Annotated in this window: 50 protein-coding genes (1 of these 50 cut by a window edge); 22 read left to right on the top strand and 28 right to left on the bottom strand. The window is 67.1% G+C overall.

Going from position 1 to position 56,668, the window contains the following annotated elements; genetic code table 11:
• The 7 genes from AC1RM6_RS05735 to AC1RM6_RS05705 all read left to right on the top strand — a co-directional run.
• Nucleotides 1-893 carry the 3' portion of a hypothetical protein gene (locus AC1RM6_RS05735; RefSeq protein WP_493098948.1) on the top strand. 289 nt of this gene lie to the left of the window's left edge, so the window shows 893 of its 1,182 coding nt (coding positions 290-1,182); its start codon lies off the left edge, out of view; its stop codon occupies nt 891-893.
• Nucleotides 890-1,891: an NADP-dependent oxidoreductase gene (locus AC1RM6_RS05730; RefSeq protein ID WP_493098946.1), complete on the top strand. Its 1,002-nt coding sequence runs from the start codon at nt 890-892 to the stop codon at nt 1,889-1,891. Before AC1RM6_RS05735 ends, AC1RM6_RS05730 begins: the two co-directional genes overlap by 4 nt.
• 107 nt (nt 1,892-1,998) lie before the next feature.
• On the top strand, nt 1,999-3,159 hold the full coding sequence (locus tag AC1RM6_RS05725) for an acyl-CoA dehydrogenase family protein (RefSeq protein WP_493098944.1): 1,161 nt from the start codon (nt 1,999-2,001) through the stop codon (nt 3,157-3,159).
• Nucleotides 3,156-4,220, top strand: coding sequence for a phosphotransferase (locus AC1RM6_RS05720; RefSeq protein ID WP_493098942.1), 1,065 nt, complete (start codon nt 3,156-3,158; stop codon nt 4,218-4,220). Before AC1RM6_RS05725 ends, AC1RM6_RS05720 begins: the two co-directional genes overlap by 4 nt.
• 75 nt (nt 4,221-4,295) lie before the next feature.
• Nucleotides 4,296-5,228: an SDR family oxidoreductase gene (locus AC1RM6_RS05715; RefSeq protein WP_493098940.1), complete on the top strand. Its 933-nt coding sequence runs from the start codon at nt 4,296-4,298 to the stop codon at nt 5,226-5,228.
• 103 nt (nt 5,229-5,331) lie between these two features.
• Nucleotides 5,332-5,577, top strand: a complete 246-nt coding sequence (locus tag AC1RM6_RS05710) for a type II toxin-antitoxin system ParD family antitoxin (protein WP_493098938.1) — start codon at nt 5,332-5,334, stop codon at nt 5,575-5,577.
• Entirely contained in the window at nt 5,578-5,883 is a 306-nt protein-coding gene (locus AC1RM6_RS05705) for a type II toxin-antitoxin system RelE/ParE family toxin (RefSeq protein WP_493098937.1), read from the top strand.
• A gap of 28 nt (nt 5,884-5,911) precedes the next feature.
• Here AC1RM6_RS05705 and AC1RM6_RS05700 read toward each other — a convergent pair whose 3' ends face one another.
• A complete protein-coding gene (locus tag AC1RM6_RS05700; protein ID WP_493098935.1) occupies nt 5,912-6,751 on the bottom strand; it encodes a MaoC/PaaZ C-terminal domain-containing protein in 840 nt (279 codons plus the stop codon).
• A gap of 142 nt (nt 6,752-6,893) precedes the next feature.
• Here AC1RM6_RS05700 and AC1RM6_RS05695 point away from each other — a divergent pair, with 142 nt between their 5' ends.
• From AC1RM6_RS05695 to AC1RM6_RS05685, 3 genes are read left to right on the top strand one after another with little or no spacing between them, the layout of a single operon-like run.
• Nucleotides 6,894-7,721 carry an SDR family NAD(P)-dependent oxidoreductase gene (locus AC1RM6_RS05695; protein WP_493098933.1) on the top strand — a complete coding sequence of 276 codons (828 nt, stop codon included), beginning with the start codon at nt 6,894-6,896 and terminating at the stop codon, nt 7,719-7,721.
• A 20-nt stretch (nt 7,722-7,741) separates the two neighbouring features.
• The gene (locus AC1RM6_RS05690; protein ID WP_493098931.1) at nt 7,742-8,947 is read left to right on the top strand and encodes an acetyl-CoA C-acyltransferase; all 1,206 of its coding nucleotides are present in this window, start codon (nt 7,742-7,744) and stop codon (nt 8,945-8,947) included.
• Between the two features lie 23 nt (nt 8,948-8,970).
• Complete coding sequence (locus tag AC1RM6_RS05685) at nt 8,971-9,741, top strand: glucose 1-dehydrogenase (protein ID WP_493098929.1); 771 nt, start codon at nt 8,971-8,973, stop codon at nt 9,739-9,741.
• A 114-nt stretch (nt 9,742-9,855) separates the two neighbouring features.
• Here AC1RM6_RS05685 and AC1RM6_RS05680 read toward each other — a convergent pair whose 3' ends face one another.
• The 6 genes from AC1RM6_RS05680 to AC1RM6_RS05655 form a co-directional block, all read right to left on the bottom strand.
• Complete coding sequence (locus AC1RM6_RS05680; RefSeq protein WP_493099552.1) at nt 9,856-11,907, bottom strand: PQQ-dependent dehydrogenase, methanol/ethanol family; 2,052 nt, start codon at nt 11,905-11,907, stop codon at nt 9,856-9,858.
• A 56-nt stretch (nt 11,908-11,963) separates the two neighbouring features.
• Nucleotides 11,964-12,746: an SDR family NAD(P)-dependent oxidoreductase gene (locus AC1RM6_RS05675; RefSeq protein ID WP_493098927.1), complete on the bottom strand. Its 783-nt coding sequence runs from the start codon at nt 12,744-12,746 to the stop codon at nt 11,964-11,966.
• Between the two features lie 2 nt (nt 12,747-12,748).
• Nucleotides 12,749-13,489 carry an SDR family oxidoreductase gene (locus AC1RM6_RS05670; RefSeq protein WP_493098925.1) on the bottom strand — a complete coding sequence of 247 codons (741 nt, stop codon included), beginning with the start codon at nt 13,487-13,489 and terminating at the stop codon, nt 12,749-12,751.
• A gap of 13 nt (nt 13,490-13,502) precedes the next feature.
• Nucleotides 13,503-15,758, bottom strand: a complete 2,256-nt coding sequence (locus AC1RM6_RS05665) for a TonB-dependent receptor (protein WP_493098923.1) — start codon at nt 15,756-15,758, stop codon at nt 13,503-13,505.
• 63 nt (nt 15,759-15,821) lie between these two features.
• On the bottom strand, nt 15,822-16,232 hold the full coding sequence (locus AC1RM6_RS05660; RefSeq protein ID WP_493098921.1) for a nuclear transport factor 2 family protein: 411 nt from the start codon (nt 16,230-16,232) through the stop codon (nt 15,822-15,824).
• A 44-nt stretch (nt 16,233-16,276) separates the two neighbouring features.
• Nucleotides 16,277-17,518, bottom strand: coding sequence for a cytochrome P450 (locus AC1RM6_RS05655; RefSeq protein ID WP_493098919.1), 1,242 nt, complete (start codon nt 17,516-17,518; stop codon nt 16,277-16,279).
• Between the two features lie 147 nt (nt 17,519-17,665).
• Here AC1RM6_RS05655 and AC1RM6_RS05650 point away from each other — a divergent pair, with 147 nt between their 5' ends.
• Complete coding sequence (locus tag AC1RM6_RS05650) at nt 17,666-18,343, top strand: TetR/AcrR family transcriptional regulator (protein WP_493098917.1); 678 nt, start codon at nt 17,666-17,668, stop codon at nt 18,341-18,343.
• Nucleotides 18,344-18,466: 123 nt separating this feature from the next.
• Nucleotides 18,467-19,768 (top strand): spinster family MFS transporter, encoded by a 1,302-nt coding sequence (locus AC1RM6_RS05645; protein WP_493098915.1) that lies wholly within the window; start codon nt 18,467-18,469, stop codon nt 19,766-19,768.
• 192 nt (nt 19,769-19,960) lie between these two features.
• On the opposite strand, the gene AC1RM6_RS05640 is transcribed toward AC1RM6_RS05645, so the two are convergent.
• The 5 genes from AC1RM6_RS05640 to AC1RM6_RS05620 form a co-directional block, all read right to left on the bottom strand.
• The gene (locus tag AC1RM6_RS05640) at nt 19,961-20,860 is read right to left on the bottom strand and encodes a TIGR03619 family F420-dependent LLM class oxidoreductase (protein ID WP_493098913.1); all 900 of its coding nucleotides are present in this window, start codon (nt 20,858-20,860) and stop codon (nt 19,961-19,963) included.
• A 75-nt stretch (nt 20,861-20,935) separates the two neighbouring features.
• Complete coding sequence (locus tag AC1RM6_RS05635; protein WP_493098911.1) at nt 20,936-21,337, bottom strand: Zn-ribbon domain-containing OB-fold protein; 402 nt, start codon at nt 21,335-21,337, stop codon at nt 20,936-20,938.
• Nucleotides 21,334-22,527, bottom strand: a complete 1,194-nt coding sequence (locus tag AC1RM6_RS05630) for a thiolase C-terminal domain-containing protein (protein ID WP_493098910.1) — start codon at nt 22,525-22,527, stop codon at nt 21,334-21,336. The genes AC1RM6_RS05635 and AC1RM6_RS05630 overlap by 4 nt, the downstream gene beginning before the upstream one ends.
• Nucleotides 22,527-23,819 carry an acyl-CoA dehydrogenase family protein gene (locus tag AC1RM6_RS05625; RefSeq protein WP_493098908.1) on the bottom strand — a complete coding sequence of 431 codons (1,293 nt, stop codon included), beginning with the start codon at nt 23,817-23,819 and terminating at the stop codon, nt 22,527-22,529. Before AC1RM6_RS05625 ends, AC1RM6_RS05630 begins: the two co-directional genes overlap by 1 nt.
• A 98-nt stretch (nt 23,820-23,917) precedes the next feature.
• Entirely contained in the window at nt 23,918-24,745 is an 828-nt protein-coding gene (locus AC1RM6_RS05620; protein ID WP_493098906.1) for a sugar phosphate isomerase/epimerase family protein, read from the bottom strand.
• Nucleotides 24,746-24,915: 170 nt separating this feature from the next.
• On the opposite strand from AC1RM6_RS05620, the gene AC1RM6_RS05615 reads away from it, so the two are divergent.
• The 7 genes from AC1RM6_RS05615 (at nt 24,916) to AC1RM6_RS05585 (ending at nt 33,018) form a co-directional block, all read left to right on the top strand.
• Nucleotides 24,916-26,271: a spinster family MFS transporter gene (locus AC1RM6_RS05615; RefSeq protein WP_493098904.1), complete on the top strand. Its 1,356-nt coding sequence runs from the start codon at nt 24,916-24,918 to the stop codon at nt 26,269-26,271.
• 184 nt (nt 26,272-26,455) lie between these two features.
• Nucleotides 26,456-27,628: an amidohydrolase family protein gene (locus tag AC1RM6_RS05610; RefSeq protein WP_493098902.1), complete on the top strand. Its 1,173-nt coding sequence runs from the start codon at nt 26,456-26,458 to the stop codon at nt 27,626-27,628.
• 153 nt (nt 27,629-27,781) lie between these two features.
• Entirely contained in the window at nt 27,782-29,116 is a 1,335-nt protein-coding gene (locus AC1RM6_RS05605; protein ID WP_493098900.1) for a CaiB/BaiF CoA transferase family protein, read from the top strand.
• Nucleotides 29,116-30,333, top strand: coding sequence for a CaiB/BaiF CoA transferase family protein (locus AC1RM6_RS05600; RefSeq protein ID WP_493098898.1), 1,218 nt, complete (start codon nt 29,116-29,118; stop codon nt 30,331-30,333). The genes AC1RM6_RS05605 and AC1RM6_RS05600 overlap by 1 nt, the downstream gene beginning before the upstream one ends.
• A gap of 19 nt (nt 30,334-30,352) precedes the next feature.
• Nucleotides 30,353-30,664: a hypothetical protein gene (locus AC1RM6_RS05595; protein WP_493098896.1), complete on the top strand. Its 312-nt coding sequence runs from the start codon at nt 30,353-30,355 to the stop codon at nt 30,662-30,664.
• Nucleotides 30,665-30,675: 11 nt separating this feature from the next.
• Nucleotides 30,676-32,163, top strand: a complete 1,488-nt coding sequence (locus tag AC1RM6_RS05590) for a class I adenylate-forming enzyme family protein (protein WP_493098894.1) — start codon at nt 30,676-30,678, stop codon at nt 32,161-32,163.
• Between the two features lie 33 nt (nt 32,164-32,196).
• Nucleotides 32,197-33,018: an SDR family NAD(P)-dependent oxidoreductase gene (locus AC1RM6_RS05585; RefSeq protein ID WP_493098892.1), complete on the top strand. Its 822-nt coding sequence runs from the start codon at nt 32,197-32,199 to the stop codon at nt 33,016-33,018.
• Here the strand turns inward: AC1RM6_RS05585 and AC1RM6_RS05580 are convergent.
• On the bottom strand, nt 32,967-34,622 hold the full coding sequence (locus AC1RM6_RS05580; RefSeq protein WP_493098890.1) for a GMC family oxidoreductase: 1,656 nt from the start codon (nt 34,620-34,622) through the stop codon (nt 32,967-32,969). The two genes, AC1RM6_RS05585 and AC1RM6_RS05580, sit on opposite strands and share 52 nt — an antisense overlap.
• A gap of 265 nt (nt 34,623-34,887) precedes the next feature.
• Between AC1RM6_RS05580 and AC1RM6_RS05575 the strand changes: the two genes are divergently transcribed.
• The gene (locus tag AC1RM6_RS05575; protein ID WP_493098888.1) at nt 34,888-37,335 is read left to right on the top strand and encodes a TonB-dependent receptor; all 2,448 of its coding nucleotides are present in this window, start codon (nt 34,888-34,890) and stop codon (nt 37,333-37,335) included.
• 84 nt (nt 37,336-37,419) lie between these two features.
• On the opposite strand, the gene AC1RM6_RS05570 is transcribed toward AC1RM6_RS05575, so the two are convergent.
• Both AC1RM6_RS05570 and AC1RM6_RS05565 read right to left on the bottom strand, forming a co-directional pair.
• Nucleotides 37,420-38,757 (bottom strand): FAD-dependent oxidoreductase, encoded by a 1,338-nt coding sequence (locus tag AC1RM6_RS05570; RefSeq protein WP_493098887.1) that lies wholly within the window; start codon nt 38,755-38,757, stop codon nt 37,420-37,422.
• Nucleotides 38,758-38,835: 78 nt separating this feature from the next.
• Nucleotides 38,836-40,389, bottom strand: a complete 1,554-nt coding sequence (locus AC1RM6_RS05565) for an AMP-binding protein (protein WP_493098885.1) — start codon at nt 40,387-40,389, stop codon at nt 38,836-38,838.
• Between AC1RM6_RS05565 and AC1RM6_RS05560 the strand changes: the two genes are divergently transcribed.
• On the top strand, nt 40,315-41,394 hold the full coding sequence (locus AC1RM6_RS05560) for a helix-turn-helix transcriptional regulator (RefSeq protein WP_493098883.1): 1,080 nt from the start codon (nt 40,315-40,317) through the stop codon (nt 41,392-41,394). The two genes, AC1RM6_RS05565 and AC1RM6_RS05560, sit on opposite strands and share 75 nt — an antisense overlap.
• Nucleotides 41,395-41,414: 20 nt before the next feature.
• On the opposite strand, the gene AC1RM6_RS05555 is transcribed toward AC1RM6_RS05560, so the two are convergent.
• Nucleotides 41,415-42,623 (bottom strand): acyl-CoA dehydrogenase family protein, encoded by a 1,209-nt coding sequence (locus AC1RM6_RS05555; protein WP_493098881.1) that lies wholly within the window; start codon nt 42,621-42,623, stop codon nt 41,415-41,417.
• Nucleotides 42,624-42,840: 217 nt separating this feature from the next.
• On the opposite strand from AC1RM6_RS05555, the gene AC1RM6_RS05550 reads away from it, so the two are divergent.
• Nucleotides 42,841-43,920: an acyl-CoA dehydrogenase family protein gene (locus tag AC1RM6_RS05550; protein ID WP_493098879.1), complete on the top strand. Its 1,080-nt coding sequence runs from the start codon at nt 42,841-42,843 to the stop codon at nt 43,918-43,920.
• Nucleotides 43,921-43,967: 47 nt separating this feature from the next.
• On the opposite strand, the gene AC1RM6_RS05545 is transcribed toward AC1RM6_RS05550, so the two are convergent.
• The 12 genes from AC1RM6_RS05545 to AC1RM6_RS05490 form a co-directional block, all read right to left on the bottom strand.
• A complete protein-coding gene (locus AC1RM6_RS05545; protein ID WP_493098877.1) occupies nt 43,968-45,113 on the bottom strand; it encodes a thiolase family protein in 1,146 nt (381 codons plus the stop codon).
• Nucleotides 45,110-45,526, bottom strand: a complete 417-nt coding sequence (locus AC1RM6_RS05540) for a Zn-ribbon domain-containing OB-fold protein (RefSeq protein ID WP_493098875.1) — start codon at nt 45,524-45,526, stop codon at nt 45,110-45,112. The genes AC1RM6_RS05545 and AC1RM6_RS05540 overlap by 4 nt, the downstream gene beginning before the upstream one ends.
• Before the next feature lie 22 nt (nt 45,527-45,548).
• Entirely contained in the window at nt 45,549-46,625 is a 1,077-nt protein-coding gene (locus tag AC1RM6_RS05535) for a phosphotransferase (RefSeq protein ID WP_493098873.1), read from the bottom strand.
• Entirely contained in the window at nt 46,622-47,365 is a 744-nt protein-coding gene (locus AC1RM6_RS05530; RefSeq protein ID WP_493098871.1) for an SDR family NAD(P)-dependent oxidoreductase, read from the bottom strand. The genes AC1RM6_RS05535 and AC1RM6_RS05530 overlap by 4 nt, the downstream gene beginning before the upstream one ends.
• A 4-nt stretch (nt 47,366-47,369) precedes the next feature.
• Nucleotides 47,370-48,647, bottom strand: a complete 1,278-nt coding sequence (locus AC1RM6_RS05525) for an acyl-CoA dehydrogenase family protein (protein ID WP_493098869.1) — start codon at nt 48,645-48,647, stop codon at nt 47,370-47,372.
• Between the two features lie 151 nt (nt 48,648-48,798).
• Nucleotides 48,799-50,103, bottom strand: a complete 1,305-nt coding sequence (locus AC1RM6_RS05520) for a spinster family MFS transporter (protein ID WP_493098867.1) — start codon at nt 50,101-50,103, stop codon at nt 48,799-48,801.
• A gap of 2 nt (nt 50,104-50,105) precedes the next feature.
• A complete protein-coding gene (locus AC1RM6_RS05515; protein WP_493098865.1) occupies nt 50,106-50,831 on the bottom strand; it encodes a FadR/GntR family transcriptional regulator in 726 nt (241 codons plus the stop codon).
• On the bottom strand, nt 50,828-53,194 hold the full coding sequence (locus tag AC1RM6_RS05510) for a CaiB/BaiF CoA-transferase family protein (RefSeq protein WP_493098863.1): 2,367 nt from the start codon (nt 53,192-53,194) through the stop codon (nt 50,828-50,830). Before AC1RM6_RS05510 ends, AC1RM6_RS05515 begins: the two co-directional genes overlap by 4 nt.
• A gap of 20 nt (nt 53,195-53,214) precedes the next feature.
• Nucleotides 53,215-53,631 (bottom strand): Zn-ribbon domain-containing OB-fold protein, encoded by a 417-nt coding sequence (locus AC1RM6_RS05505; RefSeq protein ID WP_493098861.1) that lies wholly within the window; start codon nt 53,629-53,631, stop codon nt 53,215-53,217.
• A gap of 2 nt (nt 53,632-53,633) precedes the next feature.
• Nucleotides 53,634-54,779: a thiolase family protein gene (locus AC1RM6_RS05500; RefSeq protein WP_493098859.1), complete on the bottom strand. Its 1,146-nt coding sequence runs from the start codon at nt 54,777-54,779 to the stop codon at nt 53,634-53,636.
• Nucleotides 54,776-55,822, bottom strand: a complete 1,047-nt coding sequence (locus AC1RM6_RS05495; protein WP_493098857.1) for an LLM class flavin-dependent oxidoreductase — start codon at nt 55,820-55,822, stop codon at nt 54,776-54,778. Before AC1RM6_RS05495 ends, AC1RM6_RS05500 begins: the two co-directional genes overlap by 4 nt.
• Complete coding sequence (locus AC1RM6_RS05490; RefSeq protein ID WP_493098855.1) at nt 55,822-56,595, bottom strand: SDR family NAD(P)-dependent oxidoreductase; 774 nt, start codon at nt 56,593-56,595, stop codon at nt 55,822-55,824. The genes AC1RM6_RS05495 and AC1RM6_RS05490 overlap by 1 nt, the downstream gene beginning before the upstream one ends.
• Nucleotides 56,596-56,668: the final 73 nt, after the last annotated feature.

The following is a 56,668-nucleotide window of genomic DNA, read 5'->3' as shown; positions in this document are numbered from 1 at the left end:
CGCTCGCGCAGGGGCCGGTGGTGCTGGGCCTGCGGGTGGTCAACGGCGCGGGCACCGGCCTGCTGTTCTGGATCCTGATCGGGATGATCGGCCGGGCGGCGTCCCCGGCGCGGCTGTTCGCGATCTACATCACCGTGCAATCGGTCGGATCGCTGCTGCTGTCGCTGCTGCTGACCGACATCGTGGTGCCGCATTTCGGACCGGCCGGCGGCTATGGCGCACTCGCGGCGATCGACTTCGCCTTGCTCGCCGCCGCGACGACGATCCCCAGCGCGTATGGCGCGACCTCGGCCGGACGACGCGGCCTGCCACCGGTACGGGGCTGGCTGGCGCTGCTCGGCGTCGGCAGTCTGCTCGCGGGAATCATCTCCTTCTGGGTCTATATCGTTCCGCTGCTTCACGAACTCGGCTATTCCGACGACGACGCGCACCGGGTCATTCCGATCGCGATAGGTTTCCAGATCGCCGGCGGGCTGATCGCGGCGTTCTGCGCCGAGCGGGTCCGGCCGATCCTCGCCTGCCTCGGCGGCGCAGCGATCTGCATCGCCGCGATCCTGGCGATCCTCGCCTCGCACGATCTGCTGGTGGTGGCGGCCGCCATGGCGGCCTTCGCGATCTGCTGGATGGCAGTGCCGCCCTTCCAGGTCCCGCTGCTGATCGAAGTCGATCCGTCGCTGCGCAGCGCCTTGCTGATCGGCAGCGCCCAGCTGTTCGGGCTGGCGCTCGGCCCGGTCATCGCGTCGGCCTTCATGGCCGATGACCGGGTGGGCCCGATCGCCTGGGCGGCGGTCGGCTTCATCACGATCTCGCTGCTCGCCAATGTCCTGGCGGTCGCCGGGCTGCGCCGCCCGCCTGCCCCCATCGCCCTCGAACCGCTGGAATTCCCGTCATGATCAATCGCAGGATCGTTCTCGCCCGGCGTCCGCAGGGCATTCCCTGCCTCGACGATTTCGCGCTACGCGAGGAGCCGGTTCGCGAACTGCGCGCGGGCGAGGTGCTGATCGAAAATCTGGTCTTCGCGATCGATCCCGCGACGCGCGGCATGCTCGACGACCGCGAAAGCTATATGCCGCCGGTGCCGATCGGCGGGCTGATCCCGACGATGGTGCTCGGCCGGGTGGTCCAGAGCCGCAACCCCGCTTTCCGCGAGGGCGATTTCGGCCGCGGCTTCGTCGGCTGGGAGCAATATTCGGTGCTCGATCCGGCCAATATCACGATCGAGAATCTGCGCATCGCACCCGACCTGCCGCTCACCGCCTATATGGGCGCGCTCGGCTGGTCGGGGATCACCGCCTATGTCGGCCTGCACAAGCATGGCGAGATGACACATGGCGAGACCGTCGCGATCAGCGCCGCGGCCGGCGCGGTCGGCAATGTCGCCGCGCAGATCGCCCGGCTGCGCGGCAACCGGGTGGTCGGCACCGCCGGTGGTGCCGACAAGGCGGCGCTGGTGCGGTCGCTCGGCGTCGAGGCGATCGACCATCGCGCCGCCGCCGACATCGGCGCGGCGATCCGCGATCTCTGCCCCGAAGGCGTGAACCTCTATTTCGACAATGTCGGCGGGGCGATCCTCGACGCGATGCTGCCGGCCATGGCCGATTTCGGGCGGATCGTCGTGTGCGGGATGGTCGCCAATTACAACGACGCCGGCAATCCCTATCCGATCCGCAACCTCTGGCAGGTGCTGGTCCACCGCATCACGATGCGCGGCTTCCTGGCGTTCGAACATCAGGAGATGCTCGAGCGCGCCGAGCATGATCTCGCTGCCTGGATGCGATCGGGCGAGCTGGTGTCGCTCGAGAATGTCACGGTCGGGCTCGAGAACAGCCCAGCCGCCTTCATCCGCCTGATGGCGGGCGAAACCAGCGGCAAGACCATCGTCCGGCTATGACAGGGGATAGCTCGGCGGCCCCGGCGACAACTGGCATATGATCGAGTTTCCTTCGCGCCGGCCTGGTTCATAGCCGGATGCGCGAAGCCATGACGGGAGACGATGAAGTGAGCGAGCGGGCACAGGCGATTGCCGCGAAGGTCGAGGCATTCGTCCGCGAGACGGTGGTTCCCTATGAGAAGGACCCGCGCTGCGGCTTCCACGGTCCTTCCGACGATCTGGTCGCCGAACTGCGCGCCAAGGCGAAGACGGCGGGAGTGCTGACCCCGCATATCCTGGCCGATGGCAGCCATCTGACCCAGCGCGAGACCGCGATCGTGCTCATCCGGTCGGGCCTGTCGCCGCTCGGGCCGCTCGCGGTCAACACGATGGCCCCCGACGAGGGTAATATGTATCTGATCGGCAAGATCGGCAGCGCCGAGCACAAGGCGCATTTCCTGGCGCCGATGATCGCCGGCGAGGCGCGCTCGGCCTTCTTCATGACCGAGCCCGCCGCCGATGGCGGCGCCGGATCCGACCCGTCGATGATGCTCACCCGCTGCGAACCCGACGGCAATCATTGGGTGATCAACGGCCGCAAGGCGTTCATCACCGGCGCGCAGGGCGCGAAGGTCGGCATCGTCATGGCGAAGTCGGCTGAAGGGGCGTGCATGTTCCTGGTCGACCTGCCCGACCCCGCGATCCGGATCGAACGCGTTCTCGACACGATCGACAGCTCGATGCCGGGCGGTCATGCGATCGTCGCGATCGACAATCTGCGGGTGCCCGCCGACCAGATGCTCGGCCAGAGCGGCGAAGGCTTCAAATATGCCCAGATCCGCCTGTCGCCGGCGCGGCTGTCGCACTGCATGCGCTGGCTCGGCGCATGCATCCGCGCCAACGAGATCGCGACCGACTATGCCTGTCGCCGCCATGCCTTCGGCAAGCCGCTGGTCGACCATGAGGGTGTGGGTTTCATGCTCGCCGAAAATATGATCGACCTCAAGCAGGCCGAACTGATGATCGATTGGTGTGCGGGGGTGCTCGACGGCGGGTCGCTCGGCACCGTCGAAAGCTCGATGGCCAAGGTCGCGGTCAGCGAGGCGCTGATGCGGATCGCCGACCGCTGCGTCCAGGTGATGGGCGGCACCGGCGTGTCGGGCGACACGATCGTCGAGCAGGTCTTCCGCGAGATCCGCGCCTTTCGCATCTATGACGGCCCGACCGAGGTCCACAAATGGTCGCTCGCCAAGAAGATCAAGCGCGACCATCGCGAGGCGCATGCATGAGCACCACCGGCCAGGACGCCAACAGCGGCACCACCGCGGTGCGCGAGGGCTATCGGTTCGACGAGGCGGCGCTGGCGCGCTGGATGGACGTCCATGTCGCGGATTTTGCCGGACCCTTGTCGGTCGAGCAGTTCAAGGGCGGCCAGTCGAACCCGACCTACAAGCTGGTGACGCCCACGCGCAGCTATGTCCTGCGGCGCAAGCCGCCCGGCCAGTTGCTCAAAGGCGCGCATGCGGTCGAGCGCGAGGCGCAGGTTCTGACCGGGCTCGAGCAGGCCGCCTTCCCGGTCGCGCATGTCCACGCGCTGTGCACCGACGACGATGTGATCGGCACCTGGTTCTACATCATGGACATGGTCGAGGGCCGGGTGTTCTGGGATGCCGCGCTGCCCGAGATACCGCGCGCCGACCGGCCCGCCTATTTCGATGCGATGAACGCGGCGATCGCCCAGCTTCACAGCGTCGACTATCGCGCGGTCGGCCTGGGCGACTATGGCCGTCCCGGCAATTATTTCGAACGCCAGATCGCCCGCTGGTCGAGGCAATATGTCGAGGATGTCGATGCCGGCCGCGATCCCGACATGGACCGGCTGATCGCATGGCTCCCCGCCAATATTCCCGCCGGCGAGGAAACCGCGATCGTCCATGGCGACTGCCGGATCGACAATATGATCTTCCACCCGACCGAGCCGCGCATCCTCGCCGTGCTCGACTGGGAGTTGTCGACTCTCGGCCACCCGCTCGCCGACTTCGCCTATAACGCGATGATGTATCAGATGCCGCCGCACATCGTCGCGGGGCTCGCCGGGATCGACCTGCAGGCGGCCAACATCCCGACCGAAGCCGATTATGTCGCGGCCTATTGCGCCCGCACCGGGCGGACGTCGATCCCGGGCTACCGCTTCTACATCGCCTTCAACTTCTTCCGCCTCGCCGCGATCTTCCACGGCATCAAGGGCCGGGTGATCCGCGGCACCGCGGCCTCCGCGCAGGCCGCCGAACGGGCGAGATCCTTCCCCGATCTGGCGCGGATCGCCTGGGAACAGGCCCAGGCGGGTTGAGCCGCCTCGCCTAAAGCCCAGTTGGCGCCCCCGTCGCCCCGCCGCATCGTCGTGCAAATGATATGGGAGCGGACGATGGCCGACACTGGGACGAAGACGGTGGCGGTGTTCAGTGCGAGCGCACGACCGGGACTTTCGCAGGTCGCCGCACTTCGCCAGGCCGGTTATCGGGTAAGGGCGATCAGCCGCCGCGACCATCTGGCGTTCGACGGGATAGAGCGCGTGGCCGCCGATCTCGATGATCCCGCCTCGCTGCGCGCCGCCTGCGCGGGCGTCGACGGCGTCTTCTTCACCTCCCCCACCTTCACCGACCGCGCGAGGGGCGCGGTGCAGGCCGCCGCGCTGGGGGAAGCGGCGCGCGCCGCGGGGGTCGGACGGCTGGTCTACAACACCACCTCCTGGCATCCCGAGGAACCGACCGGCGTCCCGACGATGGACGAGCATTTCCACCGCACCCAGGCGCTGCGCGACAGCGGCGTCGCGCTCACCGTGGTGCGACCGTCGCTGTTCATGGACAATCTGCTGACCGGGTGGGTCAAACCCGACCTGCTCGCCGACGGGGTGCTGCGCTACCCGCATCGCGAGGATCTGGCGGTCAGCTGGATCTGCCTCGACGACGTCGCCCGCGCGATGATCGCGACCTTCGAGGATGCGACGTTCGAGGGGGCGACGATCGATGTCGGCGGACCGCAGACGCTGACTCCGCCCGAGGTGTGCAACCTGCTGTCCGACGCACTGGGCCGGCCGATCCGCTACGAACGGATCAGTCCGCGTGCATTTGGCGAGCGGCTCTACGGCCTGTTCCGCGACGTGCTCGGCCCCGGCCACGAACACTATGTCGACGACATGGAGCAGCATTATCTGTTCAAGAATGCGACCAATCCGTTCGCGGTCGACATGGCGGCAATGCAGGCGCGGCTGGGCATCCGGATGACGCCGATGCGCGAGTGGATCGCGCGACAGGATTGGTCAGCCGCGCGCCAGCCGGTCGGCTCGGTGTCGGGTTAGGCACGCATGTCTTTGGCACGGTCCACCGGCAGATCATGATAACGATATTTGCGCAATTTATGCCATCGCCGTATATTATCGTTCGCTAGCAAGGGAGTGAGCGATGAATGTCTCGATCGGAGAAAGATGGGAGAGTTTTGTCGATTCCATCCTGAAAACCGGCCGCTACGGCTCCGCGAGCGAGGTCGTCCGCGAGGGGCTTCGTCTCGTCGAAGAGCGTGAGACGAAACTTGCGGCATTGCGCGAGACGATCGACGCGTCATTGCGGCGCGGTGGCGAGCATAGCGAAGAGGATCTCGATGCCGTACTTCAAGCCGAAGCGGCAAGCCTTGCCCGGCAGGGATATTGATTGCCGCGGCCGATCTACCTCGCATCGTCGCTGGAAGATTTCGCGTCGATCCTGCGTTATATTACCTATGAAAGCGGCAGTCTTGCCATCGGACGCGACTTCGTAGACCGTCTACGCGCGAAATGCGTGCACCTCGCCGAGCTGCCGGGCACGCTAGGAACCGATCGTGCTGAACTGGGTGACGGCCTGCGTAGCGTCTCCTCGAACGGCTACGTCATCTTTTTCCGCTATCGCGCTGGCAGGGTCGAGATCGTGAACGTCCTCAACGGCAGCCGCGACATCGGCCGTTATTTCGGCGAAGGCTGAGGCTGTATTTTCGCCCAAAGAGACGATATCAAATCCAGCGCACCAGCCCGTTGCTCATCACCGTCACCCCGCGATCGGGCGCGCGCACGCGGAATGCCGCCTGCCCCTCGGCTTCGTACCAGAAATCGACGACCAGCCGGTCGCCGGCATAGACCGGTGAGGAGAAGCGGGCGTCGAACCGGCGCAGCCGCTCGGGCGCACCGTCGCACAGCGTCTCGATCGCGGCGCGGACCGCGACCCCGTAGGTGCACAGGCCGTGGAGGATCGGCCGCTCGAATCCGACCCCACGCGCGAAGTCGGGATCGATGTGGAGCGGGTTGAGATCGCCCGACAGCCGGTAGATCGCCGCCTGGTCGGGACTCGTCTCCATGATCGTCGCAATGTCGGGATCGCGATCGGGAACGGGATGCGGGATCGGCAGCGTGCCGCTCGACGTGCCGAACCCGCCATCGCCGCGCATGATCACGGTCAGGCCGACCGTCGCGACGAGTTCGCCGGTCGCGGCATCGCGGAGGGTCCGGCTATAATATATGGTGGCGCCCTTGTCTGCGCCGCGGTCGACGAGCGCGTCGACCTTCATCTGACCGACCAGTTCACCGGTCGGCGGCAGCGGCCGATGGAGTTCAAGGCTCTGCGCCCCCTGGACGATCTGCGACCAGTCGACCCCGGTGCGCGGATCCTGCAGCCAGAAGCCTTCGCTGGCGAGCACCACCGCGAGGGTCGGCACCGCGCGGAGATGTTTCTCATAGACATAGTCGAGCTCATCGACGCCCGCGCCGACGCCCAGTGCATAGAGGATCGTGCGCGACGCGTCATAGCGGTCGACGACCGGTGCAGCCGTCCAGTTCCTGACGACGTCGACGTTCATGCCCATCCTCCCTTGCGAAACCTCAGCGGCTCATCGGCCGATCGGCGGCGACGCTCCACTAGCAAAGCTCCTAGTTTCGGCGCCATCGCGCGCGCCATAGAGCTGGACCATAGCGGGGCTTGCCCGACGAAGGAGGGATAAGGTGCGGACGTTGGAGAATAAGGTCGCGATCGTCTCGGGATCGGGCCGCGGCATCGGGCGCGCGATGGCGCTCAAGCTCGCGTCGAGCGGCGCCGCGGTCGTCGTCAACGATATCGACGAGGCCCCGGCGGCAGCGGTCGTGGCGGAGATCGCAGCGATGGGCGGCCGCGCGACGATGGTCGTCGGCGACGTCACCGCCGCCGATTTCGGCGAACGCTTCGTCGGCGCCGCGCTTGAGGCGTTCGGCGCGCTCGACATCGTCATCAACAATGCCGGCTATGCCCTCGACAATTTCCTCCAGAAGACCTCTGCCGACGATTTCGACGCGATGCTCGACGTCCATGCCGCGGCACCTTTCCGGATTTTGAAGGCCGCCTTCCCCCATTTCCGCGACCAGGCACGCATCGAGGCCGAACGCGGCGAGGAGGTCTTCCGCAAGGTCGTCAACATCTCGTCGATCGTGGCGCTGGCCGGCAATCCCGGCCAGGTTGCCTATTCGGCGGGCAAGGCGGCGATCGTCGGGCTGACGCGGACGCTGGCCAAGGAATGGGGCCGTTACAAGATCAACATCAACGCGATCGCTTATGGCGCGGTCGAGACGCGCATGGTCCAGCCGGTCACCGGCGACAAGCCGGTGGTGAAGATCGGCGACCGCACCGTATCGATCGGCATCCCCGAAAATCTGCACAAGGCCGCGGGCGCGCAGATCCCGATCGGCCGCTGGGGCACGCCGGAGGAAGCCGCCAACGCGGCCTGGCTGTTCTGCACCCCCGAATCCAACTTCATCAGCGGCCAGGTGATCACGGTCGCCGGCGGGCTGAGCGGCTGAACGCCCCGACAGGATATCGCATGACCGACATCGCCATCGTCTCCACCGCCCGCACCGGCATGGCCAAATCGGTGCGGGGCAGCTTCAACGCGACCCACCCGATCCGCCTCGCCAGCCATGCGATATCGCACGCGATCGCGCGCGCCGGCATCGATCCCGCCGAGGTCGAGGACGTGCTGCTCGGCACGAGCCATCCCGAGGGCGCGAGCGGATTCAATATCGGCCGCAACGCCGCGATCGCCGCCGGCTGCCCGGCGTCGACCGGCGGCGCCACCGTCAATCGCTACTGTTCGTCGGGCCTCCAGACGATCGCGATGGCGGCCGGGCGCATCCGCAACGAAGGCGTACCGATCATGGTCGCCGGCGGCGTCGAATCGATCTCGCTGGTCGAACGTGGCGGCACCTTCAACATGGGTGGCGCGGTCGAACCCGGCCTCTATGCGACAAAACCGGCACTCTGGATGGCGATGATCGAGACCGCGGAGATCGTGGCCGACCGCTATGGCGTCAGCCGCGAAGCGCAGGACCAGTTCGCGCTGCTCAGCCAGCAACGCACTGCGGCGGCCCAGGCCGCGGGCCGCTTCGATGCCGAGATCGTGCCGCTGACGACGATCATGACCCGGACCGACAAGACGAGCGGCGAAACCCGCGAGGTCGAAGTCACCGTCGCGTCCGACGAGTGCAACCGCGCCGACACGACGATCGAATCGCTGTCGGCGCTTGCCCCGGTATTCCGCAACGGCATGGTGGTGAAGGAAGGCCGGTTCGTGACCGCGGGCAATGCCAGCCAGCAATCCGATGGCGCCAGTGCGTGCGTGCTGATGCGCGATGCCGATGCCGCGCGGCGCGGCATCACACCGCTCGGATGGTTCCGAGGCTTCGCGACCGCGGGCTGCGAACCGGAGGAGATGGGGATCGGCCCCGTCTATGCGGTGCCCCGCCTGCTCGAGCGCCATGGCCTGACGATCGCCGATATCGGTCTGTGGGAACTCAACGAGGCCTTTGCCAGCCAGGCGGTCTATTGTCGCGACGCGCTCGGGCTCGATCCCGAACGCGTCAATGTCGATGGCGGTGCAATCGCAGTCGGCCACCCTTATGGCATGACCGGCGCGCGCTGCGTCGGCCATGCGCTGATCGAGGGCAAGCGCCGCGGAATTCGCTATGCGGTCGTGACGATGTGCATCGGCGCCGGCATGGGCGCGGCCGGGCTGATCGAGATCGCCTGAAAACCAACGAAAGGACCGAGGGCATGGCCGGCAGGCTCGAAGGCAAGATCGCGCTGGTGACCGGCGCGGGATCGGGGATCGGACGCGGCATCGCCAACCGCTTCGCGGCGGAGGGCGCCCGGGTGCTGTTCACCGACATCGACCCGGCCAGCGCCGCCGAGGCCGCCGCCGCGACCGGCATGGCATCGGCGATGCTCGACGTCACCGACGAGGATAGCTGGCGCGAAGCGGCGGCGGAGGCCGAGCGCAATTTCGGCGGCCTCCATATCCTCGTCAACAACGCCGGGATCTGCGTGCCCGGATCGGTCGAGGATACCGATCTCGCGGCGTGGCGCCGCACCCATGCGATCAATCTCGACGGGGTCTTCCTGGGATGCCGCACCGCGCTGCCGCTGATCGCGAAGACGACCGCCGCGCGCGCCGAACGGGGCAGCATCCTCAACATCTCGTCGATCTCGGCGATGGTCGCGGCCGGCAATTTCGCGAGCTATAATTCGTCGAAGGCCGCGGTCCGCCACCTCACCAAATCGGTCGCGCTGCACTGCGCGCGACAGCGTTATGCCGTCACCTGCAACTCGCTCCATCCGACCTTCATCGACACCCCGCTGATCGACGGGCTCGGCGGCGGCGCCGATCATGACGCGATGATCGCCAAGCTCGCGCGGCAGATCCCGGTCGGCCGGGTCGGCGAGACCGACGATGTCGCCTGGGCGGCGGTCTATCTCTGCTCGGACGAGGCCGGCTTCGTCACCGGCGCCGAGCTGCTAATCGACGGCGGCCTCGCCGCCCAGTGATACCCAATCCCGGTGAGCTTGACTCATCGGGATCGGGTATCAGCCCGTGCGGCGCTTGAGCATAACGATCGAGGATGCGTCAGCATCTTCGAGATCGCGTATAAGCTGGCAGAGTCAGGGCTTTGCCGCCGCCATTTCGGCGCGGGCGCGCTGGCGGATGAAATGGCGCAGATCGTCGAGATCTTCGGGTCTCAGCTGTTCGAAACCCGGCATGCCATTCTCCCTGAGCACGCCGTCATGCAGCACCGCGCGGAACGCATCGGCATCGAGCGGGATCGCCGAGGTCAGCAGCGACGGCGCCGCCCCCGCCGCCATCGCATTGGCGCCATGGCAGATCGTGCAGCGCTGGCCATAGATCGCCGCCCCCCGCGCCGCGCGCGCCGGGTCGACGGCGAATGCCGGATCGTCCTGATAGGCGAGCGGCTCGACATCCGCCTTGGGCAGGCTGTCGCGGCCGCCGAGCGCGAAGGTCAGCATGCGCCATTTCTGGGTGCGATAATCCCATTTGCGCGGGAGTCCGGCTTGGCTGAACATCCGCGCGCCGGCGATCACGCTGATATATTGCCGGCCGCGCACGCTATAGGTGATCGGTTGCGCGGTGACCGCGGTCTGCGCATCGAACGACCAGAGCCGCTTGCCCGAACGGGCGTCGTAGATCGCGAACCGCCCGGTGACGTCACCCGCCATCAGCAGATTGCCCGCGGTCGTGGCGGTGCCGCCGAAACTGCGCGCCCCCGGCAGGTCGATCCGCCAGACCGGTTTCTGGGTGACCGGATTCCAGGCGAGCAGCGCGCTCGACGGCGGCGGCAGCCTGAAGCCGGCCGGAGCCGGTCCGGTGCCGGGGTTCAACTGCTCGTCCGGCGCGAACCGCCAGTCCTTGAGCGCCCCCGGCGGATCGGCATAGACGCCCGCCTTGTCGAGCGCCGGAATATAGGCCAGCCCGGTGCCGGGATTATAGGACATCACCTCGATGCTGTGCGCGCCCGAGCCCGACGGCGTCACCAGCGCCGGCTTGCCATCGGGGTAGCGCGCTTCCGGGTTTTCGACCGGCCGGCCGGTGGCAATGTCGATGCGACTGGCCCAGTTGGCGGGCATGAACTTCTCGGCCGAGATCGGCTTTCCGGTCTCGCGGTCGATCACATAGAAGAAGCCGTTCTTGGGGGCGTGCAGGATCACCGGGCGGACCCGGCCGGCGATCTTCAGATCGGCCAGTTCGATGTCCATCGCGGCGTTATAGTCCCAGCTCTCGCCGGGATTGACCTGATAATGCCAGATATACTCGCCGGTATCGGCGTCGAGCGCGATGATCGAGCAGAGGAACAGATTGTCGCCGCCGCCCGGGCTCCGGATCTTCTGGTTCCACGGCGCGCCATTGCCGGTGCCGATATAGAGGCGGTGGAATTTCGGATCATAGGCCATCGCATTCCACACGGTGCCGCCACCGCCGAACTTCCACCATTCGCCGGTCCATGTCTTGGCGGCCATCGCCATCGCCTTGCTCTCGAACCCCTTTTTCGGGTCGCCCGGCACGGTGTGGAAACGCCATAGCTGCTTGCCGGTCTTCTGGTCATAGGTGGTGACATAGCCGCGCACCGGCGCGAAGTCGGCGCCGCCATGGCCGATCGCGACCTTGCCGTCGAACACCCAGGGCGCGCCGGTGATATAGCGGCCATCGCCCTTCTCGACCGTCACCACGCTCCACAGCGGCTTGCCGCTATGCGCGTCGAGCGCGATCAGCCGGCCGTCGACCGTGCCGACGAAGATCCGGCCATTATCGTAAGCGAGCCCGCGCGTGCCCCAGGCGGCGCGCATCCGTTCGCCGGCGCGCTTCCACACCTCGGGATCATATGTCCACAACAGCTTGCCGCTGGTCGCGTCGAGCGCGTGCACCACGGCCTGGCCGGCGACGAAATAGAGCACTCCGCCGACGGCTACCGGCGCCGACAGGCTGCTCGGTCCGGTGGCGATATCATGATGCCAGGCGAGCCCGAGCTTGCCGACATTGTCGGTGTCGATCTGCGCGAGCGGGCTGAAATGATTTTCGTCGATGCCGCCATAATGCGGCCAGTCGACCCCGGTCTGCGGCGCCGAAGGTGCTGCGGCGCCCAGCAGCCATGCGACCGAGCCCAACGCGATCGCGCCGGCGCGAATGATCCTGTTCTCCATGCCCGCGGCATAGCGCACCACGCCGTCGCCGCCCCCTGTGAGTAAGGATGGGTCGGTCAGCGATAATTCTCGACGCCGCCGAGATGGATGCCCGCCGTCCAGCCGCCGTCGACCGCCAGTTCGGCGCCGGTGACATAGGAGGCCTCGTCGCTGGCGAGGAACAGCGAGGCGCGTGCGACCTCGTCCGAGCTTCCCACACGCCCGGATGGCAGGTTGAAGGCACGGGCGATCTCACCCATGTCCATGCCGCCGGTCGGGTTGAGCATCGGCGTGTCGATCGCGCCGGGGTGGAGCGAATTGGCGCGGATGCCGCGGCTGGCGAATTCGAGCGCGACCGACTTGGTCATGCCGCGTATCCCCCATTTGCCGGCGTCATAGGCGGCACAGCTCGCGGTGCCGCGCAGCCCGTTGACCGACGAGATGTTGACGATCGCGCCGCGCCCGGCCGCAAGCATCGCCGGGATGACCGCCTGCATGCCGAGAAAAGCGCCGGCGATATTGATTTCGAGGCTCCGCATCAGGCCGTCGCGGGTCAGGTCGAGAAACGGAGTGGCGTTGGTCACTCCGGCATTGTTGATCAGGATGTCGATCCGGCCGTGGCGATCGATGATGGCCGAGGCTGCCTGCCGCCAGCCGTCGGGATCGGTGATGTCGAGGCGGCGATACCCGGCGTCGCCGCCGATCGCGGCCGCGACGTCCTCGCCTTCGTCATCGAGGATATCGGTCAGCACCACGGTTGCCCCCTGCGCCGCGAACAGCCGCGCGGTCGCGGCCCCCTGCCCGCGTGCCGCGCCGGTGACGATCGCGACCTTGCCGTCGAGGCGGAACATCGCGCCCATCGTCACATCGCCACGCCGATGGACATGCCGCCATCGACGAGAAAGTCGCAGCCGGTCGTATAGGACGATGCGTCGGACGCGAGGAACAACACGGTGCGCGCCACTTCGGCGGGATCGCCCTTGCGCTTGATCGGCTGGCCGACCGGATCGTCCATGCCCTCGGTCATCGCGGTATCGATCATGCCGGGATGGACGGCGTTGACGCGGATATTGTCGTCGCCGACCTCGAGCGCCACGCATTTGGTCATCCCGCGCACCGCCCATTTGCATGCCGAATAGATCGACAGCGCCGCGGTACCCTTCATGCTCGCGCAACTGGCGATGTTGACGATGCTGCCGCCGCCGGCGCGGCGCATCGCCGGGATGATCGCCTTCATTCCCTGGAACACGCCGAGCATGTCGACATCGACCATGCGCCGCGCGTCGGCCTCCGCGCAGTCCTCGAGATTGCCCCAGATCGCGATGCCGGCATTGTTGACGAGGATCGACACCGGCCCGAACGCCACCTCGGCGGCGGCGATCGCGGCGCCCCAGGAATCGGCCGAGGTCACGTCGTGCGCGATCCATCGCGCATCGCCCCCGATCGAGGCCGCGACGGCCTCGACACCTGGACCGTTGATGTCGCTGAGCAGCACCTTTGCGCCGGCCTCGGCCAGCACCCGCGCGAAGCTCGCCCCCATGCCCTGCGCGGCACCGGTGATGATCGCCACCTTGCCCGCCAATACGCCTTGATCCTGTGCCATCGTCGCTCTCCGATCAGAATTTATAGCCGACGCTCAGGCCGATCTCGCGCGGCGGCGCATAGGCGGCGGAGTCGCCCTCGTTCGAGAGGGTGGTCGCGGTGATATAGGCCTTGTTGGTGAGGTTGCGGCCGTAGAGGCCGAAGCGGAACCGGCTTCCCGCAGGGGTATAGCCGACCTGCATGTTGAGCGTCGCATAAGCGTCGGTCTTGACCCGGCTCGTCAGATTCCAGCGATAGGATGACGAATAATAGAGCGTGGCATTGGCGTCCGCGGTGCCGCCGGCCAGCTCGCCGCTATAGTTCAGCGTCAGATTTCCGGTGAATTTCGGCGACTTGAGCAGGCGGTCGCCGCTGGCGTCATATCGTATTTGCTGCAGCCCGGCCGCGGTCAGCGGGAAATCGAACGCCACGCCGCCGGGGAAGGTGCCGAACTTGGCGTGGGGCAACCAGGACCCCGCGGCACGCAGGCTGAGTCCGTCGGCGATCCGCACCGTGCCGTCGATGTCGAAGCCGTAGATCTTCGCCGACGACGCGTTGCCGAGCACGGTGCCGAGACCAAGGTAGAACTGCACCTGCAGATTCTTATAGTCATAATAGAAGGCGGCCATGTTCAGGCTGGCGGCGGGCGAGCCATATTTGACGCCGACCTCATAGGCCTGGAGCGTCTCGGGATTGGCGACGTCGTTGCTCAGATTGACCGATTCCAGCACCCCGCTTTTGAAACCCTTGCTGTAGGTCGCGTAGATATTGGTGCTGCTGCTGACGTCGTAGCGAAGCGACAGGCGCGGGGTCCAGCTGTCCCAGCTCGGATGGCCGCCGAACTCGAATTCGGTCCCGCCGAGGATCGAGCCGCTGCCGCGCTTGCTTTCCCAGCTGTAGCGCAGGCCACCGATCAGGTGCAGCGACGGCGTAACGTTCCAGGTCGCCTCGCCGAAGCCCGCAACCGCCTTAGTCTTGACGTTCGCCTGGGTGAAGAAGGGCGCGCCGGGGCTGGTCGGCTTGCCGTTCACCAGCGTGTTGTTGACCTCCGATCCGATGTCGGAATCATCGCGATAGAGGAAGAGCCCGCCGACGAAGCTCAGATCGCCGAAATCGCGCGAGGCGAAGGTCAGCTCCTGCTGCCAGGTTTTGCTCGGTCCATAGCGGACGATATAGGGGGTGATGCAGGCGAACGCCGCGACGCAGTTGGGCGCATAGGCGCCGTCGACATCCGAATAGACCAGCCCGTCGACGAAACTATAGCCGGTGAGCGAGGTCAGCGTGCCCGCCTCGCCAATGTCGAACTCGGCCTTCAGCGAGCCGCCGCGGCTCTTGGTCTTCGACAGGCCCTCGCTGTTCGCGAGTTCGCCGGCGACGTGCCACGGCTTCTGGCTCAGGATCGCGCCGGGATAGAGCGCCGCCACCGTGACTCCGTTCAGCGAGCGCATCGAATTACCGGCACGGTCATCACGACGGCCGGCATAGCCCGACAGCAGAAAGCGGACCTCCGGGACCGGCTCGTAGCGCAGCTTGGCGCGGACGACATAGGAATCGACGCTGCCCGCGCGTTTGCCGGTCAGATCGTTGGTCAGATAGCCGTCGATATTCTCGTAGAAGCCCGCAATGCTGGCGGCGAGCTTGTCCGACAACGGACCGCTGACATAGCCCTTGGCGGTCAGATGGTTCGAGGTCTTGACGTTATCGCCGACGTACAGTCCGTCCGAAACGGTGAAATCGCCTTCGGGCTTGAACGAGGGCGACAGGGTGGTGACCGAGATCGCGCCCCCCGTCGCGTTGCGGCCGAACAGGGTGCCCTGCGGCCCTTTGAGCACCTCGATCCGCTCGATATCGGGCAGGTCGAACAGATTGCCCTGCTGGTTCGGCTGATAGAGCCCGTCGAGATAGATCGCGATCGGCGAGTCCGATCCCGCTGCGGTGATGGTGGTGTGGACGCCGCGGATATTGGGTTCGGCGAACGGCCCCTGCGAGGTGAAGTTGAGCCCGGGCACCGCCAGGCTGAGATCGCGCATATTGGTGATGCCCGACCTGGCGAGTTCGGCGCCGGTCTGCGCGACCATGGTGATCGGCACCTTACGGACCGATTCCGAGCGGCGCTGCGCGGTGACGACGATGTCGCCGATCGCGCTTTCGTCGACCGAACCCGCCTGCGCGGGTATCGACACCGCGGCGATCGGCGCCGGCGCCGCCTCCTGCGCCACCGCGGCACCGGACATCATCGCGGTGCCCGCCATCAAGCCGAGGCGCACACGCCCGATAAGATTGCTGTCCATTGTCCTACCCTCTCCCATCTTGTTCTTGTCGGCCGTCGTTGCGGCGGTCGGCTCTGCCGGTGATCAATCGCTGTGAAGAATGTACCAGATCCGTTCCGTGAACAGCCAACGACCATCCGATTTGGCGAATTCATCTTCGTAGCGGCCGACCGCCCGGCGCGTGGCGCCGCCGGTATCGGTCAATATTTCGGTGGTGTAGGTGCGCGCGGTCGCGCAATCGCCTTCGATCGCGATATGGCCCGGCACGCAGATCAGGAAGCAGAAGGGAAACAGCGCCTGCGCGCTTTCGAACGACTGCCGGATCGCCGCCTTGCCCGCGACCCGCTCATAGCCAGGCATGTCGGGTACGCCCCACACGCAGTCGTCGGACCACAGGGTCATGATCGTCGCACTGTCGCGACGAATCACCGCGTCCGAATAATTCTCGATGAGGCTGCGGATCTCGAGCTGATCGCGGGTCCAGCTATCGGTCATGATCTTCTCCTGCCGGTGCTCTGCGGCACCCCGTTGCGATATCGTCAGGCCACGTCCCATTCGAGATGGAGCGCCGCGATCACCCGGCTGCCGAAATTGGGCGCGTAGGAAATCTGCTGATCGGGCTTGAGCCGCAGGCTCGGCAGGCGCTTCGACAGATGCGCCAGCGCGGTGTTGAGCTCGATCCGCGCCAGCGGTGCCCCGACGCAGAAATGCTTGCCGGTGTTGAAGGTCATGTGCGGGGTCTTCTCGGCCCGGAACGGGCAGAAGCCTTCGGACTCGCTGTATTTGGCGGCATCGTGATTGGCCGATCCCAGCATCATCACGACCTTGTCGCCCTTGCGGATCGTCTGACCGCCGATCTCGCTGTCCTCGGTGCAATACCGAAACCAGGCGAGCAGCGGCGGATCGTAGCGCAGGCTCTCCTCGACGAAATCGGAAACCCGGTCGGGATGGGCGAGCAAATCCTCCCAGCGCCGACGGTCCTCGAGCAGATGGTAGATGCTGTTGGTGAGCGCGAGCTTGGTGGTTTCATGCCCGGCGCCGACGAAGCTGTGGGTGAACATGATCACCAGTTCGTCCTCGGTCAGGCTGGCGCGGCCGCTCGACAGTTCGGCGAGGATGTCGCTGAGCAGGTCGTCGCGCGGATTTTCGCGCCGTTCGACGATCTTGGCGCGGATATAGTCCTGGAATGCGACCGCATTCCGCGCTGCCGCGACCTGCTCCTCTTCGGTCAGCGAAGCGAGCAACAGCCGGAACGTATCGTCGATCCAGACCGGAAAGCGGCTCATATCGTCCTCGCCGTCCTTGAAGCCGATCAGATTGAGCGTCGTCAGCATCGCCAGCGGATAGGCGAAGTCGGCCACATATTCGCAATGACCGCGGGCGATGAAGCCGTCGATCAGCCGGTCGACCAACCCGGTGACGACCGGCTGCATCTCGCGCAGCCGCTTGGGGTTGATCACCCCCATCAGCGCGCGCCGGAAGCGGGCATGATCGGGGCCGTCGTCGGTCTGAACATGGCGGGTCTTGTTCCAGTCGACGCCGGTCCCGAGGATGCGCGCCGCCTCGGGGCAATAGGCGCCGTTCTGCGCGGCCTGCAGGGCATTTTCGACGGTGAAGCTGGGGCTCTTGGCGACCTTGGCGACATCGTCGTAACGGGTGACGATCCAACCCTGATGCTTTTGCGAATAGAAGACCGGCGCCTTTTCGCGCGCCTCGGCGAGAAAGTCGTAGACGGCCTCGAAAGACGCGCCCGCCGGTTCGAATTCGGTGATGCGATCCACGCCACTCTCCTGTTCCCGATCGCCGCCGCCATGCGGGGCGTCCTGCGGGCTTGTTCGTTCTCTTGCTTGGTCGACCAACCAAGATAATTATCCTATTAGCCTTTGCGCTAGGTCGATCGATCAAGATGCCGTGCCAGAAGGGTCGCCATGGATTATGGAACCGAGATCAGCGCCGTACCGGACCGCAGCCGACGGGGATCGCCCAAGGGCGAACAGACGCGGGCGCGGATCCTCGACGCCGCCGAGGAACTCTTCTCGATGCGCGGCTATTATGGCGTGTCGCTGCGCGACATCACCCTGCACGCCAAGGTCGAGAATGCGCTGGCGAGCTATCATTTCGGCACCAAGGACAAATTGTTCGTCGCGGTGATCGAGCGGCGCGCCGAGGAACATCGCACCGATCTGCTCGCCAGCTTCGACCGCGCCATCGCCGCCGCGTCACCGGCGCAGCCGAGCAACGAGGCACTGGTACGCGCCTATGGCATGCCGCCGCTCGAGAAGATCGCCCGGGGCAAGGGCTGGGCCGCCTATATGCGATTGATCGTCAGCTTGCAGAATCTCGACCATCGCGATCGGGTCAGCATCTTGACCGCGCCGATCTACGACGACGTGATCAGGCATATCGTCGACATCTTCGTCCGCGCGAACCCCGAACTGCCACGGCGGCGCGTGCTGATGTCGCTCTATTTCCTGCACGGATCCTTCATCCATATCTTGTCGCAGGTCAGCGCGTTCGAACGGTTGCTCGATGACGAACCCGCATTGCAGGGTGCGCCCGACATGCTCGATGCGCTGGCGCTGTCGTTCGCGCGCGGGCTGACATGAGTGTCCCGCGCGCGCCGGTCGCACCCACCTAATCTATTCGCCACCTGCCCGGCGCGATGTCGCATCGCTAGACTGCCAGAAACGAACGGACGCACAGGTCCGACCATCATGCCCGGAGAGATCATGACCGACAGCGTGCCGCCCACCGTTCCGCCCGCGACCGGCCGGAGCAAGGCCTATGCGGTCTATGTGCTGCTGCTGCTCTTCGCGGTTTCCGTCTTCAGCTATATCGATCGCAGCATCGTCACCGTGCTTCAGGTCCAGCTCAAGCAGGATCTCGGTCTGTCGGACACCCAGCTCGGCCTGCTGACCGGCGCCTCCTTCGCGTTGCTCTACACGATCGGCGCGCTGCCGCTGGCGCGGCTCGCCGACCGCACCGTCCGCCGCAACCTGATCACCGGGGCACTGTTCGTGTGGAGCACGATGACCGCGCTCAGCGGCTTCGCGCAGAATTTCGTCTCGCTGATCGTGTTGCGCATGGGGGTCGCGATCGGCGAAGCCGGCTGCGCGCCGACCACCCATTCGCTGATCGCCGACTATTTCACCCCGCGCAAACGCGCGACCGCGGAAGCGATCTGGGCGCTGGCGATTCCGCTGGGAACGATGCTGGGGCTCGCGGTCGGCGGCTGGCTGGCCGAAGCGGTCGGCTGGCGGCACACCTTCCTGATTCTGGGCCTCGCCGGGGTCCTCGCGGCGCCGATCGTCTTCCTGACGCTGCGCGAACCGCCACGCGGCCAGCATGACGGCCTCGCCGGCACCCATGCGGTGCCCAGTCTCGGCGCCGCGATCCGGATGCTGTGGGAATGTCGGACCTATCGCTTCATGGTGTTCGCGATCGGCCTCCACAACCTCGTCTATTATGCCTTCATGAGCTGGATGGCGCCCTTCTATGTCCGGCTGCATGCGATGTCGCTCGCCGACGTCGCGGTCCATTTCGCGCTGCTGACCGGGATCGGCGGGGTGATCGGCACCTTCGCGGGCGGCTTCTCGGCCGATCTGCTCGGCCGGCGCGATGCGCGCTGGTATATGTGGACGCCGATGGTCGCGTCGCTGATCGCGCCTCCCTTCGCGATCGCGCAATTGCTCACCGGCGATGTCGACCTGTCCTGGCTGCTGGCGATCGTCCCGTCGATCGCGATCAATGCCTATGTCGCCCCGATCAACGCCACCACCCAGTCGCTGATGCCGCACTCGATGCGCGCCTTCGCCTCGGCGGTGATCGTGCTCGCCGCGGGTATCGTCGGCATGGGCATCGGCCCGGTGCTGGTCGGCGCGCTGAGCGACGGCTTCTCGGCGCGGCTCGGCGTCGATGGGCTGCGCTACGCGATCGCCGGCCCGATGCTGCTCGATTTCGCGGCGGCGGCGTTGTTCTTCATCGCCGGCCGCAACGCACCGCGCGAACTGTCGCTCAGCGCTGCGCGTTAGAGCATTTTCAAGTCAGGTGGAATCACCTGACGGCTCGGAAAATGCGGAAAACAAAGGACATCAGAGTGCATTCTGATTCAATCTCATCAGGATGCACTCCAGAGCGGAAAGCTGCTCCAACCGCCGAACCGGCAACAAAAAAACGGCCGGAACGCTAACGTTCCGGCCCACAGGGAGAGACGGGAAAGACGATCAGCGCGGAACGATGCCGAGCGCGGCCGCGGTCTCGGCGAGGCCGGCTTCCTTTTCGGCGATGCTGAGCGGCCCGGCCTTGGGCCAGAGATGCGGTCCCCACAGCACGATATTGTCGAAGCCCTCGCGCCGGAACTGTTCGACGATCGCCGCATCGGGCGCCTCGGGTCGCAGGATATAGGGCATGTCGCCGGTCTTGCCGGCCGCCTTGCGTTCGGCTTCGATCGTCTCGCGCAGCCGCAGCGCGTCGTTGAGCGACACCATCGCCGAATTCATCCACATGTCGGCGACCCGCGCGACCCGGCGCAGCGCCGGCCCGGTGTTGCCGCCGATCACCAGCGGGATCGGGGTCGGATCTTTCGTCACCTGTTGCGAGCAGTCGAACTGGAAATGCTTGCCGCTATGTTCGAAATAACCGCCCGCCCAGGCCTTTTTGAGGATGTCGATCGCCTCGTCGAGCCGCGAACCGCGCTCGGCGAACGGGATCTGGAGGATGTCGAATTCTTCCTTGAGCCAGCCGGCGCCGGTCCCGAGCCGGAAGCGTCCGCCCGATACATGATGGATGGTCGCGGTCGCACGCGCGAGCAGCAACGGGTGCATCAGCGGCACGATCGTGATCGCGGTGCCGATCTTGAGCTCGCGGGTCGCCCCGGCGATCGCACCGAGCAGGATGAACGGATCGTAGAGGGTGACATGGGGGCCGAGAATATCGTCCTCGGTCACCTCGGTACGCTCGGTATGGCCCGGATGCTCGCTCTTGAACGAGGACGGATTCACATAATGCTCGCCGATCCAGATCCCCTCGAAACCGAGCCGCTCGGCGGCCTTGGCCAGCGCGAGCAGCTGATCGGGGGGATAATCATAGGTCTGGATACCGAATTTGGTCTGGCCACTGGCCATTACGCTCTCCTTCGATGGTCCGGGATCACCGGATCAGGCTGTTTCTATGATGGGAAGCCAGGCGCCTGCAGGCGCCTAGCCGCTGGCGCCGACCGACCGCCATTGCGGCAAGGCGACATCGTCGGCCAGCGTGTCGAACCAGACTTCCATCGGCTGGCCGATCGCGAGATCGGGCTCGCCGTCGATGCGGCCGAGCAGCCGGACATCATCATTGTCGTCGAGCGTTACCAGCACCACCGTATAGGGCACCGGATAATCGGGATGGACCTGGTGGGTGACGACGACCAGCGAATGGAGGGTGCCGCGCCCGGCGGATTCGCGCCATTCGGACCGCGGCCGGCGACAATAGCTGCAATAAGGCGATGGCGGATGGCTGCCGCGCCCGCAATGCTCGCAGGCGGCGAACAGCAGCCTGCCCTCCGCCGCGCCGGCGAAGAAGGGACCGGTGTCGCGGTCGTTGACGACAGGAAGGATCATGCGGCCCTCCGCAGCACGACACCGGCACCGAGCGGGTAGAGGCCGCTGGTGACGAGCGCGCTTTCGGCGCCGTCGACCTGGTTCGATGCTTCGCCGCGCATCTGGCGGACGGCTTCGACGATATGGTTCATGCCGTGAATATAGCCTTCGGACATGTTGCCGCCTGCGGTGTTGATGGGGATCGATCCGCCCTTGAGCAGCGCGCCCGAGGCGGCGAAGGGACCGCCCTCGCCGATCTTGCAGAAGCCGAACGCTTCGAGCTGGAGCAGCACGCTGATCGTGAAACAGTCGTAGATTTGCGCGACATCGATGTCCGCCGGCCCCATGCCGGCACGGCGCCACAATTCGGTCGCCGCCGCGCGTCCGCCGATATCGGTCGGGTCGGCGCGCAGCATCGCCGGGAACATCATGCCGGCGCGCGTATCGTGCGCCTGCCCGCCCGCCACCGCGCGGATCGTCACCGGCCGCTTGGCGAGGTTGCGGGCATGTTCGGTGGTGGTGACCACCACCGCGCAGGCGCCGTCGGTCTCGAGGCAGAAATCGAACAGCCGCAGCGGCCGCGCGATCGGTCGCGAGGCGAGATAGGCGTCCATCGTCAGCGGGCGATCGTGCATCTGCGCGTGCGGCGTACGGTTGGCGGCCTCACGGCATGCGATCGCGATCGCGCCGAGATGCTCGGCAGTGGTGCCATGGTCGTGCATGTGGCGGCGCGCGATCATCGCGAAATGCTGGCCCGGAGAAATCATGCCATAAGGCAGGAAATATTCGTCATAGGAGCCTTGCCCGCCGACCCGCGGCGCCTGATCGGTCGGTGAGCCGAAGCGCGCCTCCGACCGGCCGTTGAGCGAGCGGAAGCACAGCACCGCCTTCGCCTGGCCCGACAGCAACGCGCCCACCGCGATGCCGATCATCATCGACGGCGCGATCCCCCCCGGCCCGGTATCGGCCCAAAATCGCATGCCGTGCAGGCCGAGCGCGGTCGCCAGCGACGACGGCGTGACCTTGTCGAGGTCGCAGCGGACGATGCCGTCGATATCGTCGGGCGACAGCCCGGCATCGGCGATCGCCGCCTGGGCCGCCTCGGCGGCGAGCGCCAGCGTGCTGCGTCCCGAATCCTTCGAATATTCGGTCGTGCCGATACCGGCGATCGCACAGCGGTCGCGCGCGGCGATAGCGAGATCCTCGACCATCAGGCGGCGACCTCCTGCTCGATCCGGTCGGCATATTTGCGCAGCGCCGCTTCGCGCAGATGCGGGATATAGCCGGTCGGAAACAGATCCGCGGTGCCCTTATGCTCGCGCAGCGTCAGCTTCGCCACGGTCAGCTTGTGGATCTCGGTCGGCCCGTCGGCCAGGCCGGTATGATAGCTGTCGAGCAGCTGCTCGACGAACGGCATGTCCGGGGTCAGCCCCAGCGAGCCATGGACCTGCAGCGCGCGCGAGGCGAGGTCGTGCATCACCCGCGGCATCATCACCTTCACCGCGGCGATGTCGCGCAGCACTTTCTTGTAATCCTGATATTCGTCGATCTTCCACGCGGTCTGAAGCAGCAGCAGCCGGAACTGCTCGATCTCCATCCAGCTGTCGGCGATCTTTTCCTGGATGAGCTGCTTTTCGGACAGCAGACTGCCCTGCGTATAGCGGCTGAGCGCGCGCTCGCACATCATCGCCAGCGCCTTCTTGCACTGGGCGAGCGTCCGCATCGCATGGTGGATGCGGCCCCCGCCGAGCCGGGTCTGGGCGACGGTGAAGCCGTCGCCACGCTCGCCGAGCAGATGATCCCTGGGAACGCGAACGTCGGTGTAACGAAGATAGGCGTGGCTCGGCCAGTTGCTGTTGCCGTGGGGCATGTTCTTGACGATCTCGATCCCGGCGGTGTCGGTCGGCACGATGAACGCCGACAGCCGGTTGTGACGCGCCGCGTCGGGATCGGTCACCGCCATGGTGATCAGGAAGCTCGCGACATGCGCGTGGCTGGAGAACCACTTCTCCCCATTGATCACCCATTCGTCGCCGTCGAGTTCGGCGCGGCAGGTGAACTGGGTCGGGTCCGATCCGCCGCGCGGCTCGGTCATCGAGAAACAGGAGACGATATCGTTGTCGAGCAGCGGCTGGAGATAGCGGCCCTTCTGCGCAGCGGTACCGAATTTGGCGAGGATCTCGGCATTGCCCGTGTCGGGAGCCTGGATTCCGAAAATCGTCGGCCCGAACGCCGACCGGCCGAGGATCTCGTTCATCAGCGCGAGCTTGAGCTGACCATAGCCTTGGCCACCATGATCGGGTTCGAGATGACAGGCCCACAGCCCCTGTTCGCGCACTTTGGCCTGCAGCGGCTTCACCAGCGCGTTGCGCCGCGGATTGCGGACATCGAACGGGCTGAAATCGCAGATATGATCGAGCGGCTCGACCTCGTCGCGGACGAATGCCTCGACCCAGTCGAGCTTCGTCTGAAAATCCGGATCGGTCGAAAAACCCCAGCTCATGCCTGCTCCTTCGCGGTTTCTTGAGGATCTCCGCCGTCCTCGTTCTCGCTTGCAAGGCTAGGCAGGCGCCTCGAATTTAACAAGATCATAATCAGGAATTAGCATAAGTCACAGGCGGCGCCGGTCGCGACGCGCCGGGCGGCGTCGTGCACCCGGCGCGCGTAATGCGCGGGGCCCTCCTCGGCCAGCCGCGCACGATTGGGCACTTCGAGGCTGAACGGGACGGCCGGTTGGGCCACGGCCAGCAGCGCCGCCAGATCGCAGCCGCCCTCGCCCGGCAACAGCCGCGCCTGCAGCGTTTCGCGGATACGATCGCCCTTGCCCACCGGCGCTTCGGTGGGGGCGTCGCAAAGCTGTACCTGGCGGACGAGCGCGCCGTGCGGGAAGATATCGGCGATGGTGCCACCCCCGCGCAGCCAGTGCATGGCGTCGAGCAATATGCCGGCATTGGCGGCGCGGCTTGCGCGCACCAGCGCTGCTGCTTCGGCGATCGTCCGGACCGCGGTGAACGGCACGAATTCGATATCGACGATCATGCCATGCTCGGCGGCCAGCGCGCACAGCGCGGCGAAGGCATCGACCGCGCGGATCGGATCGGGATCGGTGGAAACTGCGCACAGATGGCGGCCGCCGAACCGCGCGCCGATCTCCAGCCCCGGCCGAAGGGCACCGATATCGTTGGTGCCGTCGAGCCCCACCCATTCGAGTTCGGTCACGCGCAGCCCTTCGCCGTCGAGGATATGCCCGACCTCGACGACGGCCGCCGCCGAACGGACCAGCGACGGCACGACGTCGCTGTCCCCGATCTCGCCATGCCCCTCGATCACCCGCAATCCGACATGTCGAAACGCCGCCTTCGCGGCGCACCGCAGGAAGACCGCGGGACGGGCTCCGGTCAGCGTTTCGGGTGCAAGCGCAAAATCCATCGATCGTCCCGTCATGGCAGGGGCTTCGCATGGCGCGGGCATGGGGGATCGAACCACCTCTCCTTAACGATAGGTCGGCCGGCGGTGCCATAGGCGGGCGAAACGCTAGCGGCTATCCCGCTGTGCGACGACCCTTCCGGGGCGATCGAAGCGACCAAGGAGACGATGCGATGGCCGATGCCGACAGCGCGCAGGAGGCCGCGGCAAGAGGCCAGGCGCCGCGGGGGACGATCGCGCGGATGGGCAGTGCGAACCGCTGGTTCACGCTGGCGGTGCTCGGCGCGGTCGCGGTGCTCAACTATATCGACCGCACGATCCTCTCGATCCTGCAGGTGCCGATCAAGCAGGAACTGGGCCTCACCGATTCCCAGCTCGGCGCCCTGACCGGCCTCGCCTTCGCGATCTTCTACACCACCCTGGCGCTGCCGATCGCGCGCCTGGCGGACCGCACCACCCGCAAGATCGTCATCGCCATCTCGATGCTGGTGTGGAGCGTGATGACCGCGCTGACCGGCCTGGCGACCGGTTTCCTGATGCTCGTCATCCTGCGCATCGGCGTCGCCATCGGCGAGGCCGGCAGCGTGCCCGCCACCCATTCGATGATCTCCGACCTGTTCCCGCGCGAGCGGCGGGCGACCGCGCTGTCGGCCTGGGGCCTGTCCTATCCGATCGGCACGATGCTCGGCCTCGCCGGCGGCGGCTGGCTGGCGACGAGCATCGGCTGGCGCGAAGCCTTTCTATGGGTCGGCATGATCGGCGTGGTCGCGACCCCGCTGCTGCTCGCCGCAATCCGCGAACCGATCCGCGGCCGCTACGATCCGCCGGTGCTGGCCGGCGACCGCATGCCGACCGCGCGCGAGGCGTTGACGCTGCTGTGGAGCCTGCGCTGCTTCCGCTTCGCGGTCGCCGCCGGTGCACTCAATGCCTATGTCCAATATGCGATGCTGTCATGGAACGCGCCCTTCTATTCGCGCATGTTCGGCATGTCGCTGGCGTCGATCGCCGGCTGGATGGCGGTCATGAACGGGGTCGGCGGCGGCATCGGCATCTATCTGAGCGGCAACCTGTCCGACTGGATGGGCAAGCGCTTCACCCGCGGCTATCTGGCCGCGCCGGCGCTCGGCATGGTGCTGCTCGCGCCGCTGGGCGCGGTGCAATATCTGGCCGCCCCCCAGACGATATCGCTGGCGATCGGGATCGTCACCTCGCTGCTGGTGATGCTCTATTTCTCGTGCATCGTTTCGGTGTCGCACTCGCTGATCCCGCCACGGATGCGCGCCTTCACCTCGGCGGTGATCGTGCTGATCGTCAACCTCGTCGGGGTCGGGCTGGGACCGCTGGTCACCGGCGCGATCAGCGACTGGATCGGCAGCAGCGCCAGCAACGGCGAATCGCTGCGCTGGGCGCTGGCGAGCGCGATGATCCCCTCATTGATATCGGGCTGGCTCTACTGGCGCGCGGCCGGGGCGCTGGTCGTCGAGCTTCCCGCCGCCCATCGCCGCGAGGCCGACCGTTCCGCCGGCTGATCGCCGGCAAGGCACCCGGCAGAACCGCCGGCACACCGGCATCCTGGCGATCGCCGCCGGCGCACCTGCTCAAAACGCCAGCCCGGCGCTCGCTTGCAATTCCTGATGATAATCTACATTAAATCGGCCGGACGGCGCTCGTGACCCGAGCGTTTTGAATCGTCGAGCGGAGAGGATTTTGGCGATGAACATGCTCACCAACAATTACAGGATCATCGACGTCGACACCCATGTCGTCGAACCCTACGACCTGTGGACGTCGCGGGTTTCGAAGAAATATGGCGATGCGATCCCGCAGGTGAAACGCGATGGCGACACCGATTACTGGTATTTCGGCGACAAGCGCGCGGGCGGCGCCGGTGCGCCGGCGATGGCCGGCTGGCACCAGCATCCGCCCTTCCACCCCAAGACCCTCGGCGAGGCGCACCGTTACACCTGGGACCAGACCGAACGCCTCAAGGTGATGGACGATTATGGCATCCAGGCACAGGTGCTGTTCCCGAACGTGATCTTCTTCGAGGCCGGGACGCTGGTGAAGCTCGAGAGCGCCCAGCTGATGCTCGATTGCGTCAAAGCCTATAACGACTGGCAGACCGACTATGCCAGCGTCGCGCCCGACCGCTTCCTGCCCCAGGCGATCCTGCCCTTCTGGGATCTCGACGAGACGCTGAAGGAACTCGAGCGCTGCAAGAAGATGGGCCATCGCGGCCTCGTCTTCACCTCCGAGCCGCACCATTTCGCGCAGCCCAAGCTGACCAACCCGCATTGGGACAAATTGTGGGCGGCGGCCGAGGAAATGGGCATGCCGGTCAATTTCCACATCGGTTCGGGCGACCATGAGGTCAACAAGGTGATGGACGCCAGCGTCCCGCTCCATGCCGATTATGCATCGATGGGGGTGCTGTTCTTCATGGGCAATGCGGCGGCGATCACCCAGGTCATCTGCGGCGGCATCTGCCAGCGCTTCCCCAAGCTGAACTTCGTCTCGGTCGAAAGCGGCGTGGGCTGGCTGCCGTTCGCGGTGGCGTCGCTCGACTGGCAATGGATCAACTGCGGCGTGCCCAAGGAACATGCCGACAGCTACGACCTGCTGCCGAGCGAATATTTCAAGCGGCAGATCTATGGCAGCTTCTGGTTCGAGAAGAATCCGCTGGTCAAGTTCGCGATCGATCAGCTCGGCCCCGACAATATCCTGTACGAGACCGACTTCCCGCACCCGACCAGCATGAGCCCGGGGCCGGCGACCGCCGCCCAGCGCCCGCCCGAATATCTGGAGGACGTGTTCAAGGATGTGCCGCAGGATCAGGTCCAGAAGATCCTCCACGACAACGCGGCCCGCATCTATCATCTTGATTGAACGACCAACCAAAAAAAGTGGGGCGACTGGTGCTTGTGACAGTGACGCGAGCGCCTCGCTTTCTCCGATAGAAGCCCATGGCGACCGCGTCGGCCGTCATGGGCCAAGAGGATCAAGGCCATGCCGGACCGCGGCATGGCGGGAGTGGATGGAATGACGAGTGTTGCTGAACAGCGCGCGGCGGCGACCGCCGCCGCGGCCGCCGATCCGGCACGCAGGCCCCGGCCCTCGCGCGCACCGCTGGCGGGAATCCGGGTCGCCGATTTCTGCTGGATGGGGGTGGGCGCGGTGGCGACGCGGCTGCTCGGCGATTTCGGCGCCGAGGTGATCCGGATCGAGGACCGCAACCGGCTCGACATGCCGCGGCGCCTGCCGATCTACAAGGGCGGCGAGGCACGCACCTATGGCGAGGAGGACGCCGATCCCGATCCCAACAAGGGCGGGCTGTTCAACAATTACAACCGCAACAAGCTCGGCGTGACGATCAACATGCGCGACAAGCGCGGCCGCGAACTGTGCGAGCGTCTGATTTCCGCGTCGAGCGTCGTCACCGAGAATTTCGCCCCCGGCGTCATGGAGCGCTGGGGCCTGGTCTACGACTATGTGAAGACGCTCACCCCCAACGTCATCATGGCGCGGATGAGCGGCTATGGCCATTCGGGGCCGCATGCCGAGTTCAAGAGCTTCGGCCCCGTCGTCCAGGCGGTGAGCGGCCTGTCCTATATCAGCGGCCTGCCCGGCCAGGAGCCGTCGGGCTGGGGCCTGAGCTATATGGACAATATGGCGGCCTATTATAATTCGTCCGCGCTGCTGATGGCGATCTATCATCGCAACCGCACCGGCGAGGGCAGCGAGGTCGACGTCTCGGCGATCGAGGCCGGTATCAACCTGCTCGGCCCGATCCTGCTCGACGTGTCGGTCAACGGCCGCACCACCCGCGACGGCAGCTATCCGCCCGGCAACCGGCTCGAATATCCGCACGCCGCTCCGCACGGCGTCTTCCCGACCCGCGGCGACGATCGCTGGATCGCGATCGCGACCTTCGACGCGGCGCAGTGGCAGGGGCTGGTCGCCGAGATGGGATCGCCCGCCTGGGCCGACGAACCGCGCTTCGCGACGATGGAGGCGCGCTTCGCCAACCAGGATGCGCTCGAAGCGGCGATCGCCGCCTTCACCGTCTCGCGCGAACGCTACGACCTGATGCATCGGCTGCAGGCGCGCGGGGTCCCCGCCTCGGTCGTCCAGAATGCCGAGGACCTCAACGAGCATGATCCGCAGACCGCGCAGAGCGGACTGTTCTTCGAGATGGATCATCCGGTGATCGGCCATGCCCGTTTCGAGGGCACACCGATGCGCTTCTCGCGCCTCGAACAGGAGAATTGGCGCTCGGCGCCGCTGCTGGGCGAGGACAATCTCTACGTGTTCCGCGAGATACTCGGCCTGTCCGAGGACGAATATGAGACCTATGCCGCGGAAGGAGTGATCTGATGCAGGCGACCTCCACGACCGGCCTGCCCGCCCCCTATGCCGGGCTCAAGGTGATCGAGCTGGCCGAAAATACCGGCGGCGAATTTCTCGGCCGCATGCTTGCCGAAATGGGCGCCGACGTGATCAAGGTCGAGCCCCCCGAAGGATCGCCGACGCGCCGGATCGGCCCGTTTGCCAAAAGCGAGGAGGGCGTCGATCGCAGCCTCCATTTCTGGCTCTACAACAGCAACAAGCGCAGCGTGGCGATCGACCTCGGCGGCGATACGGCCGACGCGCTCGCCCCCCTGCTCGCCGACGCCGATTTCTTCATCTGCACCTTCCAGCCGGCGCGGCTGGCGGCGGCCGGGCTCGATCTCGACGCGCTGTCCGAACGCTTCCCCCGGCTGATCATCGTCTCGATCACGCCCTATGGTCTGACCGGCCCCTGGAAGGATTATCAGTCGTCCAACCTGATCGCGCTCGCCGGTGGCGGCCCGCTCAACATGTGCGGCTATGACGATCACGACATTCCGCCGATCAATCCCGGCGGCGACCAGGCGCATCATGGCGCGACCGCCTTCGGCCATATCGGCGCGCTGCTGGCGCTGCTCGACCGCCAGGCGACCGGCCGCGGCCAGGTCGTCGCGATCTCGATGCACGGGTCCTCGGCGGTCAATGTCGAGCTCGCCAACCCCTTCTGGTTCTATCCGCGGGTCAACGTGATCCGGCAGACCTGCCGCCACGCCCAGCCCTCACCGACCCAGTCGGCGCTGTTCCAGTGCGCCGACGGCCGCTATGTCTATTATACGCTGATCCTGTCGGACGGCCGCGCCTGGGACATGCTGGTCGACTGGATGGACAGCAAGGGCATGGCGGCGATGCTGACCGATCCCGAATATCAGGACATCGTCCACCGCCAGCGTTATTTCGCCGACATCCAGTCGATCGTCGAATGCTTCTTCCTCTGCCACGACAGCGCCGAAATGTATCTCGACGGTCAGGCGCGGGGGCTGCCGATCGGGTTGCTCAACGCGCCCGAGGACCTGTTCGAGGACGAGCATCTCAAGGCGCGCGACTTCTTCGTCGAGGTCGACATGGGCGGCGATGTCGGCGCGGTCGCCTATCCCGGCGACAGCTATCGCTTCTCGGCGTTCGGGAGCGTGCCGCGGCTGCGCGCACCGAAGCTGGGCGAGCATAATGACGCCGTGCTGGGCACGCAGGCCGCCGCGGCGGAATGACGGAAAAGGATCGATCGAGATGAGCAAACCCACCCCGGGATCGCGCTGGAAGAGCGCAGTCTGCGATACCGAAGCCGTGGTGGTGAAACCCGCCGGCAGCGGCGCCGTCCCCGAATGCGGCGGGATCGCAATGGTCCCGGTCGCCGTCGCCAAACCCGCAGACGCCGCGGTCGTCGCCGGGTTCGACGGCGGCACGCTGATCGGCAAGCGCTATGCCGATCCCGAAAGCGGCCTCGAACTGCTCGCCACCAAGGCGGGCAAGGGCTCGCTCGGGGTCGAAGGGCGGATCGCGCCGATCAAGGACGCCAAGCCCCTTCCCTCTTCGGACTGAGGAATCCGCCGATGATGAACATCGCGCTGCTCATGGAGATGGCGGCATCGGCGCTCGACGACCGGATCGCGGTCGCGGCGCAGGGCGAACATCTCTCCTTCGCCGACCTCCAGCGCCGCGCGCTGATCGCGGCCGAACTGTTCGCCGCGCATGAAGGCGAGAAGATCGCCTATGTCGGGGTCAATTCGATCGCCTTCCCGCTCGCCCTGTTCGGCAGCGCATTGGCAGGCAAACCCTTCACCCCGTTGAATTATCGCCTGCCCGATGCCGAGTTGCGCCGGCTGCTCGGGCGCACCGCCCCGGCCACTTTGGTGGTCGACGACGACATGGCCGGACGGGTCGCCGGGATCGACGGGATCGACGCGATCACCGTCACCGATTTCCTTGCCGCCCGCGCCGCACCCCGCGGTTTCGTCCCGGTCGAGAACGATATCGCGGTGCTGCTGTTCACCAGCGGCACCACCGGCGAACCCAAGGTCGGGGTTCTGCGCCACGCCAATCTCAGCTCGTACGTGATTTCGACGGTCGAGTTCATGGGCGCGGGCGAGGACGAGGCCGCGCTGGTCAGCGTCCCCCCCTATCACATCGCCGGTATCTCGGCGGTGCTGACTTCGGTCTATGCCGGTCGCAAGCTCGTCCAGCTACCGGCCTTCTCGCCCGAAGCCTGGGTCGATGCGGTGGCGGCGGAAGGCGTGACCCAGGCGATGGTGGTGCCGACGATGCTCGGCCGGATCCTCGACACGCTCGACGCGCGCGGCCAAGCGCTGCCCGGCTTGCGCCACCTCTCTTATGGTGGCGGCCGCATGCCCGAGCCGGTGATCCGTCGGGCGATGGCGACGCTGCCCGATGTCGACTTCGTCAACGCTTATGGCCTGACCGAGACCAGCTCGACCGTCGCCTTCCTGGGCCCCGAGGACCATCGCCGGGCGATCGCCTCCGACGATCCGGTCTGGCAGCGGCGCCTCGCGTCGGTCGGCGTCCCGCTTCCGACGCTCGAACTCGACATCCGCGATCCCGAAGGCCGCTCGGTGCCGCGCGGCGGTGCCGGCGAGATCTGGGTGCGCGGCGACCAGGTATCGGGCGAATATCTCGGCCGCTCGGCGCTGCGCGAGGGCGGCTGGTATCCGACCAACGATGCCGGCTGGATCGACGAGGACGGCTATCTCTTCGTCGAGGGCCGGCTCGACGACGTCATCGTCCGCGGCGGCGAGAATATCTCGCCCGGCGAGATCGAGGATGTTCTGCGCCAGCATCCCGCGGTCGCCGACGTCGCGGTGCTCGGCGTTCCCGACGACGAATGGGGCGAGGCCATCGCGGCGGTGATCGTCGTCCGTGCGCCGACGCCCGCCGACGAACTGCGCGACTGGGTGCGCACGCGGTTACGATCGACCAAGGTCCCGCAATTTCTTCTGTTCCGCGACGCGCTGCCCTATAACGACACCGGCAAGCTGCTGCGCCGCGCGATCAAGCAGGATATCGCACCGGCCCGCGCGGCCTGATCGCGCTTCCGTCAAAAAACAAGGAGGATGACAGTGAGCGAACGCTCGACCGAGGTGAAGAGCTTCCCCACCCATGAGGCGCGCTTCCGCCTCGACGGCCGCACCGTCTTCCTGTCGGGCGCCGCGGGCCATCTCGGCCGGGCGATGGCGATCGGCTTCGCCCAGGCCGGGGCGCATGTCGTCCTCAACGGCCGCACCGCCGCCAAGCTGCAGGTCTTTGCCGACGAACTCGGCGCGCAGGGGCTGTCCGCCTCGGTCGCGGCGTTCGACGTGATGGACCGCGACGCCGCCAACGCCTTCCTGGCCGGACTCGACCGGCTCGACGTGCTCGTCAACAACGCGATCACCGGGCTCGGTCCCAATGCCGGCACCAGCGCCGAGGCGTTCCGCGCGACCGTCGACAGCGGCCTGATCGCCGCGCACGAGAATATCATGACCGCGCTGCCCGCGCTCGAGGCCACGGTCGCCGCGACCGGGCATGCCTCGGTGATCAACATCACCTCGACCTGGGCGCATGTCAGCCCGAACTTTCCGCTCTACGAGGGCACCGGCCGGCTGACCCCGCCGCAATATGCCGCGACCAAGGGCGGGCTGATCCAGCTCACCCGCTATCTCGCCTGCCAGCTCGCGCCGAAGCGCATTCGCGTCAATTCGCTGAGCCCCGGCATCTTCCCCTGGGACGATATCGCCGCCAACGAGCCCGACTTCGTCGCAAAGCTCGCCGGCCAGTCGCCGATGCAGCGACTGGGCCTGGCGCATGAGCTCACGGGACCGGCGGTGTTCCTCGCGTCGGACGCCGCCTCCTACATGACCGGCACCGACCTGCTGATCGATGGCGGCTGGACCGCCTGGTAATCTTCCGCGATCAACTCGGCCCCGCGCCAGCCCACCGCCATCGCGGGGGCATTGGTGTTGCCCGATGGGATCGTCGGCATGATCGAGCAATCGGCGACGCGCAGCCCCTCGACGCCGTGAACCCGCAGTCGCGCGTCCACCACCGCGTCGCCACCCGGCCCCATATGACAGGTTCCGGTGGTATGGCTGCCGCTGCGCGCGGTCTTGTCGAGCTCGTCCATGATCTCGGCATCGCTCGCCACCTGCGGCCCCGGAAAGGTCTCGGCGGCGACGAACGGCGCGATCGCCGGCATCGCCATCATCCGCCGCAGCCAGCGGACCATGTCGAGCGCGGCGCCGCGATCCTCCTCGGTAACGAGCCAGTTGGGATGGATGGCGACCTGGGCATGCGGATCGCGTGACGCGATCGCGACATGCCCCTCGCTGGTCGGCCGCAGCAGATAGGCGCCGGCGGTCAGACCCGGCAGCGTCTCGGGCTGGCCGACATAACCCTTGCCGGGCTTGAGCGGCGCCATGCTGATCGGGGCGAAATAAAGCTGGACGTCGGGTCGCACCACCGCCGCGCTCGACCGCAGGAAAGCGCCGACCTCGAACGGGCCGGTGCTCATGATCCCATCGTGGCGCAGCAGGTAGCGCGCGACGCTCGCGACCAGACCGGCACCGCGCAGCCGCGAATTATGGCCCGGCTCGCCGGTCAGCCGATAGTTGAACGCCAGCCCGACATGGTCGCGCATATGCGCGCCGACCCCGGGACTGTCGTGGAGCACCTCGACCCCGAGCCGCTGCAGCAGCGCCCCCGGCCCCACCCCTGAAAGCTGCAGCAATTTGGGCGACTGGACCGCGCCCGCCGCCAGGATCACCTCGCGTGCGGCAGCAAAGTCGATCGCCTCGCCGCCGACCCGCGCGCGGACGCCGATGGCCCGCCGCCCATGCCACAGGATATGCTCGGCCTCGGCACCGCGCACGATGCGCAGATTGGGACGACCGCGGATCGGATCGAGGAACGCCGCGGCGGCGCTCAGCCGGCGGCCGTCGCGGATCGTATGGGCATAATAGCCGATCCCCTGCTGGTCGGGGCCGTTGAAGTCGTCGCTGCGCGGCAGCCCCATCTGCTCGCCGGCGGCGATGATCGTCTCGGCGAAGGGATAGCGGAAATGGCCGGCGGTGACGGTCAACGGCCCGCCCGCACCGCGGGTCGCGCTGGCGCCGAGGCTGTGATCCTCCATCGCCCGGAAGTGCTCGAGCATCGTCGCACCGTCCCAGCCGGGATTTCCGCGCGCCGCCCAGTCGTCATAGTCGGCCATCTGCCCGCGAATATAGATCATGCCGTTGATCGCGCTCGATCCCCCGAGCACCTTGCCGCGCGGCCACATCTCGCCTGCGCGGCCGCGGTGCGGCTGCGCCTCGGTCATGAAGTTCCAGGCGAAATCGGGCATGCCGGTGACCTTGGCAAAGCCCTTGGGCATGCCGATCAGGAAATGACCGGGCCGCGGCCCGGCCTCGAGCAGCAGCACCGTCACCGACGGATCGGCGCTCAGCCGGTTGGCGAGCACACAGCCGGCCGATCCCGCCCCTACGATCACATAATCCGCCTGCGTGGTCATGGCTTCTTCTCCCTGCGCCCGTCCTATCGCCGCGGCCTCGCGCAAACGCCCATGAAAAAGGCTAGGTAGGGCCGTTCACCGGCACGGCGGTGCCCGGCAGACCGCAAAGGAGGATCGACGACGACCGCCACCTGATCTTTTGATCAATCCCGATATTCATCGTGATCATCTAGACCAAATCGGGGGGCTCGGCACGGCGTTACGATCGTGCGGCCTGGACCAAGGGAGAAAGGGGTTGCACCCCTGGATATCGAAAGGCTTTCCAATGCTTGAATCCAGATCATTGTCCGCGCGGCGTGCGCGCTTGCTCGGCACGACGCTGCTCGCCGCGCTCGCGCCGTTCGCCGGCGCATATGCGCAGGAAACCTCGACCGCTCCGCAGGCCGCGCAAGGCGCCAGCCAAGCCGAGCCGCTCGACGCCAACGACATCGTCGTCACCGCCCGGCGCCGTGCCGAACGGCTGCAGGACGTGCCGGTCGCCGCGGTCGCGGTGACCACCGCGCAGATCCGCCAATATGATCTGACCAATCTCGCCAATGTCCGCATCGTCGCTCCGCAGGTCTCGTTCGATCGCGGCTTCACCGGGTCGGGCGCATCGATCTCGCTGCGCGGGGTGAGTTCCTCGAACCTCGACGCCGGCATCGAGCAGTCGGTGCTGCTCGATCTCGACGGGCTGCCGATCAGCCGCGGACGCATCCTCAACGACGCGCTGTTCGATCTTCAGGAAATCGAGGTGCTCAAGGGTCCGCAGTCGCTGTTCTTCGGCAAGAACACCCCGGGTGGCGTGGTCTCGCTCAAGAGCGCCGGACCGACCAAGACGCTGCAGGGCTATGTCCGCACCGGTTATGAATTCAACAACGACCAGGCATCGGTCGAGGCCGCGATCTCGGGGCCGATCACCGACACGCTCGGCTTCCGCCTCGCCGGCTATGGCAGCAACAGCGAAGGCTATATCCATAACCAGAGCCCCGGCATCGCCGATCCGTTCCGGACGACGCCCGCGCTCCAGGCCGGCGGTACGTTCGTGCCCGCCTCGTACAAGCGGCTCGGCGCCGAGAAGAAGATCGCCGGGCGCCTGACCCTGGCCTATGACGGCGGCAACGGTTTCGACGCGACCTTCAAGATGCTCGGGTCGCGCTATACCAGCCAGGGCCTGCAGTCGTTCAGCGAGGTGATGGGTTGCCCTGCCGGCCGCACCAAGCCCGCATCGGTCGGCGTCACCGATCCCTATGGCGACTGCAAGCTCAACGACAAATCGTCGCAGGGCGCGCTGCCGCCGGCGGTGGTCGCGGCGTGGCCCGAGGTCCGCGGCTGGAACACCGGCGGCCCATCGGCACGCGTTGCATCGATAGTTCCGACGCTGACGATGAATTACAAGCCCGGCAAGATCAACCTGACCTCGGTGACCGGCCTCTATTATTACAACTTCCGCAGTTCGGGCAACGCCGACGCGACCGCCTATAATTATTTCTGGTCGTACAACAAGGAACGCAACACCAGTTTCGTGCAGGAAGTACGGGCCGTTTCCGATTTCGACGGCCCGCTCAACTTCGCGTCCGGCGGTTATTACGAGCATAACGACCGGACCTTCTATGTCGGCGGCGCCAATGGGCCCAATCCCGTCGATCCCCGCAACGGCAAGCTCAACACCCATGACAACAAGCAGGCCAACAAGAGCGAGGCCTATTCGCTGTTCCTCCAGGTCAGCTACAAGATCCTCGACAATCTCGAACTGGCCGGCGGCGCGCGCTACACGCACGAAAAGAAGGATGTCGACCTCGTCAACACCTTCGTCAATTCTGCGGCGGTCGGCTACAAGCCCGAAGGCGTTCACATCATCGGGTCGCAGAAGCAGCGCAACACCTCGCCCGAGGCGACGCTGACCTGGAAGCCGTCCAACACGCTGATGGTCTATGGCGCCTACAAGACCGGCTATCTGTCGGGGGGCTTTTCGAACCCCGGCACGATCTCGTCGGGCAACAATATCGGCAATCTGACCTTCGACGCCGAAAAGGCCAAGGGCTTCGAACTCGGCACCAAGTTCCAGGCGTTCGACCGCCGGCTCACCGGCTCGCTGACCGCCTATAGCTACAAATATAAGGGCCTGCAGCTCACCGCGCTCAACGCGGTGACCGCGGTGTTCCAGACCCAGAACGCCGCCAACACCACGACCAAGGGCATCGAACTCGAAGGTGCCTATCGCACCCCGCTCGACGGACTGACCCTGCGCGGCAGCGTTTCGTACAACCGCGCCGAGTTCAAGGATTTCGCCGGCGCCCAATGCTATGCCGGCCAGACCGCGGCGCAGGGCTGCCTGTTGCTGCCGGGATCGACCACCGCCCGCGCGCAGGACCTCAGCGGCCGCGACGTCTATCGCGCCCCGCACTGGCTGCTCTCGGGCGGCGCGGTCTACGACATCGCCATGGCGAACGACTATAAGCTGACGTTGAACGGCGACTATCGCTGGACCTCGGGCTATTATGCCTCGCTCCAGGAAAATCCGGCCGGTTTCCAGAAGCATTATCTGCTGCTCAACGCCGGTGTCCGGCTGAGCGCGCCGAGCGACCGCTGGTCGCTGGCGGTGATCGGCCGCAACCTCACCAACCGCCGCTATGCGACGATCGGCGTGGACAAGCCCGGCGGCTCGGGCGAGGTGTTCGCGGTCGCCGGCGAGCCCCGCGCGGTCGTGCTGCAGGGCGAAGTGAAGTTCTGACGCGAAAAAGGCGGCGGTCCGATCGGATCGCCGCCGCCCTTTCCTCCCCTCTGCCCCGGCGCGTCAGGCGCCGGGGCATTTTTCTTATCCGTCGATCACCGTCTGCGCCGCACGCAGCCCCGTGGTCAACGCCGCCGCCAAACCGCCGCCATAGCCGCTGCGATAGAGGTCGCCGACATCGGCGCCGGCCGCGAGCAGTCCGTCGACCGGGGTGCCGTCCGCCCGCAATGCCTGCATCGACGCGTCGCAGGCGATGCCCGCGAAGCTGAAGGTGATCGCCGGATAGACGATCAGCGCATAATATGGCGGCGTGGCCAGCGGCTTATGCTCCTGGTGCGCGCGCGATGGCACCAGCTTCTCCCAGCCCTCGCGCGCGCAACGGTCATAATCGGCGACCGTCGCCAGCATCTGCGCACCGTCGAAGCCGTGCCGGGCGGCGAAGGACGCGACTTCGGCAAGCGTATCGGCGACGATCCCCTCGCCACCATGGTCGAGCGCCACCGCCATCCGGTCCTCGGGCGGCGCCACCTCGACCACCGGGGTCACCCCGTGCATCTGGTGAATGCGGTCGTCGGACAGCATCAGCGCGCGGCCGCCCGGCTGCTGGAGGGTGCGATGGGTGTTGGCATGATCGCCCGCGGTCTCGTCGCAGAAGCGCAGGCCCGCCTCGTTCAGCAGCAGCGTATAGTCGCTATGATATTGCGAAAGCCGGGTGAACAGCCGCGGATCGCCCCAGTCGGGCGAGCGGCTGACGAGATGCCCGTAAAAGCCGATATTGCCCTTGGGCGCCGCCGCCCCCGCCGCCACCGCGAGCCGCAGCGTGGCGCCGTCGCTGGTCGGGTTCGACCGCAGCAGCATCGTCCGGCCGTTCGGGCCGAGATAATGGTCGCGCCAATCGGCCGAGCCCTGCCATCCGCCGGCTGCCAGCAAGGTCCAGGGCGCGAACAGATCGACGGCGCCGTCGGCATGGACCGCACGCGCACCGATCACCCGCCCCGCATCGTCGGTCAGCAGCCGCTCGACGCGGGTGTCGTAGACGATCGCACCGCCCGCGCCTTCGACGCTGACGATCGCCTGGGTGAAATGGCCGAGCATGTCGGCCTGATAGCCCCGGCCGTTGAGCGGATTGACCACGGTCGACATCGCGATATCGCGGCCGCGCAGCCAGTCGAGCGCGGGGGCATAGCCATCGGCGACCAGTGCCGCGAAATGCGGCGCGCCTTCGGCATGATAGGCCATCTTCGCCGCGGTCTCGAACGTCCACAATATGCCGCCCGACATCGCCGCCGAACCGCCATGGTCCGACGCCGCCTCGACCACGACGACGCGCAGTCCCGCCTCCGCCGCCTTTGCCGCCGCGCTCAGCCCGGCCATGCCGGCACCGATCACGATAAGGTCATAGTCCAGCCCGTCTTCCCGCATTCCGTCCGCTCCGCTCATGGTTCGAACCGCAGGATGCGCCCGAACCGACCGCCGGCCCACGGCACAAAAGGACAGGTCTCAATCGGGCGACGGCGCCATCGGTTCGCGCGCGAGCGCGCGCAGCCGGTCCTTGCGGATCTTGCCCGAAGCGGTGCGCGGAAAATCGTCGACCCAGATGACGTGCTCGGGGCATTTCTGTTTCGCCAGCCCGAGGCCGCCGAGATGGCGCGCGAAGGCGGCGACGTCGGGCCGTTCACCGCCCTGCGCGATCAGCACCGCGCAGATGCCTTCGCCGAGCCTGGGATGCGGCATCGCCACGACCGCCGCCTCGGCGACCGCCGGATGACGGTGCAGCGCATCCTCGATTTCCCTGGCGCTGATATTCTCGCCGCCGCGGATGATGAGGTCCTTCTTGCGGTCGGTGATCGTGACCACGCCATCGGCCGAGACCGTGCCGATGTCACCAGTGCGCAGGAAACCGTCGGGGTCGATCGCCGCTTCGGTGTCGGCGGGGTCGGCATAGCCGACGAACATCGAGGGCCCGCGCACCAGCAGCTCGCCCTCCTCGCCCGGCGGAAGCACCGCGCCGTCCGCGTCGACCGCATGCACCTCATAATCGACGACGCGCCCGTCGGTGGTCGCGGCGGGCTCGTCTTCGCCGGGCTCGCGAAAACCGAGCGTGACCAGTGGCGCTTCGGAACTGCCATAGACGCGAAAAGCGACCGGCCGCCCGAACCGCGCGTTCGCCGTCCTGACCAGTTCGGGCGGAACCGCGGCGCCGCCACAGGCGAAAAACCGCAGGCTGGGCAAGGTCGATCCGGCGTCGGCAGCGGTCGCGGCCAGTTCCTGCAGGAACGGGGTCGCGGCCACGGTGCCGACGACCGCATGCCGCCCGATCAGATCGAGCGCCGCGGCCGCATTCCAGCTCTCCATCAGGATCGTGCGGGTGCCGGCGAGGAACGGCATTTCGAGACCATTGGCATAGCCGCTGATATGCGTGACCGGCGACGGCATCAGGATCGCATCGCCCGGCTCGATGCCCCAATAGCTGCTGCTGACCTCCATCACCCGTCCCAGCGTGTCATGGCTGTGCAACACCGCCTTCGGCCGGCCGGTCGTGCCCGAGGTGTAGAGGAGCAGCTTGATGCCGGCGGGATCGACCTGCCGGCCGACCGGCCTTGCGCCTCGCCCCGATTCGACCAGTGCGGCATAATCGTCGATCCGGACACCGGCCGGCCGGATCGGCACCGCGGCGATGAGGTCGGGCAGGTCCGGCGCGAGCCGCGCGATCATCGCCCCATAGTCGTAGCCCCGGAACTGTTCGGCGAGAAACAACAGCCGCGACCGGCTGTCGCGCAGCATGTAACCGACCTCGGCATCGCGATAGATCGGCACGATCGGGTTGACGACGAAGCCGCCGATACAGGCCGCCAGATTGATCACCGCGGTTTCGTGCCAGTTCGGCGCCTGGAAGCTGACCACCTCGCCGGGTCGGACGCCCAGCGCGGCCATCGCCGCCGCCAGCGCCTCGGCATCGGCCAGCAAGGTGCCGATCTCATGCGCGACACCGCCATCGACCAGCATCACCCCGTGCGCGTCGTGCGCCGCCAGATCCCGCGCCCGATCGGCCATCGTCCGTCGTGGCCACAAACCCCGATCCGCGAAGCGACGAAGATGTATTGCCAAGCCGTTGTCGATCATAGCGTTTCCTCTCGATCACCGGAAAACAAGGACATTCGGCGATCAAGATCGGCAATTCCTCATAATGATAGCTATTTTTCTTGCCCCACTTTCGTCTGCCGGATAAGGTCCGAAACGGAGAGAAGTCGTACCAGAAAACCTCAACGGGAGTGGTCGAAAATGCAGTGCCTCGACAAGCTTGATTCGGTCCGCATCACCGCGCCCAGGGATGTGCGTGCCGCAGCGGAGTCCTTCTTCGCCTTCGCCACCGGCATTTTCAATTGTCGTGTCGCGGCATGCCACAACATCGCCGTCAAACAGCTGATGCACGACGGCGATGGCAAGGTCCTGGCGACCGATATCTTCGGCTGGACCGACCAGGAAAACGACCGCTGGTGGCGCACGCCGCAACTGGCGCTCGCATCGCCGCTGCCCACCGCCTGCCGTTATGAAAGCGAGCCCTTCTGGTGCAATGCCGACGGCTTTCGCACCATCCGCAAGAACGCCTGGCTCGACAGCATCGACCTGTCGAATTTCGAACGCCGCGCCTTCGCCCGCGCCGCGATCGTCGTGCCGGTGCACCTGCCGTTCGGCCAGATCGGCGCGGTCAGCTTCACCCCGCAGGACGACGCAGTCGTCGATCTTTCCGACGAATATGCGCGCTTCGGCGATGTCCTCGGCATCTATTCGCGTGCCTTCATCTCGTCCTATCAACGGGTGATGGTCGCGCCCGAACGCTTGCCGGTCGGCGGCACCATGCTCAGCAAGCGCGAGGTCGAGTGCCTGCGCTGGGCGGCGATCGGCAAGACCGATTATGAGATCAGCATGATCATGTCGCGCAGCCGGGCGACGGTGCGCTTCCACATCCACAATGCCGCGACCAAGCTCGACGCGGTCAACCGCAGCCAGACGGTCTTCAAGGCGGCGCAGCTCGGCTATATCGGCCTCAACAGCTGAGGCGACCGGACGGTGCCCGGTCAGAGACCGAGCACCGTCTTGGCGATGATCGTGCGCTGGATTTCGTTGCTGCCGCCGAAGATCGTCCACGCCCGGCTGTTGAGATAGCGCGCCGGCGCGACCTGCGCATCCTTGCCCTGGATCGGCGGATCGCAATCGGGGCCATAGAGTGGCCGGGTCGTGCAGAGCTGCAGTCCGGCATAGCCATGCGCCGACATCGCCAGCGCGTCGATCTGCTGGCGCAGCGTCGAGGCGCACATCTTGACCAGCGAGGTCTGCGGACCGGGCTTCTTGCCATGGGCGATCTCGGCGAGAATGCGCAATTCGGTGACCTCGAGCGCCAGCGCTTCGAATTCGGCGCGCGCCAGGCGGGTCGCGAAGGCCGTATCGTCGACCAGCGCCCCGCCCCGGCCATCGGCCAGACCCGCCGCGACCCTGCGCAGGTCGGCGAGATCGGCGAGGAGCCGTGGCGCATGGCATGATCCGCCGCGCTCGTTCTCGAGCAGATATTTGGCGACGGTCCACCCCTGCCCCTCGCCTGCGATCCGGTTCTCGACCGGCACCACGACATCGTCGAGGAACACCGCATTGACCTCATGGTCGCCGGCGATGCCGATGATCGGCTTGATCTCGATCCCCTTCTGATCGAGGTCGACCAGCAGGAAGCTCAGCCCGGCCTGCGCCTTGACCTCGGGATCGGTGCGCACGAGGCAGAACATATGGGTCGCGAACTGGGCATGGGTGGTCCACAGCTTGCTGCCGTTGACGACATAATGATCGCCCTGACGCACCGCGCGGGTCTTGAGGCTCGCCAGGTCCGATCCCGATGACGGCTCGGAAAAGCCCTGGCACCAATAATCGTCGCCGGACAATATCCGCGGCAGCAGCGTCGCCTTCTGCTCGTCGGTGCCGAACGCCTGCAGCACGGGCGCAAGCAGCTTGAGGCTGAGCACCGGCAGGTCGGGCGCATCGGCGAGCGCGCATTCCTTCTCGAAAATATAGCGCCGCACCGGATCCCAGCCGGTGCCGCCATATTCGGCCGGCCAGTTATAGCCGAGCCAGCCCTTCTCGTGAAGGATCTGCTGCCAGCGCCGGCTGATGTCGGGCTCGGCGAATACGGTCGGGGTAGCCCGCGCACCGGCGCGAAGGTCGGCGGTCAGATGCGCGTCGAGAAAGGCGCGGACCTCGGCCTGGAAATGCTTCTCGTCCTCGCTGAATTCGAAATTCATTCGTCCCTCCGGGGCCATCGCGGGCCCATGGACCCGGTATCGCCGAACTGGCGGCCGAACGCGTCTGTGCAAAAGGCTAGCCGGTCGAGGCCGGCCATCGTCGGGGCGATGCCCCGCGCCGCCTAGCCGAATGTGGAGGCGCAGCCGTTCGAGGGCTCCGGTAAAACGCCGGCATCAGGGCGGGAGCGGTCCGCATCCTCCGGACGAGAGACGGCATTTGGACTTCAGCATATCAGAAGAGCAGCAGATGCTGCGCGACATGGTCGAACGCTTCGCCAAGGATCGCTACGATCCGGCGCAGCGCCCCGCCCACCATGTCCCGGCCGCCGGGTTCGATGCCGGCAACTGGGCGCTGCTCGCCGAACTCGGCCTGCTCGCTTTGCCCTTCGACGAGGCCGATGGCGGCCTCGCCGGATCGCCCACCGACCTGATGATCGTCGCCGAGGCGCTTGGCCGCGGGGTCGTCGCCGAACCCTTTCTGTCGGGCATATTGATCGCCGGCCAGTTGCTGGCGATTGCCGGCACCGCCGGCCAGAAAGCGCACTGGCTCGATCGCATCATCGCCGGGTCGGCGCATATCGCGCTCGCGCACAGCGAACCCGACAGCCGCTTCGCGCTCGACCGCGTATCGGCGACGGTCGTCGATGGCCGGATCAGCGGTACCAAGAGCTTCGTCCTCGGCGGCACCGCGAGCGACGCCTTCATCGTCTCGGCGCGCGCGCAGGACGGCGCGATCGGCCTGTTCCTGGTCGATGCCGCAGCACCCGGCATCCGTCGCCACGATTATCGGCTGGTCGACGGATCGACCGCGATCGAGATCGGCTTCGCCGACACGCCCGCCGATCCGATGGCCGGCGGCCTCGACGATCTGCTCGTGCTGGTCGACGCGCTGCGCGTGCCGATCGCTGCCGAAATGCTCGGCCTGATGTCGACGCTGTTCGACGTGACGCTCGAATATATCCGGGTAAGACGCCAGTTTTCCGCGCCGATCGGCAGCTTCCAGGCGATCCAGCACCGCATGGCCGACCAATATCTCGCGCTCGAACAATCGCGCTCGCTGCTGTTCCGCGCGGCCATGACCGGCGGCGATGCCGGCAACGCCGCGCGCCGCGCCGCCAAGGCCTATATCGCCGCCGCCGGCGTGCGGCTGGGCGAAGAAGCGATCCAGCTCCATGGCGGCATGGGGGTCACCGACGAACTGATCGTCGGCCATGCGCACAAGCGCATGCTGCTGCTCGCCAGCCTGTTCGGCGACGCCGACAGCGAACTGAGCGGCTATCTCGCCGCAACGCGCTGAAACGACGCCGCTCTGGCAGAGGCCGGAGCGGCGAGCGGGCTCATTGACTATCGCTTGAGGATCGTCACCGCCGACACGCCCGGCGCGCCATAGACATGGCTGTACGCGGTCTTCGGATCGCCCGGCACCTGGCGCGCGCCGCCGGCGCCGCGCAGCTGGACGACATTCTCATAGACCTGACGCAGCCCCGACGCGCCGATCGGCTCGCCGCAGGCGATGCAGCCGCCATCGGTGTTGACCGGCAGCCGCCCGCCGATGCGGGTCCGTCCCTCGGCGATCCATTGCTCCTGGTCGCCATCCGCGCAAAAGCCGTTCTCGGCCATGTGCATGATCTCGGCACCGGCCTCGGTGTCCTGAAGCTGGGCGACGTCGATATCCTCGGGTCCGACCCCGGCCTTCTCGAACGCCGCACGGCTGGCGATCGTGGTCGCACTGCCGCCGCGCTCAACGTCGAGCGAGGGCGCGAACACCTCGAACGAGCCCGCCGGACGGGTGCGCATCGTCGCGGTGGCGAGACGGATCATCGGCCCGCCGAGCTCGCGCGCCTTCTTCTCGCTCGCCAGCACCAGCGCGACCGCGCCTTCGGCGGGCGAGCAGAACATATATTTGGTCAGCGGATCGCTCACCATCGGCGCGTTGAGAATCGTGTCGATATCGACCGGTTCGCGCCGCCAGGCATGCTCGGCGAGTGCGCCATTGGCGAAGCTCTTCTCGGCGATCCGCCCCAGCGTCTGCCGACTGATCCCGAACTGCGCCATGTAGCGCTGGATCTTCATCGCGAAGAACTGGGTGGTCAGCATCAGCCCGACATCGCCATACCAGTCGGGCAGCCCCCATTCGGCCGGCTTCGGATCGAACGCACCGCGCGGATGCTTGTCGAAGCCGACCGCGAGACCGAGTTCATATTCGCCCGACGCGATCGTGCTCGCCGCCGAGAACAGCGCCGATCCGCCGGTCGCGCAGCCATTCTTGACGTTGATGAACTGGACCCCGGTCAACCCGAGCCGGCTGACCATCGTATCGGCATTGCCCGAGGCATCCGATCCGCCATAAGCGAACTCCATGTCGGGCCAGGACAGGCCGGCATCGGCGATCGCGGTCCGTGCCGCCGCCACGCCCATGTCGAGCCCGGTCAGGCCGTCGCTGCGGCCGAACGGGTGGATGCCGATACCGACGATACATGCGCCGCTCATGCCGATGCTCCTCCCACGGGTTCGAAGGCGTAGGTCGTGCGCACCGTTCCGTCGGCCGCTTCGACGAAGGGCACGACGACGGTGCGATAGCGGTCGCCGATCCGGATCGCGTCGAGCGCAACCCCGGTCAGCCGTCCCTCGACGATCAATTGCCCCGGAAACTCGACATAGCCGACGGCATAGGGCTCGAACGCCTCGGGCCCGGCATAAGGCGGCGATTTGGGGCGGAAGCGCTGGACCGTCCACGACCAGAGCGTTCCTTCGGGCGCGACGTCGACCGGCGCGTAGTTTTCGGCTTCGATCCCGTGCGGAAACGGAAACACCATTCGCCCCGACTGGTGTTCGCGCCCGGCGATCAGATGCGCGGTCGGGCCATCGACGAAAAGCCCGTCGGCGATCGCTATGCTGGTCATCGCTCGATACTCCCTGCTGTCGTCAGGCACCGGCGCGCTGCGCCTCGGCCCAGGCCGCCTCGGCCAGCGGTTCGACCCGCTGCGCCATCTCGCCCGCGTTCGCCGAGGAGGCGTTGCCGGCCAGCGCGCGCGCGGCGACCCCCTGCCAGATCGCCGCGACCCGAAAGAGGTTGTAGGCGCGGTAGAAACCCAAATTGCCGGGCACCGGCTGGCCGCGCCGTTCGAAATAGCGCGCGAGATAATCGTCGAGCTGCGGAATGCCGAGCGCGTCGAGATCGGCGCCGAGCAGGGTCCCGCGCGGATCGATCCCGGCCGGACGATACCATTCCATCGCATGGTACATGACGTCCCCCATCGCATCGCCGGTGGTCGACAATTCCCAGTCGATCACCGCCGCGACCTTGGGCTCGGTCGGATGGATCAGGATGTTGTGGAAGCTATAGTCGCCATGGACGATCCTGGTTGCGCCGTCCTCGGCCGGGATCGCCCCGGGCAGCCATTCGATCAGCCGGTCCATCGCCGCGATGCCATGGGTCTCGGTCTGGCGATATTGTTTCGACCAACGGCCGACCTGGCGGCCGAAATAATTGCCGGGCCGGCCATAGCCTTCGAGCCCGATCGCATCGGGGTCGAAATTGTGGAGCTGGGCGAGCGTCGCGTTGATCGAATCGCACACCGCCGCGCGTTCGTCGGGCGCGAGATCGGGCATCCGGCAGTCGAAGAAGATCCGTCCCGGGACATGCGCCATCACATAGAAAGGCGACCCGATCACCTCGGGGTCCGCTTCGTAGACCAGCGGCTCGGGCACCGGAAAGCCTTGCGCGAACAGCGCCGACAGGATGCGATGTTCGCGATCGACCGCATGTGCCGACGCCAGCGTCACCCCGGGCGGCTTGCGCCGCAGCACATAGACGCGGTCGGGGGTGTCGAGGATATAGGTCGGATTCGACTGACCGCCTTCGAATTGGCGCACCGTCATCGGCCCGCGAAATCCGGGCAGATGGGTCTTCAGATAGTCCTCGAGCCGCACCGGATCGAAGCGGTGCGCCGCCTTCACCGCGACGATGTCGCCGAAATACTTCTTGGGCTCGGCGCTCACCGCTGGCCTCCGTCGACGGTCAGCACCGTACCGGTGGTGTAGCTCGACCGGTCCGACGCGAAATAGAGCGCCGCGGTCACCACCTCCTCGGGCCGGCCGATGCGGCGAACCGCGGAATCGATCGATTTGTCGAGCTCGTCGCGCCAGCTCTTCGCGATGTCGGTCCAGAACGGTCCCGCCATGATGCAGTTGACCCGCACCGCCGGACCGAACTCGAGCGCATGTGCCTTGGTGATGATGTTGAGCGCGCCCTTGCTCGCGGCATAGACCGCGAAGCTGGGGTCGGGATGCTGCGATCCGGTGCTGCTGACATTGATGATGCTGCCGCCCCCCTGCGCAACCATGCGCTCGCCGACCAGCGCCGACAGCCGGAACGGCCCCTTCAGGTTCACCGCCACCGTCTTGTCGAACAGCGCCTCGTTCATCTCGCTCGACTTCGCGACCGTCGGTGCGATCCCGGCATTGTTGACGAGGATGTCGATCCGCCCGGCCGCGGCATAGGCAGCCTCGACCAGCGCATCGATCGCGTCCCAGCGACCGACATGCGCGGGGATCGCCCAGCCCTTGCGGCCCAGCGCCTCGATCTGCGCCACCGCGGCGGCGCAACTTTCGGCGTCGCGGCTGGTGACGATCACGTCGGCGCCCTGTTCGGCGAAGGCGGTGGCCATGGCGAGACCCAGGCCCCGGCTGCCGCCGGTCACCATCGCCACCTTGCCGCTCAGGTCGAAATAGTCGGCCATTGGCTTATCCCCGGATCTTCGGCGCGACCGCCGCGCTGTCGCCGTTGCGATAGCGGTTGAGCTCGATGCGCGCGATCGCGCGGTTATGGACCTCATCGGGGCCGTCGGCGATGCGCAGGATGCGGTTGTTCGCGTACATCTCGGCCAGCCCGAAATCGGGCGAGACGCCGGCGGCGCCGAACGCCTGGATCGCTTCGTCGATCACGCGGATCGCGATGCGCGGTGCCGCGACCTTGATCATCGCGATCTCGGCCTGCGCCACCTTGTTGCCGGCCGTATCCATCATATAGGCCGCCTTCAGGCACAGCAGCCGCGCCATCTCGATATCGGTGCGCGCCTCGGCGATGCGCTGTTCCCAGATCGAATGTTCGGCGATCGGCTTCTTGAACGCGGTGCGCGACAGCAGCCGGCGGCACATCTTTTCGAGCGCCGCCTCGGCCGCGCCGATCGTCCGCATCGCATGGTGGATGCGCCCTGGGCCGAGCCGCCCCTGGGCGATCTCGAAGCCGCGCCCCTCGCCGAGCAGGATGTTCGCGGCAGGCACCCGGACATTGTCGAAGAACACCTGGCCATGGCCGCCATGCTGGGCATGGTCATAGCCGAACACCGGCACCATCCGCTCGATGACGACACCGGGGGTGCCGCGCGGCACGATGATCATCGACTGCTGGCGATAAGTCTTCTCGCCCCGATCGGTCTTGCCCATCACGATCAGCAGCTCGCAATTGGGATGGCCGATCCCCGACGACCACCATTTGCGACCGTTGATCACATAGTCGTCACCATCGCGGACGATCGAGGTCTCGATGTTGGTCGCGTCGGACGAGGCGACCGCGGGCTCGGTCATGCAGAAGGTCGACCGCATCGATCCTTCCATGATCGGGCGCAGCCAGCGCTCCTTCTGCTCGATCGTGCCATAGCGCTCGAGCACCTCCATATTACCGGTGTCGGGGGCCGAGCAGTTGAACACCTCGCCGGCCCAGACATAATGGCCCATCATCTCGGCGAGCGGCGCATAATCGACGTTCGAGAGATGCGGACAGTCGAATTCGAAACTCTGGTCGACATGGTCGGCGCCCGCGCTGGGCGGCATGAACAGGTTCCACAGCCCGGCTTGCTTCGCCTTGACCTTGGCCTCCTCGACCACCGGCGACAGCGCCCACGGGTCGCCCTTGTGCAGATCGGCATGAAAGCGTTCGTCCTGCGGCGCGACATGCTCGTCGATGAATCGCTGGACGCGGACCTGCCATTGCTTCGCGCTGTCCGAATAGTCGAAAATCATGCCTCAACGACGCTCCCTGGAACTGGAGATTGCACCATCTGCGCCTGCCCTATGCCGGCGGAAAGCGAAGCTGGCATATTGGACAGGCGGTGGCCGGTTAGCGATCTCGAAGATGCCGGCGCACCTTTCGAGCACCGCACGGATCTGCGGTTCAGACGAAATCCAGCGCGCGATTCCGGGCGAGATCGCCCCGCAGATGCCGGCTCGCGATCAGGTAGAAAGCCATCGCGATCAGCTCGACCAGCATCACCGCCGCCATCGCATGCCGCAGCGATTCGGCGCCGAAGCGCGGTTGGAGCGCGTCGGACAGCAGGCCGGCCAGGGTCGGCCCCAGCCCGAGGCCGACGATGTTGAAGGTCATCAGCATGATCCCGGCGGTGGCGCCGCGGATCCGCGGCGACACCAGCGTCTGGCTCGCCCCGATGGTCGGTCCGACATAGGCGGTGAGCAGCAGATAAGGGCCGGCGGCGAACAGGAAGGACAATCCCGGCGTCGGCGCGAGATATTGGGCGATGCCGAACGGCACGGTCAGCCCCGACACGATCGCCAGCACCCAGAGCTGCCAGCGCATGTCGCGGCGCCCCAACCGGTCGGCGAGCGCGCCGCCGGCCCAGGTCCCGACCATGCCGAGCGCTGCGAGTACCGATAGCCGGGTCGCGAGCGCACCCGACGCCAGCCCGAAGCTGCGGGCATAGAAAGGCGGCGTCCACGCCATGAACGCATATTGGGTGAAGCCATGGACCATGTTCGCGATCAGCAGATAGCGCAGCGATTTGAGCCGCCACAAAAAGCCCAGCGTCCGCCCGAAGCCGATCGGCTGCGCTTCGCCGGCCCCGGCACCGCCCTCGCCCGGATCGGACATGCCGCGCCGCGGCTCGGCGATGGTGAACCACAGCAGCGGCGCCGCCAGTGCCCCCGCCAGCCCGACGATCACGAAGGCCGCACGCCAGCCGAGCCACTGGTCGACCCAGCCCCCGGCGAGAAGCCCGAGCATCGCCCCCACCGGCGCGCCCAGGCCGTAGAGCGACAGCGCCGTCGCGCGCCGGCCCGCCGGAAAATAGTCCGATAATATCGACGCCGAGGGCGGATGGCCGCCCGCCTCGCCGACGCCGACCAGCATCCGGCACAGCAGCAGCGACGCGAACCCGCCGGCGAGTCCGCACGCGGCGGTCGCCAGGCACCACATCAGCAGCGATCCGGTCAGCACCGCAACCCGGTTGTGGCGATCGGCGATCCGACCGAGCGGGATCGCCAGCGTCGCGTAGAACGCCGCGAAAGCGAGCCCGCTCAGGACCCCGAGTTGCCCGTCGCTCAGCCCCAGTTCGCGCTTGATCGGCTCCTGCAGCATCGACAACAGGCTGCGATCCATCACGTTGAACGCGAACACCACGCCCAGCACCGCCACCACATAGCCGCGATACCCGCCTCCAGCGCGGGCCGGATCGATTCTCATCATGCTCAGCGCCATTCGACCGGGGTTTCGAAAAGACCGGGCAGGCTATGCCCGGCATAGTCCAGGATCCGCGCGACATGCGCGGCCATCAGCGCGCGCGCATCGCCTTCGCGGCCATCGAGCACCGCATCGGCGATCGCGCGATGATCGGCGATCGAATGTTCGGTAAAGTCCTGCCCGCCCTGGGTCAGGCCGTGGACATGGCCCGAGAACACCGCGTCGACCGCGTCGGCGAACATCGCCAGCAGCGGGTTGCCCGACAGCCGGTTGATCGCCGCATGCGGCCCGAACTCGTGATTGTCGCGCAGCGCGCACGGATTGCCGGCGATCGTCGTCAGCATCTCGCGCACCGTCGCGCGATCGGGATTGGCGGCCGCACGGCCGGCGAGCTGCGGGCTCACCGTCGCCATGAAGTCGGCAAGATCGCCGTAGGTCGCCCCCGCCAGCCCCATGAACAGGCTGAGCATTCGCCCGAGTTGCTCGGGGCCGGTCCGCGCAACCACCGGCCCGCCATGCCGACCGGGCTTCAGATAGATCAGCCCCTGCGCCTCGAGGATGCGCAGCGCCTCGCGCACCGAACCGCGCCCGACCCGGTAACGTTCGATCATCTCGCTTTCGGCGGGCAAGCCGTCACCCGCCTGCAGGCCGGCCACGGCGATGCCGCGGACGATCTCGCGCGCCAGCAGCTCGGCGGTCTTCATCGGCCGCAGCGGCACCACCGCGGCGCTCATGCCGGGACCTCGACGATCCGCCGCCGAACCATGTCCGCGATCGCGGCATCGTCATAGCCGAGTTCGGCCAGGATCGCCGCGCTGTCCTGCCCGAGCAGCGGCGCCGGTCCCTTTCGCTCGGGCGGGGTGCCGGACAGGCGGTTGACGAAGCCGACCTCGCGGATCCGTCCGTAGATGGTGTGCTGCTCGAAGCTCAGCCCCTGGTCGAGCGCCCACGCCTCCTGCAGGAATTCGGGGACATAGGGGGTCTCGCGCGCGATCTCGCATGGCGCGCCTGCAGCGTCGAGCCGGGCGAACGCCTCGCCCGCGCCCAGCCCGGCGAACCATGGTTCGAGGATCGCGACCAGGTCGGCGTCATGCGCGCTGCGCGCGACCGGATCGGCGAAGCGCCGATCGCCCGGCAGATCGGCGCGGCCGATCGCCCCGGCCAGCGCCGCGAAGCCGGTGTCGCTGCGGCAGGCTATGCACAGCCAGCCGTCGCGGGTGCGATAGAGCCGATCGAGCGCGTTGAACCCCATCTGGCCGGCATCGAGGATCAGCCCCGCCACCGGATTGAGGTCGGCGTCGAGCATATGTTCGGAACAGGCGAACAGGCTCGAATTGACCTGCGGGCATTCGAGATAGCAGCCGCGACCGGTGCGGTGGCGCTGCTCGATCGCCATCAGCACCGCGACCGCGCCGAGGAAGCCGTTATTATAATCCTCATTGCCATAGACCGACGGCACCGGGCTGTTGCCCTCCCCCGCCGCCGCGAACATCAGCCCGGTCCAGCCGCTGAGCAAGGGCGCGAAGCTCTTGAGATTCGCCTTGGGGCCTTCGGAACCATAGCCGGGCAGATAGGCATAGATCAGCCGCGGATTGATCGCCGCCAGCGCGTCATGGCCGATCCCGGCTTTGTCGGCCTTGCCCGGGCGCAGATTGTGCATGACGACATCGGCGGTCGCGACCAGCCGATGGATCGCCGCGAGCCCCTCGGGGGTCTTGAAGTCGATCGCGATGTCGCGCTTGCCGCGCTGGCACGCCTCGAACGGATCGGGCAGCGGCCGCATCTGCTCGCCGCCCAGCGCCTCGACCTTGATCACCTCGGCGCCGAGGTCGCTCATCAGCCGCGCGGCATAGCCGGTCGCGAAGAAGGAGCTGAAATCGAGGATGCGGATACCCTGCAGCGCATGCGCCAATGGCGGCCCGTCCAAATCGCTTTCCTGCTGCCCGCGCGGCAGCGTGCGCGCCGCCAGCGCGGCGATCCTGTCATTGTCGGCGCCCACTCCCCGCGCCGGCGTGGGGGCGGATGCAATGCGATGGTCGAAGCGCACCGCCGGTCCCGACTGGTGGACGACGCCATGCTCGGCTTCGGGAATCGCGACCCGCTGGCCGACATGCTCGACCTGCTCGTCGCGCAGCACCTCGCCCGGTCGCAGCACCGGCAGCGCGGCGGAATCGGCGGCATGGAACAGCCGCACCCATTCGTCGCGCGGCCGCTGGCGGAAGGCCTCGTAGATGTCGACCCGCGCCGCCTGATATTCATCGTCGTCGAGCGGTACCGCGAAGTCGGGGCCGTCGATCGTGCGGATGCGGTCGCCAAAGCCGAGCACATCCATCGCCCGCTTGAACCCGCCCGGCCCGCCGGTGTGGATCTGGATATATTGACCGTCGGCGCATTCGAACACGATCGTGGTAACCAGGCGGGTGCGGCCATAGCCCTGGCTCTTCGTCCCGTCGCGCGCGACGAAGGATATGCCGCGTTCGTTCCACCACCACAGCATCGGCGTCTGCGCCAGGAAGGCGTCGAGCAGGGTCGCCTCGGCATATTGCCCCTGGCCGGTCACCCGTTGCGCGCGCAGCGCGGCGAGGATGTCGATCGCCGCGACGAAGGCGAGGCCATAGGTCAGCGCCGGATGGCCGAGATAGATCGGCCCCTCGCGATGCGGGCTTTCCATCTCGGCCATCACCCCGAGCTTCGCGGCGGCGAGCGCCTCGCCATAGGGCCGCCCGGCCCAGGGGCTCGCCTCGCCATAGCCGCCGAGCGCGCAGATGATCAGCCCGGGATTGGCACGGCGCAACGCGGCCTCGTCCAGCCCGAGCGCCGTCGCCTCGGCCGGCCGGAGCGAGGTCATGAAAACATCCGCGCTGCGGACCAGCGCCTTGAGCGCCGCCAGATCCCCGGCATTGTCCATGTCGAGCGCGACCGCGACCTTGCCCCGCTGCCAGCTCTTGCGGGTCGGATCGTGCGAGAAGGGCGTACCCTCCCGCGGTTCGACGAGCACCACTTCGGCGCCATGGTCGGCGAGCAGCATGCTGCAGACCGCCCCCGCCTCGACCATCGAGGCATCGATGATGCGGAGTCCTTCGAGCGGTGCGCCCATGCCTGCTTCCTCTCCCTGCGTCATGCTGCCGGCGCGAAGCCGGCGATGGTGAAGTCGCCCGCGGCAACCGGATGGAGGCGAACCCGCATGTCGCACGCCGGTGCCAGGTCCCCCAGTTCGACGAGCAGCCCGGGCACGCGCGCGCCCGGCGCGTCGTCGGGCTCGATCAGCGCGACCGTATAGGGCACCGCGGCGCGGTTATCCCCGGGCAGCAGGCTGCGATGGACGGTCGAGAACATGTGCACCCGCCCCAGGGCCGACACCCGCCGCCAGCCGATCGCCGCATCGGGATGGCAGGGCGCGACCTCGGGCGGATACCAGAGGATGCGCCCGCAGGCGGCGCAGGCGGTCAGCCGCAGCTCGTTCGCGGCCAGCCCCTCGTAGAAGGGCCGCATATGATCGGTGTCGAACCGCGGCGGCACGATCGGAATGCCCATGGTCAGCGCTCCCCGGCGAGGATGGTGGTGGCGTGGACATTGCCGCTGAGGCCGGTGACCGCGCCGATCCGCGCCCCCGCCACCTGCGCATCGCCGCGCTCGCCGCGCAGCTGGCGCACCCCTTCGACCAGCAGGTTGGCGCCGGGCACATAGCCGCCCGCCATATGGCCACCGCCGGTGTTGACCGGCATTCGCCCGCCCGGGCCGGCATCGCCCCGCGCGAAGAATTTGGCGCCCTCGCCGCGCGCGCACAGCCCGATCTGCTCGGCCTGGATGATCGCCGATATGCTGAAACAGTCATAGATCTGCGCGAAGTCGAGATCGGCCGGCCCGACTCCCGCCTCGGCATAGGCCGCGGCCGACGACAGGCCGGCCGGATAGGACAGGACGTCGGGATTCTGGGTGAGGATCGACGACATCGGCTGCGGCTGCTTGCCGAGGCCCACGCCGAGCACCCGCACGACATCGGCGCGCAGGTCGCGCGCCCGATCGAGGCTGGTCACGACATAGGCGCAGGCGCCGTCGGTCATCAGGCAGCAGTCGGCGGCGCGGAACGGGGTCGCGATCATCGGGCTGCGCCGATAGGCGTCGAGGTCGAGCGGATCGCGCCGCTGGGCATGCGGAGTCAGCCCGGCCCAGCGCCGTGCCGAGATCGACACCCCGGCCAGCTCGTCCTCGCTCATCCCATAGTCATGGGCATAACGTTGGGCGACCGCGCCGAAATAGACCGGCTGGCCATACCAGCCGACCGGCATCTCGATATCAGCCTTGAGCGGATCGCGCTCATGAAAGGCATAAGGCCCGCCCGGATCGGAGCATTTGATGCCATAGGCGACCAGCACCGCGCTCGCCTCGCCGGCGGCGATCGCCATCCGCGCCAGCCGGATCGCCACCCCGACGCTCGCCGCCCCGGCGACCGCGTCGCACGCCACCATGAACGGATGCTCGCCGCACGCACCCAGCGCCGCCATCAGCTCGTCGAGCGGCGGCAGGCCGGGCTGGGTGACGAAGCCGTCGATCATCGCCGGGGTCAGACCGGCATCGGCGATCGCCTTCAGCGACGCCTCGGCGAGCAACTGCATCAGCGTGCGGTCGGTCGCGCGGGTGAAGGCGGTCTCGCCGACCCCGGCGATGGCGACGTCGATCATGCGGCACTCCTTGTCGCGGCCGCGCGCGAGACCTGCGGCAAAACGTCGGTCGCGACCCGCTCGAGACAGTCGATCGCCTGCTCGACCGGCATCCCCACCGGCCAGAGGCTGAGATTCACCCAGGAGGGGCGAAAGCCGAGCCCGGCGATCGTCGCGACATTCGCCTCGATCTCCGCGATCATCTCGGCCGCGGTCAGCGCGCCGAGCGGCACCGCCGGCGCACCTCGGCGCTGGGCGATCATCCGCGCGTCGTCGGGATCTTCGGGATTCTGCCAGGCGTCGAACTCGCGATAATCCCATTCGAGATAGGGCCGCGCCGCCACCTCGGCCGCCGCGCGGTCGGCGGCGAGGAAGCCGAGCCCGAGCACCGAGACGCCGAGCTCCGCCGGATCGCGCCCGGCGCGCCGCATCTCCTCGATCAGCACCGGCGCGATCTCGCGCGCGGCGACACGGTTCTGGCTGTTGACGTCGAGCCCATGGCGCACCGCGCGCCGGGCGGCGGCGGCCGAGCGGGCGGCTAGCTCGACCGGGATGCGCCGGGCCGGGCGCGGGGTCACCGCCACCCCGCGCAACCGGTGGAAGCGCCCGTCATGATCGAACGGCCCTTCGTCGTTCAGGGCACGCAGCAGCACCGCCAGCCCTTCCTCGGTGCGGGCGCCGCGTTCGGCCTTGTCGAGGCCCAGGCAGGCGAAGTCGCCCGCGCGATAGCCGGCGCCGACCCCGAGTATGAGCCGCCCGCCCGACAGCGCGTCGACCGCCGCCGCCTGTTCGGCGACCATCACCGGATGATGGAGCGGCAACAGCAGCGGCTGGGTGCCGATCGTGCAGCGCGTGGTCGCCTGCGCGATCGCCGCCAGCGCGACAAACGGCGCGGGGTTGTAGCCCGACGGCACGCAATGATGCTCGGGCACCCACAGCCCGTCGAAGCCCAGCCGCTCGGCGGCCTGCGCATAACGGACATGGTCGCGATAGACCTCGCTCCAGGGCCGCGCCCATGGCGCGGGGTTCTTGAAGCGGACGTTGACGCCGATCCGCACCGCCATCACATGCCGCCCGTGACGCGCAGCGTCTGGCCGGTGATCCAGCCTGCTGCCGGCGACGACAGATAGACCGCCGCCGCCGCGATATCCTGCGGATTGCCGACCCGGCCGAGCGGGATCCCCCATTCGGCGGCGACCCGCGGGAAATCGGCCTCGGTGACGTTGCGATAGGCCAGGAAGGCTTCGGTCGGCACCGGCCCCGGCGCGATGCCGTTGACCCGCAGCCGCGGCGCGAGATCATGCGCCAGCGCGATCGTCATATTGTCGAGCGCCGCCTTGGCCGCGCCATAGGCGCCGCTGCCATTTTCGGGCCGGGTGGCCTTGATCGACGAGATGTTGAGGATCGATCCGCCGTCGCGCAGATGCGGCGCCGCGGCCCTGGTCAGCCGCCAGACGCTGGTCAGGTTGATCTCGATCTGCGCCGCCCAGCTTTCCTCGCCGGTCTCCAGCGACGGCATCGGCCGCGCATCGATTCCCCCGGTACCGCCGGCATTGTTGACCAGGATCGACAGGCCGCCGAGCGCATTCATCGCGCCTTCGACCAGCCGGGCGGGCAGGTCGCGGTCGGTGACGTCGCCCGCGAGCACGAAGGCGCGGCGGCCGAGCGCCTCGATCCGCGACGCGACCCCGGCCAGCTTGTCGGCCGAGCGCGCGTTGATCGCGACGTCGGCGCCCATCTCGGCGAAGGCGACGGCGATCGCCGCGCCCAGCCCGCTGCCACCGCCGGTGACCAGCGCGACATGCCCGTCGAGGCGGAACAGGTCCGGAAAGCCCATCGTCATCCTCTCGCAAAGGACAGGCGGCCGTCGGCGCCGCTCTAACTATGATCATGGTTATCAGCGGCACGGC

This window comes from Rhizorhabdus sp. GW822-FHT03C02, from assembly GCF_058801765.1.
The sequence above is the reverse complement of the archived record's forward strand: the minus strand, read 5'-3'. Positions and strand labels throughout refer to the sequence as shown.

What these genes read in the sequence shown, in the direction of transcription:
- AC1RM6_RS05730 (WP_493098946.1), top strand. Translation starts at nt 890, where the DNA reads ATGATCAATCGCAGGATCGTTCTCGCCCGGCGTCCGCAGGGCATTCCC.
- AC1RM6_RS05720 (WP_493098942.1), top strand. Translation starts at nt 3,156, where the DNA reads ATGAGCACCACCGGCCAGGACGCCAACAGCGGCACCACCGCGGTGCGC.
- AC1RM6_RS05715 (WP_493098940.1), top strand. Translation starts at nt 4,296, where the DNA reads ATGGCCGACACTGGGACGAAGACGGTGGCGGTGTTCAGTGCGAGCGCA.
- AC1RM6_RS05710 (WP_493098938.1), top strand. Translation starts at nt 5,332, where the DNA reads ATGAATGTCTCGATCGGAGAAAGATGGGAGAGTTTTGTCGATTCCATC.
- AC1RM6_RS05700 (WP_493098935.1), bottom strand. Translation starts at nt 6,751, where the DNA reads ATGAACGTCGACGTCGTCAGGAACTGGACGGCTGCACCGGTCGTCGAC.
- AC1RM6_RS05690 (WP_493098931.1), top strand. Translation starts at nt 7,742, where the DNA reads ATGACCGACATCGCCATCGTCTCCACCGCCCGCACCGGCATGGCCAAA.
- AC1RM6_RS05685 (WP_493098929.1), top strand. Translation starts at nt 8,971, where the DNA reads ATGGCCGGCAGGCTCGAAGGCAAGATCGCGCTGGTGACCGGCGCGGGA.
- AC1RM6_RS05680 (WP_493099552.1), bottom strand. Translation starts at nt 11,907, where the DNA reads ATGGAGAACAGGATCATTCGCGCCGGCGCGATCGCGTTGGGCTCGGTC.
- AC1RM6_RS05675 (WP_493098927.1), bottom strand. Translation starts at nt 12,746, where the DNA reads ATGGGCGCGATGTTCCGCCTCGACGGCAAGGTCGCGATCGTCACCGGC.
- AC1RM6_RS05670 (WP_493098925.1), bottom strand. Translation starts at nt 13,489, where the DNA reads ATGGCACAGGATCAAGGCGTATTGGCGGGCAAGGTGGCGATCATCACC.
- AC1RM6_RS05665 (WP_493098923.1), bottom strand. Translation starts at nt 15,758, where the DNA reads ATGGACAGCAATCTTATCGGGCGTGTGCGCCTCGGCTTGATGGCGGGC.
- AC1RM6_RS05660 (WP_493098921.1), bottom strand. Translation starts at nt 16,232, where the DNA reads ATGACCGATAGCTGGACCCGCGATCAGCTCGAGATCCGCAGCCTCATC.
- AC1RM6_RS05650 (WP_493098917.1), top strand. Translation starts at nt 17,666, where the DNA reads ATGGATTATGGAACCGAGATCAGCGCCGTACCGGACCGCAGCCGACGG.
- AC1RM6_RS05645 (WP_493098915.1), top strand. Translation starts at nt 18,467, where the DNA reads ATGACCGACAGCGTGCCGCCCACCGTTCCGCCCGCGACCGGCCGGAGC.
- AC1RM6_RS05640 (WP_493098913.1), bottom strand. Translation starts at nt 20,860, where the DNA reads ATGGCCAGTGGCCAGACCAAATTCGGTATCCAGACCTATGATTATCCC.
- AC1RM6_RS05635 (WP_493098911.1), bottom strand. Translation starts at nt 21,337, where the DNA reads ATGATCCTTCCTGTCGTCAACGACCGCGACACCGGTCCCTTCTTCGCC.
- AC1RM6_RS05630 (WP_493098910.1), bottom strand. Translation starts at nt 22,527, where the DNA reads ATGGTCGAGGATCTCGCTATCGCCGCGCGCGACCGCTGTGCGATCGCC.
- AC1RM6_RS05625 (WP_493098908.1), bottom strand. Translation starts at nt 23,819, where the DNA reads ATGAGCTGGGGTTTTTCGACCGATCCGGATTTTCAGACGAAGCTCGAC.
- AC1RM6_RS05620 (WP_493098906.1), bottom strand. Translation starts at nt 24,745, where the DNA reads ATGGATTTTGCGCTTGCACCCGAAACGCTGACCGGAGCCCGTCCCGCG.
- AC1RM6_RS05615 (WP_493098904.1), top strand. Translation starts at nt 24,916, where the DNA reads ATGGCCGATGCCGACAGCGCGCAGGAGGCCGCGGCAAGAGGCCAGGCG.
- AC1RM6_RS05610 (WP_493098902.1), top strand. Translation starts at nt 26,456, where the DNA reads ATGAACATGCTCACCAACAATTACAGGATCATCGACGTCGACACCCAT.
- AC1RM6_RS05605 (WP_493098900.1), top strand. Translation starts at nt 27,782, where the DNA reads ATGACGAGTGTTGCTGAACAGCGCGCGGCGGCGACCGCCGCCGCGGCC.
- AC1RM6_RS05600 (WP_493098898.1), top strand. Translation starts at nt 29,116, where the DNA reads ATGCAGGCGACCTCCACGACCGGCCTGCCCGCCCCCTATGCCGGGCTC.
- AC1RM6_RS05595 (WP_493098896.1), top strand. Translation starts at nt 30,353, where the DNA reads ATGAGCAAACCCACCCCGGGATCGCGCTGGAAGAGCGCAGTCTGCGAT.
- AC1RM6_RS05590 (WP_493098894.1), top strand. Translation starts at nt 30,676, where the DNA reads ATGATGAACATCGCGCTGCTCATGGAGATGGCGGCATCGGCGCTCGAC.
- AC1RM6_RS05580 (WP_493098890.1), bottom strand. Translation starts at nt 34,622, where the DNA reads ATGACCACGCAGGCGGATTATGTGATCGTAGGGGCGGGATCGGCCGGC.
- AC1RM6_RS05575 (WP_493098888.1), top strand. Translation starts at nt 34,888, where the DNA reads ATGCTTGAATCCAGATCATTGTCCGCGCGGCGTGCGCGCTTGCTCGGC.
- AC1RM6_RS05570 (WP_493098887.1), bottom strand. Translation starts at nt 38,757, where the DNA reads ATGCGGGAAGACGGGCTGGACTATGACCTTATCGTGATCGGTGCCGGC.
- AC1RM6_RS05560 (WP_493098883.1), top strand. Translation starts at nt 40,315, where the DNA reads ATGCGCGACACCGCCATCGACCAGCATCACCCCGTGCGCGTCGTGCGC.
- AC1RM6_RS05565 (WP_493098885.1), bottom strand. Translation starts at nt 40,389, where the DNA reads ATGGCCGATCGGGCGCGGGATCTGGCGGCGCACGACGCGCACGGGGTG.
- AC1RM6_RS05555 (WP_493098881.1), bottom strand. Translation starts at nt 42,623, where the DNA reads ATGAATTTCGAATTCAGCGAGGACGAGAAGCATTTCCAGGCCGAGGTC.
- AC1RM6_RS05545 (WP_493098877.1), bottom strand. Translation starts at nt 45,113, where the DNA reads ATGAGCGGCGCATGTATCGTCGGTATCGGCATCCACCCGTTCGGCCGC.
- AC1RM6_RS05540 (WP_493098875.1), bottom strand. Translation starts at nt 45,526, where the DNA reads ATGACCAGCATAGCGATCGCCGACGGGCTTTTCGTCGATGGCCCGACC.
- AC1RM6_RS05530 (WP_493098871.1), bottom strand. Translation starts at nt 47,365, where the DNA reads ATGGCCGACTATTTCGACCTGAGCGGCAAGGTGGCGATGGTGACCGGC.
- AC1RM6_RS05525 (WP_493098869.1), bottom strand. Translation starts at nt 48,647, where the DNA reads ATGATTTTCGACTATTCGGACAGCGCGAAGCAATGGCAGGTCCGCGTC.
- AC1RM6_RS05520 (WP_493098867.1), bottom strand. Translation starts at nt 50,103, where the DNA reads ATGATGAGAATCGATCCGGCCCGCGCTGGAGGCGGGTATCGCGGCTAT.
- AC1RM6_RS05515 (WP_493098865.1), bottom strand. Translation starts at nt 50,831, where the DNA reads ATGAGCGCCGCGGTGGTGCCGCTGCGGCCGATGAAGACCGCCGAGCTG.
- AC1RM6_RS05510 (WP_493098863.1), bottom strand. Translation starts at nt 53,194, where the DNA reads ATGGGCGCACCGCTCGAAGGACTCCGCATCATCGATGCCTCGATGGTC.
- AC1RM6_RS05505 (WP_493098861.1), bottom strand. Translation starts at nt 53,631, where the DNA reads ATGGGCATTCCGATCGTGCCGCCGCGGTTCGACACCGATCATATGCGG.
- AC1RM6_RS05500 (WP_493098859.1), bottom strand. Translation starts at nt 54,779, where the DNA reads ATGATCGACGTCGCCATCGCCGGGGTCGGCGAGACCGCCTTCACCCGC.
- AC1RM6_RS05495 (WP_493098857.1), bottom strand. Translation starts at nt 55,822, where the DNA reads ATGGCGGTGCGGATCGGCGTCAACGTCCGCTTCAAGAACCCCGCGCCA.
- AC1RM6_RS05490 (WP_493098855.1), bottom strand. Translation starts at nt 56,595, where the DNA reads ATGGGCTTTCCGGACCTGTTCCGCCTCGACGGGCATGTCGCGCTGGTC.